At 45.6% G+C, this 55,764-nt stretch carries 65 protein-coding genes and 1 tRNA gene (1 of these 66 only partly in view); 19 read left to right on the forward strand and 47 right to left on the reverse strand.

The features are described from left to right. Positions 1-111: 111 nt before the first annotated feature. The 3 genes from ldpA to QUA33_RS11910 all read right to left on the reverse strand — a co-directional run bounded on the left by ldpA (position 112) and on the right by QUA33_RS11910 (position 3,872). Positions 112-1,263: a circadian clock protein LdpA gene (gene ldpA / locus QUA33_RS11900; RefSeq protein WP_333148763.1), complete on the reverse strand. Its 1,152-nt coding sequence runs from the start codon at positions 1,261-1,263 to the stop codon at positions 112-114. Between the two features lie 425 nt (positions 1,264-1,688). Next, positions 1,689-3,011 (reverse strand): four-carbon acid sugar kinase family protein, encoded by a 1,323-nt coding sequence (locus QUA33_RS11905; protein ID WP_333148764.1) that lies wholly within the window; start codon positions 3,009-3,011, stop codon positions 1,689-1,691. 192 nt (positions 3,012-3,203) lie between these two features. Continuing rightward, the gene (locus tag QUA33_RS11910) at positions 3,204-3,872 is read right to left on the reverse strand and encodes a hypothetical protein (RefSeq protein WP_333148765.1); all 669 of its coding nucleotides are present in this window, start codon (positions 3,870-3,872) and stop codon (positions 3,204-3,206) included. 96 nt (positions 3,873-3,968) lie between these two features. Between QUA33_RS11910 and QUA33_RS11915 the strand changes: the two genes are divergently transcribed. Further along, the gene (locus QUA33_RS11915) at positions 3,969-5,141 is read left to right on the forward strand and encodes an IscS subfamily cysteine desulfurase (protein ID WP_333148766.1); all 1,173 of its coding nucleotides are present in this window, start codon (positions 3,969-3,971) and stop codon (positions 5,139-5,141) included. A 133-nt stretch (positions 5,142-5,274) separates the two neighbouring features. Here QUA33_RS11915 and QUA33_RS11920 read toward each other — a convergent pair whose 3' ends face one another. Further along, the gene (locus tag QUA33_RS11920) at positions 5,275-6,279 is read right to left on the reverse strand and encodes a glycosyltransferase family 2 protein (RefSeq protein ID WP_333148767.1); all 1,005 of its coding nucleotides are present in this window, start codon (positions 6,277-6,279) and stop codon (positions 5,275-5,277) included. Positions 6,280-6,331: 52 nt separating this feature from the next. After that, positions 6,332-7,063: a C40 family peptidase gene (locus QUA33_RS11925; RefSeq protein WP_333148768.1), complete on the reverse strand. Its 732-nt coding sequence runs from the start codon at positions 7,061-7,063 to the stop codon at positions 6,332-6,334. 108 nt (positions 7,064-7,171) lie between these two features. Here QUA33_RS11925 and QUA33_RS11930 point away from each other — a divergent pair, with 108 nt between their 5' ends. Further along, positions 7,172-8,110, forward strand: a complete 939-nt coding sequence (locus QUA33_RS11930; RefSeq protein ID WP_333148769.1) for a serine hydrolase — start codon at positions 7,172-7,174, stop codon at positions 8,108-8,110. Positions 8,111-8,270: 160 nt separating this feature from the next. Here the strand turns inward: QUA33_RS11930 and QUA33_RS11935 are convergent. The 4 genes from QUA33_RS11935 to alr all read right to left on the reverse strand — a co-directional run bounded on the left by QUA33_RS11935 (position 8,271) and on the right by alr (position 11,907). Continuing rightward, positions 8,271-8,359, reverse strand: a tRNA-Ser gene (locus tag QUA33_RS11935). Positions 8,360-8,456: 97 nt separating this feature from the next. Next, on the reverse strand, positions 8,457-9,596 hold the full coding sequence (locus tag QUA33_RS11940; protein ID WP_333148770.1) for a patatin-like phospholipase family protein: 1,140 nt from the start codon (positions 9,594-9,596) through the stop codon (positions 8,457-8,459). Between the two features lie 47 nt (positions 9,597-9,643). After that, positions 9,644-10,492 (reverse strand): mechanosensitive ion channel family protein, encoded by an 849-nt coding sequence (locus tag QUA33_RS11945; protein WP_333148771.1) that lies wholly within the window; start codon positions 10,490-10,492, stop codon positions 9,644-9,646. A 212-nt stretch (positions 10,493-10,704) separates the two neighbouring features. Then, positions 10,705-11,907 carry an alanine racemase gene (gene alr / locus QUA33_RS11950; RefSeq protein WP_333148772.1) on the reverse strand — a complete coding sequence of 401 codons (1,203 nt, stop codon included), beginning with the start codon at positions 11,905-11,907 and terminating at the stop codon, positions 10,705-10,707. A gap of 134 nt (positions 11,908-12,041) precedes the next feature. Here alr and QUA33_RS11955 point away from each other — a divergent pair, with 134 nt between their 5' ends. After that, the gene (locus QUA33_RS11955; RefSeq protein ID WP_333148773.1) at positions 12,042-13,622 is read left to right on the forward strand and encodes a peptidoglycan-binding protein; all 1,581 of its coding nucleotides are present in this window, start codon (positions 12,042-12,044) and stop codon (positions 13,620-13,622) included. Between the two features lie 96 nt (positions 13,623-13,718). Here QUA33_RS11955 and QUA33_RS11960 read toward each other — a convergent pair whose 3' ends face one another. The 4 genes from QUA33_RS11960 to QUA33_RS11975 form a co-directional block, all read right to left on the reverse strand. Beyond that, on the reverse strand, positions 13,719-14,741 hold the full coding sequence (locus tag QUA33_RS11960) for an S-layer homology domain-containing protein (protein WP_333148774.1): 1,023 nt from the start codon (positions 14,739-14,741) through the stop codon (positions 13,719-13,721). 181 nt (positions 14,742-14,922) lie between these two features. Next, complete coding sequence (locus tag QUA33_RS11965; RefSeq protein WP_333148775.1) at positions 14,923-15,804, reverse strand: hypothetical protein; 882 nt, start codon at positions 15,802-15,804, stop codon at positions 14,923-14,925. A gap of 132 nt (positions 15,805-15,936) precedes the next feature. Next, positions 15,937-16,542 (reverse strand): DUF1517 domain-containing protein, encoded by a 606-nt coding sequence (locus QUA33_RS11970; protein WP_333148776.1) that lies wholly within the window; start codon positions 16,540-16,542, stop codon positions 15,937-15,939. A 457-nt stretch (positions 16,543-16,999) separates the two neighbouring features. Further along, the gene (locus tag QUA33_RS11975; protein ID WP_333148777.1) at positions 17,000-17,545 is read right to left on the reverse strand and encodes a hypothetical protein; all 546 of its coding nucleotides are present in this window, start codon (positions 17,543-17,545) and stop codon (positions 17,000-17,002) included. A 357-nt stretch (positions 17,546-17,902) separates the two neighbouring features. On the opposite strand from QUA33_RS11975, the gene rfbB reads away from it, so the two are divergent. The 4 genes from rfbB (at position 17,903) to hpsJ-A (ending at position 21,765) form a co-directional block, all read left to right on the forward strand. Continuing rightward, complete coding sequence (gene rfbB / locus QUA33_RS11980; RefSeq protein ID WP_333148779.1) at positions 17,903-19,009, forward strand: dTDP-glucose 4,6-dehydratase; 1,107 nt, start codon at positions 17,903-17,905, stop codon at positions 19,007-19,009. 387 nt (positions 19,010-19,396) lie between these two features. Further along, positions 19,397-20,248 carry a cyanoexosortase A gene (crtA, locus tag QUA33_RS11985; RefSeq protein ID WP_333148780.1) on the forward strand — a complete coding sequence of 284 codons (852 nt, stop codon included), beginning with the start codon at positions 19,397-19,399 and terminating at the stop codon, positions 20,246-20,248. Then, a complete protein-coding gene (locus tag QUA33_RS11990) occupies positions 20,248-20,916 on the forward strand; it encodes a cyanoexosortase A system-associated protein (RefSeq protein ID WP_333148781.1) in 669 nt (222 codons plus the stop codon). The genes crtA and QUA33_RS11990 overlap by 1 nt, the downstream gene beginning before the upstream one ends. Positions 20,917-21,087: 171 nt before the next feature. After that, positions 21,088-21,765, forward strand: coding sequence for an HpsJ-like protein, cyanoexosortase A-associated (hpsJ-A, locus tag QUA33_RS11995; protein ID WP_333148783.1), 678 nt, complete (start codon positions 21,088-21,090; stop codon positions 21,763-21,765). A gap of 371 nt (positions 21,766-22,136) precedes the next feature. On the opposite strand, the gene QUA33_RS12000 is transcribed toward hpsJ-A, so the two are convergent. From QUA33_RS12000 to rpaB, 3 genes are all read right to left on the reverse strand, one after another. Next, positions 22,137-22,778 carry a cofactor assembly of complex C subunit B gene (locus QUA33_RS12000; RefSeq protein ID WP_333148784.1) on the reverse strand — a complete coding sequence of 214 codons (642 nt, stop codon included), beginning with the start codon at positions 22,776-22,778 and terminating at the stop codon, positions 22,137-22,139. Positions 22,779-22,871: 93 nt separating this feature from the next. Beyond that, positions 22,872-24,056 carry an RNA-guided endonuclease TnpB family protein gene (locus QUA33_RS12005; protein WP_333148785.1) on the reverse strand — a complete coding sequence of 395 codons (1,185 nt, stop codon included), beginning with the start codon at positions 24,054-24,056 and terminating at the stop codon, positions 22,872-22,874. A 182-nt stretch (positions 24,057-24,238) separates the two neighbouring features. Beyond that, positions 24,239-24,970, reverse strand: coding sequence for a response regulator transcription factor RpaB (gene rpaB / locus QUA33_RS12010; protein ID WP_071587789.1), 732 nt, complete (start codon positions 24,968-24,970; stop codon positions 24,239-24,241). Positions 24,971-25,134: 164 nt separating this feature from the next. On the opposite strand from rpaB, the gene radA reads away from it, so the two are divergent. From radA to QUA33_RS12050, 8 genes are all read left to right on the forward strand, one after another. After that, complete coding sequence (gene radA / locus QUA33_RS12015; protein WP_333148786.1) at positions 25,135-26,691, forward strand: DNA repair protein RadA; 1,557 nt, start codon at positions 25,135-25,137, stop codon at positions 26,689-26,691. A gap of 45 nt (positions 26,692-26,736) precedes the next feature. Next, complete coding sequence (locus tag QUA33_RS12020; RefSeq protein WP_333148787.1) at positions 26,737-26,940, forward strand: type II toxin-antitoxin system prevent-host-death family antitoxin; 204 nt, start codon at positions 26,737-26,739, stop codon at positions 26,938-26,940. Positions 26,941-27,072: 132 nt separating this feature from the next. Then, a complete protein-coding gene (locus QUA33_RS12025) occupies positions 27,073-27,324 on the forward strand; it encodes a hypothetical protein (RefSeq protein ID WP_333148788.1) in 252 nt (83 codons plus the stop codon). 12 nt (positions 27,325-27,336) lie between these two features. Beyond that, the gene (locus tag QUA33_RS12030; protein ID WP_333148789.1) at positions 27,337-27,576 is read left to right on the forward strand and encodes a DUF2283 domain-containing protein; all 240 of its coding nucleotides are present in this window, start codon (positions 27,337-27,339) and stop codon (positions 27,574-27,576) included. Positions 27,577-27,618: 42 nt separating this feature from the next. Continuing rightward, positions 27,619-27,840 (forward strand): hypothetical protein, encoded by a 222-nt coding sequence (locus QUA33_RS12035; RefSeq protein WP_333148790.1) that lies wholly within the window; start codon positions 27,619-27,621, stop codon positions 27,838-27,840. A gap of 3 nt (positions 27,841-27,843) precedes the next feature. After that, entirely contained in the window at positions 27,844-28,173 is a 330-nt protein-coding gene (locus QUA33_RS12040; protein ID WP_333148791.1) for a type II toxin-antitoxin system PemK/MazF family toxin, read from the forward strand. Between the two features lie 56 nt (positions 28,174-28,229). Further along, entirely contained in the window at positions 28,230-29,084 is an 855-nt protein-coding gene (locus QUA33_RS12045; RefSeq protein ID WP_333148792.1) for a TIGR02587 family membrane protein, read from the forward strand. Then, on the forward strand, positions 29,081-29,485 hold the full coding sequence (locus QUA33_RS12050; protein ID WP_333148793.1) for a TIGR02588 family protein: 405 nt from the start codon (positions 29,081-29,083) through the stop codon (positions 29,483-29,485). Before QUA33_RS12045 ends, QUA33_RS12050 begins: the two co-directional genes overlap by 4 nt. A 167-nt stretch (positions 29,486-29,652) precedes the next feature. Here the strand turns inward: QUA33_RS12050 and QUA33_RS12055 are convergent, their stop codons facing one another. The 10 genes from QUA33_RS12055 to QUA33_RS12100 all read right to left on the reverse strand — a co-directional run bounded on the left by QUA33_RS12055 (position 29,653) and on the right by QUA33_RS12100 (position 37,655). Continuing rightward, positions 29,653-30,246 (reverse strand): CPBP family intramembrane glutamic endopeptidase, encoded by a 594-nt coding sequence (locus QUA33_RS12055; RefSeq protein WP_333148794.1) that lies wholly within the window; start codon positions 30,244-30,246, stop codon positions 29,653-29,655. A gap of 31 nt (positions 30,247-30,277) precedes the next feature. Further along, positions 30,278-31,360 carry a DUF3326 domain-containing protein gene (locus QUA33_RS12060; protein WP_333148795.1) on the reverse strand — a complete coding sequence of 361 codons (1,083 nt, stop codon included), beginning with the start codon at positions 31,358-31,360 and terminating at the stop codon, positions 30,278-30,280. Further along, positions 31,357-31,548 carry a hypothetical protein gene (locus QUA33_RS12065; protein ID WP_015175652.1) on the reverse strand — a complete coding sequence of 64 codons (192 nt, stop codon included), beginning with the start codon at positions 31,546-31,548 and terminating at the stop codon, positions 31,357-31,359. Before QUA33_RS12065 ends, QUA33_RS12060 begins: the two co-directional genes overlap by 4 nt. Before the next feature lie 57 nt (positions 31,549-31,605). Further along, entirely contained in the window at positions 31,606-31,923 is a 318-nt protein-coding gene (locus QUA33_RS12070; RefSeq protein WP_333037336.1) for a 2Fe-2S iron-sulfur cluster-binding protein, read from the reverse strand. Between the two features lie 244 nt (positions 31,924-32,167). After that, positions 32,168-32,707, reverse strand: coding sequence for a Uma2 family endonuclease (locus QUA33_RS12075; RefSeq protein ID WP_333094364.1), 540 nt, complete (start codon positions 32,705-32,707; stop codon positions 32,168-32,170). Positions 32,708-32,853: 146 nt separating this feature from the next. Then, the gene (locus QUA33_RS12080) at positions 32,854-34,035 is read right to left on the reverse strand and encodes a GTPase (RefSeq protein ID WP_333094362.1); all 1,182 of its coding nucleotides are present in this window, start codon (positions 34,033-34,035) and stop codon (positions 32,854-32,856) included. A 196-nt stretch (positions 34,036-34,231) separates the two neighbouring features. Further along, positions 34,232-34,771 (reverse strand): Uma2 family endonuclease, encoded by a 540-nt coding sequence (locus QUA33_RS12085; protein WP_333148796.1) that lies wholly within the window; start codon positions 34,769-34,771, stop codon positions 34,232-34,234. 68 nt (positions 34,772-34,839) lie between these two features. Beyond that, positions 34,840-35,019: a MafI family immunity protein gene (locus QUA33_RS12090; protein WP_333148797.1), complete on the reverse strand. Its 180-nt coding sequence runs from the start codon at positions 35,017-35,019 to the stop codon at positions 34,840-34,842. A gap of 441 nt (positions 35,020-35,460) precedes the next feature. Beyond that, on the reverse strand, positions 35,461-36,759 hold the full coding sequence (locus QUA33_RS12095; protein WP_333148798.1) for a hypothetical protein: 1,299 nt from the start codon (positions 36,757-36,759) through the stop codon (positions 35,461-35,463). Positions 36,760-37,211: 452 nt separating this feature from the next. Next, a complete protein-coding gene (locus tag QUA33_RS12100) occupies positions 37,212-37,655 on the reverse strand; it encodes a hypothetical protein (protein ID WP_333148799.1) in 444 nt (147 codons plus the stop codon). A 149-nt stretch (positions 37,656-37,804) separates the two neighbouring features. Here QUA33_RS12100 and QUA33_RS12105 point away from each other — a divergent pair, with 149 nt between their 5' ends. Continuing rightward, on the forward strand, positions 37,805-38,017 hold the full coding sequence (locus QUA33_RS12105; RefSeq protein WP_332958465.1) for a helix-turn-helix transcriptional regulator: 213 nt from the start codon (positions 37,805-37,807) through the stop codon (positions 38,015-38,017). 35 nt (positions 38,018-38,052) lie between these two features. Here QUA33_RS12105 and QUA33_RS12110 read toward each other — a convergent pair whose 3' ends face one another. The 12 genes from QUA33_RS12110 to QUA33_RS12165 all read right to left on the reverse strand — a co-directional run bounded on the left by QUA33_RS12110 (position 38,053) and on the right by QUA33_RS12165 (position 46,242). After that, complete coding sequence (locus QUA33_RS12110) at positions 38,053-38,421, reverse strand: hypothetical protein (protein ID WP_333148800.1); 369 nt, start codon at positions 38,419-38,421, stop codon at positions 38,053-38,055. A 16-nt stretch (positions 38,422-38,437) separates the two neighbouring features. Next, positions 38,438-38,641, reverse strand: coding sequence for a hypothetical protein (locus QUA33_RS12115; RefSeq protein WP_190657376.1), 204 nt, complete (start codon positions 38,639-38,641; stop codon positions 38,438-38,440). Between the two features lie 74 nt (positions 38,642-38,715). Continuing rightward, positions 38,716-38,901, reverse strand: coding sequence for a hypothetical protein (locus QUA33_RS12120; protein ID WP_333148801.1), 186 nt, complete (start codon positions 38,899-38,901; stop codon positions 38,716-38,718). 334 nt (positions 38,902-39,235) lie between these two features. After that, positions 39,236-40,189: a F0F1 ATP synthase subunit gamma gene (locus QUA33_RS12125; RefSeq protein ID WP_333148802.1), complete on the reverse strand. Its 954-nt coding sequence runs from the start codon at positions 40,187-40,189 to the stop codon at positions 39,236-39,238. A gap of 128 nt (positions 40,190-40,317) precedes the next feature. Further along, the gene (gene atpA / locus QUA33_RS12130) at positions 40,318-41,835 is read right to left on the reverse strand and encodes a F0F1 ATP synthase subunit alpha (protein ID WP_333037344.1); all 1,518 of its coding nucleotides are present in this window, start codon (positions 41,833-41,835) and stop codon (positions 40,318-40,320) included. A 231-nt stretch (positions 41,836-42,066) separates the two neighbouring features. Continuing rightward, the gene (gene atpH, locus QUA33_RS12135) at positions 42,067-42,612 is read right to left on the reverse strand and encodes an ATP synthase F1 subunit delta (protein WP_333148803.1); all 546 of its coding nucleotides are present in this window, start codon (positions 42,610-42,612) and stop codon (positions 42,067-42,069) included. Positions 42,613-42,615: 3 nt separating this feature from the next. Further along, positions 42,616-43,143, reverse strand: coding sequence for a F0F1 ATP synthase subunit B (locus QUA33_RS12140; protein ID WP_190740265.1), 528 nt, complete (start codon positions 43,141-43,143; stop codon positions 42,616-42,618). An 87-nt stretch (positions 43,144-43,230) separates the two neighbouring features. Further along, positions 43,231-43,716: a F0F1 ATP synthase subunit B' gene (locus QUA33_RS12145; protein WP_006631106.1), complete on the reverse strand. Its 486-nt coding sequence runs from the start codon at positions 43,714-43,716 to the stop codon at positions 43,231-43,233. Positions 43,717-43,813: 97 nt separating this feature from the next. After that, positions 43,814-44,059, reverse strand: a complete 246-nt coding sequence (gene atpE, locus QUA33_RS12150; protein WP_006631105.1) for an ATP synthase F0 subunit C — start codon at positions 44,057-44,059, stop codon at positions 43,814-43,816. Positions 44,060-44,187: 128 nt separating this feature from the next. Further along, entirely contained in the window at positions 44,188-44,946 is a 759-nt protein-coding gene (atpB, locus tag QUA33_RS12155) for a F0F1 ATP synthase subunit A (RefSeq protein WP_333071398.1), read from the reverse strand. Between the two features lie 55 nt (positions 44,947-45,001). Beyond that, positions 45,002-45,463: an ATP synthase subunit I gene (locus QUA33_RS12160; RefSeq protein ID WP_333148804.1), complete on the reverse strand. Its 462-nt coding sequence runs from the start codon at positions 45,461-45,463 to the stop codon at positions 45,002-45,004. A gap of 329 nt (positions 45,464-45,792) precedes the next feature. Further along, complete coding sequence (locus QUA33_RS12165) at positions 45,793-46,242, reverse strand: nitrate reductase associated protein (protein WP_333148805.1); 450 nt, start codon at positions 46,240-46,242, stop codon at positions 45,793-45,795. A 186-nt stretch (positions 46,243-46,428) separates the two neighbouring features. On the opposite strand from QUA33_RS12165, the gene moaA reads away from it, so the two are divergent. After that, the gene (gene moaA / locus QUA33_RS12170) at positions 46,429-47,418 is read left to right on the forward strand and encodes a GTP 3',8-cyclase MoaA (protein WP_333148806.1); all 990 of its coding nucleotides are present in this window, start codon (positions 46,429-46,431) and stop codon (positions 47,416-47,418) included. A 37-nt stretch (positions 47,419-47,455) separates the two neighbouring features. On the opposite strand, the gene QUA33_RS12175 is transcribed toward moaA, so the two are convergent. From QUA33_RS12175 to QUA33_RS12205, 7 genes are all read right to left on the reverse strand, one after another. After that, positions 47,456-47,674: a type II toxin-antitoxin system HicA family toxin gene (locus QUA33_RS12175; RefSeq protein ID WP_333148807.1), complete on the reverse strand. Its 219-nt coding sequence runs from the start codon at positions 47,672-47,674 to the stop codon at positions 47,456-47,458. After that, positions 47,671-47,874, reverse strand: a complete 204-nt coding sequence (locus QUA33_RS12180; protein ID WP_333148808.1) for a type II toxin-antitoxin system HicB family antitoxin — start codon at positions 47,872-47,874, stop codon at positions 47,671-47,673. The genes QUA33_RS12175 and QUA33_RS12180 overlap by 4 nt, the downstream gene beginning before the upstream one ends. Before the next feature lie 151 nt (positions 47,875-48,025). Continuing rightward, positions 48,026-48,391 (reverse strand): DOPA 4,5-dioxygenase family protein, encoded by a 366-nt coding sequence (locus tag QUA33_RS12185; RefSeq protein ID WP_333148809.1) that lies wholly within the window; start codon positions 48,389-48,391, stop codon positions 48,026-48,028. A 123-nt stretch (positions 48,392-48,514) separates the two neighbouring features. Continuing rightward, positions 48,515-48,847: a DUF5615 family PIN-like protein gene (locus QUA33_RS12190; protein ID WP_333148810.1), complete on the reverse strand. Its 333-nt coding sequence runs from the start codon at positions 48,845-48,847 to the stop codon at positions 48,515-48,517. Continuing rightward, positions 48,844-49,068 (reverse strand): DUF433 domain-containing protein, encoded by a 225-nt coding sequence (locus QUA33_RS12195; RefSeq protein WP_106332354.1) that lies wholly within the window; start codon positions 49,066-49,068, stop codon positions 48,844-48,846. Before QUA33_RS12195 ends, QUA33_RS12190 begins: the two co-directional genes overlap by 4 nt. A gap of 632 nt (positions 49,069-49,700) precedes the next feature. Next, positions 49,701-50,438 carry a hypothetical protein gene (locus QUA33_RS12200; RefSeq protein WP_333148811.1) on the reverse strand — a complete coding sequence of 246 codons (738 nt, stop codon included), beginning with the start codon at positions 50,436-50,438 and terminating at the stop codon, positions 49,701-49,703. A 253-nt stretch (positions 50,439-50,691) separates the two neighbouring features. Then, positions 50,692-50,937: a hypothetical protein gene (locus tag QUA33_RS12205; RefSeq protein WP_333148812.1), complete on the reverse strand. Its 246-nt coding sequence runs from the start codon at positions 50,935-50,937 to the stop codon at positions 50,692-50,694. 89 nt (positions 50,938-51,026) lie between these two features. Here QUA33_RS12205 and QUA33_RS12210 point away from each other — a divergent pair, with 89 nt between their 5' ends. Then, the gene (locus tag QUA33_RS12210; RefSeq protein ID WP_333148813.1) at positions 51,027-51,170 is read left to right on the forward strand and encodes a hypothetical protein; all 144 of its coding nucleotides are present in this window, start codon (positions 51,027-51,029) and stop codon (positions 51,168-51,170) included. A gap of 207 nt (positions 51,171-51,377) precedes the next feature. Here the strand turns inward: QUA33_RS12210 and QUA33_RS12215 are convergent, their stop codons facing one another. After that, positions 51,378-52,652, reverse strand: coding sequence for a class I SAM-dependent methyltransferase (locus tag QUA33_RS12215; protein ID WP_333148814.1), 1,275 nt, complete (start codon positions 52,650-52,652; stop codon positions 51,378-51,380). Positions 52,653-52,712: 60 nt separating this feature from the next. Beyond that, positions 52,713-52,868, reverse strand: a complete 156-nt coding sequence (locus tag QUA33_RS12220) for a hypothetical protein (RefSeq protein WP_333148815.1) — start codon at positions 52,866-52,868, stop codon at positions 52,713-52,715. Positions 52,869-53,336: 468 nt separating this feature from the next. Here QUA33_RS12220 and QUA33_RS12225 point away from each other — a divergent pair, with 468 nt between their 5' ends. Then, a protein-coding gene (locus tag QUA33_RS12225; RefSeq protein ID WP_333148816.1) for a phycobilisome rod-core linker polypeptide crosses the window boundary here: on the forward strand, positions 53,337-55,764 show its 5' portion. It continues 344 nt past the right edge of the window; 2,428 of the gene's 2,772 nt are visible here — the first part of the coding sequence; it begins with the start codon at positions 53,337-53,339; its stop codon lies off the right edge, out of view.

Raw genomic sequence — 55,764 nt, forward strand, 5'->3', positions numbered from 1 at the left:
TACTAACCACTAACTACTAACCACTAACTACTAACCACTAACTACTAACCACTAACTACTAACCACTAACTACTAACCACTAACTACTAACTACTAACTACTAACTACTAACTAAAATTCTTTGAGCTGGGAAACTAGAGAACAAGCTAAACTCACGGCCTCCGAGAGAAGTTCTGGGACGGCTTCGAGCTGAGGTAGCCGAGATGTTTGAACTCCGGCTGCTGGCCGCGCGACTGCCACCGGAACCGCACAGGCTCGATCGGTCTGCATTGTTTCTAATTGTTCTAAAATTGGCGACAGCAAAACCCTGGCATAGCTGCCGTAAGCTACACCTGCAATGTATGGGACAGGGGGAACTGACAAATTTTTCCCGCCATCCAACAGCAGTCCGCCGGCTCTCAGCTTGCTGACAGTGTGAGCATTAGTGCCGCCGGCAAGTTGCACGTATCCCGGCAACTGGGCCGCCAAAACTTTTTGACCGAGTTTGACCGCGGCTCTAGTAGTTCCTGTTCCGATATCTCCGCTCATTGGCCTACCGTCAGTTTGCCAAATTAGGGGACAAGGAAGGGGGGAAATTATTTGATACAGTGTCCGCAAATAATCGATCAAACCGTCTCCATCCGGGCAACTAATTGCTATTACCTTGAGTTGACCGACCCAGGGAGCTATACTCGACCAAAGCCGCCCAAAATCTGCCTCTCTGCCTACTTGCGTGTGGATTTCTAGGGCGTCCGCACCGGATTGCAAGATTAAAGGTGCGATCGCGGCGGGAGCAGACACGTAAGAACGAGTATAAATTAGTTGGCTCGGACAAATCGGCAGACAGCGACCGCAGCCATAGCATTGCTGGTCTATCACCCCGGAAAAACCACTGCCAGCACTCTGAAAAACTATTGCTTCGGCTGGACATATTTTTTCGCACGGCCGCCAGCAGTCCACCGGACAATCGGCTGGGTTGAATTCGGCTTTGCGAAAATGCGGGTCTTCCCCATCGTTTAAACTCACCATCAGCAACGGCAACCCTTTGCCGCCAAACCTGCGGTTTTGAGTTCTTGCCTGTAATTCGCTGGCCACTTGTAGGGCTTCTTTCGCTGCGGCGACGGCGGCGGGATCTGCCGCGACATCGATACAGTCAGCGCCTGCTAAGGTGTAAGCCAAGGTGAGATTCCGTACAGCAGGCAGGTGTTGAAAGCTCGCCCCACAGATCAGCTTGAACCAATGGCCATTTTTTAATGAGTTTAGGGGATGATAATGTTCTGTCACCCTTATATGCTAATCCTTTCAGCTAAAAATTACTATGTGGAAATTTCTACTTAATTTTAAAATTTAAGCGGGTACAAGCTGGAAACGCTACTGATAGCAGTAGCTGTTGCGCTGTTGGCTCTATATGTAGAGTTCTGCCTTAATTTTTTTTCCTAAATTTGATTTGTTTGAGAGCGACTGCTGAGGGGGGATTTGGAGATGGGGCGATCAGCTTTATTTACAGACAGACTCTCTATCATATCATAGTTGGGTGGATTTGGCAAGGAAAAAGTAGGCGAGAGATTTTTTTTTAAGTGGTCGTGCAGTGGCAGTTGGCATAAAGTTCGATCGAGCATTGAAACCCATCGACCAACCGCAGATGAACATTATCCTCCCTGACTCGAAGCTAAATTCATCTGGGTTAATCTGCGATTGGTCGAGCTATACTACTTGCTCAGCCGCTTGTAAACCGTAGCCAAAGCATGGCTATCCCCCACATTTCCCGGAAACAAAACAACTGGCAAATTAGGGAACAGAGGATGATTAGCCTCGGTTTTCACCACCGAACAACCTGCGATAATTTGACCGATTTGCCTGACACTTTTGAGCGACAAACCTGTACTCAAAACATCATTAGAAGTAATGCCACCCTTGCTAATCAAAAACCCGATATCTGCGGGCAGTCCCCGCACGATATCCATCAACAAAGCAGAAACCGCCTCTCCAAATTTTAACCTGGTTTCTGCATTGTCAAATTCGAGTTCCTTGCGGCTGGTATAAATTACAGGCGTTTTGCCATCTGCATGAGCAGTGCGGACTTTTTCGAGAATTTCATCGAGCATTTGAGCGCGAGACTCTAGTGAATCTTCTAGCAAGTGAGATACATCTATTTCAATGCTAACTATATTGGGTTCTTTTAACAAGCGCTCCAATTGTTCCGTAGTTTTCTTAACGTGGGAACCAACTATTACTGCACCGGGTTTGCCATCCCTCACATATTTTGCCATTTCGTCGGCTGCTACTGGCTGCGGGCCGAGGTCAGCTAAGGATGTTAAAATACTCGCTGCGCTGCGGAATAAAAACTTTTTGCCTTGACTGACTGCATTGAGAATGTGTTTGGCAAATGTGTCTAAATCGCCTTGGCTTTGGCCGTCAACAACCGCACATTGGTTGTCTGTCATGTCCATCAGTCGATCTAAACTTCCGTAGCGAATGTCTGCGAGTAAAATGCGATCGACTGCATCAGCGGGGATGCGACCTTTGGTTTTTTCTTCTACATAGTCTGGCAGGTAACTGTGACTGTACCCGAAGACTGAATCTTTGGCAAATTCGGTTTCGTGTACTGGTGTCGGGACGCTGTTAACTATTAGGTAGTGCACGCTGTGGCGGGTAATTCGGCCTCCTTCAAAAAAGGCGGGAATCAGAAAATGAGCGTCGAAGGGGCCGAGTTCTTCGGCGATCGCGTCGGTTTCGATGGGATAGTGACCGCGCAGGGTAGAATCGGAACGGCTAACTATTAGGAAGTCTTCGATTTTTTCGCTGGCGATCGCCCTTTTTAGATTTTGGCACACTTCGCGGGTGACGGAGGCTGCTTTTTCGGGAGTTAGCGATCGAGTATTTGTCAGTATGAAGAAAATCGGGCACTTGTCCCGCAGCCCCAAACGCAGGGTGTCTTCGTCCCAACGTGTCAGCAGCAAGCAACTGTGCACGGTTTGAGAACCAGTCGGATCGTCGTCGAGAACTATAATCTTGGGTTTAACAGAAGACATACTGACCTGGTTGTTAACGTCACCTTTCCAAGATATCGTTACCTGTTACGTAACAGGAAAAAATTTACAATAGTTATGATATTTTTTTCACCATTCTCATAACTTATAATTTGGAGAATGTGTTTGAGTTAGAGCGGCTCAGTAAGCTGCATATTGCTAGTGGGTAAGAGGCGCACGCAGCAGTGTACGCTACTAAGTTTTGCCATTTTTAAAATTAGCAGCGTTTCGATCTTGCAACTTTTTCATTTCTGCTTGAACTCCCACGGCTACCTGCAAAGCTTCGTTGAGCAATCGTCCTTGTTCGCTGGCTCGATCGCTAATTTGCAGGGCATTCAAATTTCTTAAGTTATTGGCAAACAATTCGGAATTAGTAGCGACAAATTTTTTGTTTTCCCTAAGAATTCTTTCAGTTTTCAAAGCTCGAACTAAATCGTCTCTGATTAGCTGCAAAGCTTGAATAACTTTTGCGCGATCGCCGATTTTGACTTCCGCATTGCCAGCATCTTCTATCTTGTCATTAATTTCAATCGCTTTGATTATACCATTATAGCGATCGACATCATCAAAAAGATTGATTAAATGTTGGTTTTGCCGGCTGCACCGAATTTTCCACGCATCCTCAAAGATTAAACCGACGATCGCAGCGAAGTGGAGGGCGAACCACAACAAATAAGCTCTAGGAAATATCGCAACTAGCAGCCAACAACTGATGAGAACCAAAACAATTAAACCGACTGTTTTCAAAGCTTCGCGGGCAAACTTAGTCGCTGTCGGCGGCCGGTATACGCGATCGGGCCCCGCGCCGGTGAGGTGCTTGAGCTCACCGAGAGTAATTTCTAATCCCTGAATGTCAGCTCGCATAAATCTTTACAAATATATGTTAATTATAAAGTTTTGTAGTAGAACAAGGGGCTCGTCTACAATAAACCTAACACTTTTTTCAACCAAAACTGCATTATGTCCGCACGTCCTATATACCTCGACAATCACGCCACAACCCCCGTAGATCGACGGGTACTTGATGCGATGCTGCCGTATTTCACCGAACAATTCGGCAACGCAGCCAGTATCAACCACGTCTACGGCTGGGAAGCAGAAGCAGCGGTAAAACAGTCACGACAAATCATAGCAGAAGCGATCAATGCTTCTCCAGAAGAAATTGTTTTTACCAGCGGTGCAAGCGAAGCAAATAACTTAGCGATCAAAGGCATCGCCGAAGCTTATTTCAGTAAAGGAAAGCACATTATCACAGTAAAAACCGAACACAATGCAATTCTCGACCCTTGTACCTATTTGCAAAAATTGGGGTTTGACATTACTGTTTTACCCGTAAAAAGCGACGGGCTGATTGATATAGGCGATTTGATCAAAGCGATTCGCGCCGAGACTATTTTAGTTTCAGTGATGACGGCTAACAACGAAATTGGTGTCATCCAGCCGATCGCAGAAATTGCAGCAATTTGTCGCGGAAATGACATTATTTTTCACACAGATGCGGCACAGGCGATCGGCAAAATTCCCCTCGACGTAGAGGAGATGAATATCGATCTAATGTCCTTGACAGCCCACAAAATCTACGGGCCAAAAGGGATCGGTGCTCTCTACGTCCGCCGCAACAAACCGAGAGTGCAGCTAGCGCCGCAAATGCACGGAGGAGGCCACGAACGGGGAATGCGATCGGGAACTCTCTACCCACCGCAAATAGTTGGGTTTGCCAAAGCAGTAGAATTGGCAATTGCAGAAATGCCGTCGGAAACAGAACGAGTGGTTAATTTGCGGCAGCGTTTGTGGGAAAAATTGAGTGAATTGGGCGATGTTTTTCTCAACGGTCACGCTACTAAGAGATTGCCGGGGAATCTCAATATTAGTGTAGCCGGGGTTGACGGTCAAGCGTTGATGTTGGGTTTGCAACCGGCGGCGGCAGTTTCTTCGGGATCTGCTTGCACTTCGGCGAAAATATCTCCCTCTCATGTTTTAGCAGCGATCGGGCGATCGGACAAATTAGCTTATGCTTCAATTCGGTTTGGTATTGGCCGGTTCAATACTGAAGCCGAAATAGATGCAGTCGCCGAACACGCGATCGCAACTATTACATCTCTCCGACAAGCTCAAAAAGTCAATCAATTTTAGATTTGAAATTTGAGATTTTAGATGAGAGAACTGAAGATTAGGAAGTAGTTTTGAGTTTTGAGTTTTAAATTATTTAACTTACAACTCAAAACTTTCCCTCTTTTTATGGCGGAGTATAATTGGTATCGACCCCTTACTTAGAACCAAACACCTCGCGCACCCGATAAATCGGTTTTCCCTGCGACTCGTGATAAGTCCGCATCATCACTTCCGCCAGCAAACCAAAACAAAATAACTGCACGCCAGTCAACAGCAAAACTACAGCCAAAATCAGCAAAGGACGATTTCCAATAATTTGACCAAAACCCAATTTTAAGACTGTCAAATAAATTCCTAAAACCGTTCCCAACGTCATAGAACTCAGTCCCAAAAGTCCAAAAACGTGCATCGGTCGAGTCAGGAACTTTTTCATAAAAGAAATAGTTAACAAATCCATCAACACCCGAAAAGTCCGCCAAATTCCGTACTTACTTTGACCGAAACGGCGGGCGTGGTGTCGCACAGGCAGTTCTGCAATTCTCGCCCCTTCAATAAACGCCAAAGCAGGCAAAAAGCGGTGTAATTCCCCGTACAGATTCAAGTCTGCTACCAACTCGGATTTATAAGCTTTCAAAGAACAGCCGTAGTCGTGCAGAGTTACGCCTGTAACGCGACCAATTAACCAGTTCGCAATTTTAGAAGGAATCAGGCGGCTGATAGTATTGTCCTGCCTATTTTTGCGCCAGCCGCTAACTAAATCGTAGCCTTCATTTAACTTTGCCAACAACAGCGGAATATCAGCCGGGTCATTTTGCAAATCGCCGTCAAGGGTAACAATAGCACGGCCGCGAGCGCGATCGAAACCTGCCGACATGGCAGCAGTTTGCCCGTAATTGCGGCGCAAAATTACAGCACAAAGGTCATCGCGAGTGCTGGCTAACTGCTGCAGAAGTTCAGCAGAACCGTCCTTAGAACCGTCATCTACACAAATAATTTGATAGCTGAGTCCCGATGGTTGGATAGAAGAGGCGATCGCCTCAATCAAATGAGGCAAACTTTCCACCTCATTATACACCGGCACCACCACCGAAACATCCAGAACAACCTCAGCCTCAGCTTGCTGTCTCGCCAATTTTTCCAAAAATAATGCAGCGTCCATTTTTTTATTCGATAATATCAACAGTCAACCGTCAACAGTCAACCGTCAACAACTAACTAGGTTGATAACTTGCCACAACTTTACCATATCCCCGCAATTGCTGGTAATAAGCTTGACTGACTCGATCGCCCTCCTCCGACAAAACATCGATACCGATACCGTTGCGACCTTGTGCTTGTCCCGAACTGTGAATGTAGCGATTATCTCCGAGATACAATCCTACATGAGTTGCTTTTTCCGGCGTACCAAAAAATACTAAATCACCCGGTTCTAAAACGCTGATACTAATAGGTTTAGTAAAAGCTTCCTGCTGATAAGCATCCCTCGGCAACCAGATGCCCGCAGCCACAAAAGCAGCTTGCATCAATCCCGAACAATCATAATTTGGCCCGACTGTACCGCCCCAAAGATAATAATTGGATTGGTTCATAGCCTCACAAGCAAAACTAATTGCAATTGGCAAATTTTCCCTAACTTCTGCCTCAGAAATCACCAGAGGATGATACACTGTTTCGGCCACATCGAGCAACTCAACATCTCGAATATCCAGCCATCCCGGATAATCATCTTCGCACAGCCGCACCATCACAGCCGTTGTATCCCCCTGAACAACCGAGTCTATGCCATTTCTCCCCCCCGACCTAAGCTGGGGGGGGTCAACCACGCGCAAATGTCGCCCCAGCGCTGCTTGAGTTGCCAATCGATCGCACTTTGGGGAATCGTAAATATTTATGTGCGATCGGGCTCGGTACTCCACAACATCTGATAATTGATAATTGGCCATTGCTAATTGCTCATTGTTTGCTGTTAATTGTTCGCATTTATTGTTCGCATTTAACGAGAGATTGCCATTAGCTGCTAGCCGTTAACCGTTAAGCGTCAGCCATTAACCATGACATTTTTTCACAAAGACGAACAATTAGAAACCCTCGGCAGTAGCATTATAGACTCCGCATTGTCAAAATTTACAGGATTAAGTGGCGATCGTACAGCCATTACCTGGGTAGTCTACGATCCGCCGGTGCGAGTCAATACAGGCGGCGCCCTGAGTCCAGAAGAATTTTGGAAATATCAACCGCGAGGTTTTAGCGCTAGAGCTTCCGAACGAATTTATCCCGCCAGCATCGTCAAATTATTCTACCTCGTTGCCATCTGGGAATGGGCGCAAAAAGGCATGATTCAAACATCGCCAGAATTAGAACGCGCCGTCCGAGATATGATAGTTGATTCCAGCAACGACGCCACCAGTTTAGTAGTAGACGCCCTCACCGGCACCACCAGCGGCCCAGAATTATCACCCGCCCCCTTTGAAACTTGGAAACAGCAGCGAAACATCGTCAACCGTTACTTTCAATCATTAGATTGGCCAGAATTAGAAAATATTAACGTCAATCAGAAAACCTGGTGTGACGGCCCCTACGGTCGCGAGCGAGCAGTTCTGGGAGAATTAATGGAAAATAGAAATATGCTGACCACAAATGCAGCGGCGCGTTTGCTGCACACGATAATCGGCGGCGTAGCTGTTTCTGCCCAAGCATCGCAAGAAATGATGGGTTTAATGAAACGCAGTTTAGATCCAGCAGAATTAGAGGCAGATCCTGAAAATCAAGTTACAGGTTTTTTAGGCGGGGGATTGCCAGAATCAGCAAAATTGTGGTCAAAAGCGGGACTGACAAGCCAAGTTCGTCACGATGCTGCTTATATTGAAATAGCGGGTTTGCGGCCGTATTTGTTGGTTGTATTTACCGAGGGCAAAGAGAATAGCAAGAATGAAGAGATTTTGCCATTTATATCGCGGCAATTTGTCGAAGCGATGAAAGTGCTTAATTAGATTTAGTAGTTGATTATTGCGGCTAGACTAGACTTGAATTGCAAAAATAATTTATTTGGACGCTGCTCAAAGCCCATCCCACAAAATTTTCTTGTGGGATGGGCTTTGAGCAGCGTCCAAAAATTTGATTAAAAGGAATTTCTTTTTAGAAGCTCTAAAACGGAGAGGGAGGGATTTGAACCCTCGAAGGATGTTAACACCCTTAACAGATTAGCAATCTGCCGCTTTCGACCACTCAGCCACCTCTCCAAGATGACAGTAACTAACTATAGCACACACATCTTATTCTTGCCAACCCCTTATTGAAAAATTCCTCAATCCCTTACTCTGTATACTTTTCGCGATCTCAACCTCCAGCCTCTTCCCCAAAGCCCCTAGCCTTCAAGTGCTTCTCCCAACTAAAATTGGAACTCAAAAAGAACCTCTTAGTATACAAATATCCCAAGCGGTACAGGTGAGCCTTGCGATCGCCATCGAGATTAAAGTCCGTCGTCGTCACCCCAGCTTCAGTCACATCAATATTAATCACCCTGCCCTTATCCATTTCTCGCTGGTGATAGCGGTCTCTTGCTTTCATCATCGTTCTGAACATCGCCGCCAGCATCGACAGGGGAGTATCAATCTTAGCTTTAGTCTCAATTCCGGTATCGACTAATCGAAACCCAAAGGTAAACCAGCGCGGCGGTGCAGGAGTCGAACCGACGGATTGTTTGTCATAAATCCACAGGGGGAAATTGCTCAAAATTCCGCCATCTACAATTAAGTCATCGCCGAGTTTTCCGGGTTCAAAAAATAGGGGAATACTCATCGACAATCGAACAGCTTCAGCAACGCTAAAATGTTCAGCGCTTTGGAGTCGCAACTGCTCATACAAAGTATCGGAATCGGTCGATTCGCGTCGGTGTAAATCATCGGGCAGTACCAACATTTCACCGCGAGTGAGGTTGGATATTACTACTTTTAATTCCCGGTCTTTTACGATTTGTTTGACATCGGCAAAAGTGTGCAAGTTACCTCGACCGAGCATTGCTTCCAGCCACTGTCGGAACGGCTGCGCCGAATATTCTCCCATCTGACGGCTAACTGTTAGGAAAAGCAGCGTCCAAGCAGGAGATTGCAAGTCGTCGGCGGGGTCGCCGTTTAAAATGAGAGGACTGTTTTTTTGAGTTAAAAATATGCTGTAATCGAGCTGTCCTAAAATTTCCTCTAAATCATCAATTGACAAGTCGGTTGCCAATACAGCAGCAGTAATTGCACCTGCTGAAGTGCCAGCCAATTTTCGCCACCGGATGCCCAAATCGCTACAGCACCTGAGTGCTCCTAAAAATGCAACTCCCCGCACGCCGCCGCCTTCAAAAACTCCGTCGGCATAGATTTGACCGTTTTCGTCGGCAGGCGGAAATTTGCTGAGAATTGTTTCTTTCTCGGTGGCGGTGATCCTGACACCGGGTTCTTGCAAAATTTGCTGCGGATACAACTTGCTCATGGGAAATACCTCCGATAAATTTTGGGTTTTAGATTTTAGATTTATATCTATTGTTCTTGATTGTTGTCGGCATCCATTGCCTCTTTGACGTATTGTTGAACTTGCGATCGCACTTGTTCGTAAGCCACCGACGCGCACCAAGGTCGGAGAGATAAAATAGTTGTATCTGGAGTAATCTCGGCCACCAAACAAGTCGGGGGCGGATTCTCCAGCACCAGCGGGTGAGAGTGGGCAATTTCTAATAACTCAGCTACAGTTGGACGAATTGGTCGATCGCCAATATCAATCTTCAAGTCTACTCGCCTCGTTCCCATTGCCGTTGTATTTTTCAATGTACCGTTAAACAACTGATTGTTCGGGACAATAATTTTTATCCGATCGTCTGTCACCACGGTTGTTGAAAAAATCCCGATGCTGTCCACCACTCCCTTAACATCCCCAGCTTCGATCCCATCTCCGACTTCAAAGGGGCGCAAACTAATCAACATTACCCCAGCAGCAAAGTGCGACAAAGTATTTTGCCACGCCAAACCAATGGCCAAACCCGCGGCACCCACCACCGCAACCACGCTGGTAGTTTGAATGCCCAACTGACTCAAAGCGGCGACTACTCCCACTACCAAAATCGTAATTTCAGCAGCTTGAACTAAGAATTTCCGCAGTGTGGCTTCGGTGCGACTCAGTGCTCGGCGAGTCACGCGGCCCGCAAAGCCGATCGCAAATCGCGTAATTAACAAAATGCCGAGCGCCCACAGCAGTTGAGGTACAATTTTAAACCCCAATTCTACTGATTTTTTGGAGAATTCTTGGGCTACTTCCAAGGCTTGTGTTCTTTCTGCATTTAGCTGAGAATAAAAGGTTTGGGCTATTGGTAAAAACGTCTGAATAACTGTCATATCAATTTGGAATTTGGAATTTGGAATTTGGAATTGCAGTTTCAGTCTTATCGCTTATTCTGAGAGTCCGACAGGGGTTTTTAACCCCTGTCTCATAGCTAAAGTCCTCTCAAAGAGGACTAACATCAATAATTTCCTCGCTTAAAATCTTGAGTCTGTTTAAACCGAATTTTGCTATGAGGCAGGGGTGAAAAACCCCTGCCGGACTACTGCTAATAGTGTACTGCTACGCGGGGCAATCGGTGTTTAAAACCGCAGAGAATTTCCCAAGAAATAGTTCCTAAAGTCGCGGCCCAATCGTCGGCAGTAATTTGATATTCCCCATCTTTGCCCAACAGCGTCACCACTTCGCCGACTTCTAAATTGGGAATATCAGTTACATCCAGCATTAATTGATCCATCGTTACCGCGCCCACTTGCCCCACGAAGTGACCCCGGACTAAAACCTGCATTTTATTAGAAAGATTGCGCGGAATGCCATCTGCATAGCCGATACCAATTACGGCAATCTGTGTCTGGCGCTGAGCTATAAATTGATAGCCGTAACTGACGCCGGTTCCTGCTTCAATTGTTTTCACCTGCGTTACCCTAGCTTTTACCTGCATTGCGGGCTTCAAATTGGATCTCGACTGCAAGTGAGGTGCTGGATAAAGACCGTAGGTAGCTAAACCGACTCGCACTAAATCGTAGTGCAAAGCCGGGTCAGCAAGGGCTGCTGCAGAGTTGGCCAAGTGGAGGCGAGGGGGGTTAATTCCTGCTATTTTAATTTGCTCGATCGCCTGTTGAAACCGCTGGTGCTGTTCTCTCATAACTGCGGGGTCGGGACTGTCTGCTGTCGCCAAATGAGAGTAAATACTGGCTAATTTTAAATTGGGCAACCGCTTGACTAATTGCACAAATTCTGTAGCTTCCTGCCAGGGCGTACCCAAGCGAGACATTCCCGTATCCAACTTAGCGTGAACTGGCAAAGATTGGTTAATGCCTGCGAGAACTTCCGAAAAAATTAGGGCTTGTTTGGCAGTACAAATAGTGGGCTGCAAGTGCCAATGGGCGATCGCCTTTACCTGTTGGGCTGTATGGGTTGCTCCCAACAGCAAAATCGGCGCTTCTATCCCAGCTTCTCGCAATTCTATGCCTTCGGGAATTGTCGCCACTCCCAGCCAACTAGCACCTGCTTGCAATGCTGTTTGACTGACTGCAACAGCACCGTGACCGTAAGCATCCGCTTTCACAACTGCCATCAGTTCTGTCTGGGGAGATAAGAGCTTTTTAAGCTGTTTTACATTGTGAGTTAAAGCTGCTAAATCGATTTCTACCCAAGCCCGCTGGCAAAGTCCCCCGTTATCGTCCCACAGCAACGTCTGGCGGGATTCTTTTGTCGTTGATTCTGCGGTTGTTTGTTCCCCACTCCACATTGTCGATCGCTCCTACTTGCTTACACCATTAAAAACTGCTTGGAGATTTTACCCTAAGTTTGATTATAATAAGATTCTCTCTTTCATCAAAGTTAACTGGTGTATCATAGCACCAAAAATACCCGGTAAAAACTATGGACGGACTAGCCTACCTACATTTAGCTGAAACTTGGGAAACGGCTGCGGGTCAAACTCGATCGACCCACTCAAAAATGCACCGGAATTTAGCATATACTCCTTTACTTTTCTTTACGATCGCTCTCACAATTTTCAATTTAGTCAATCCCGCACTCGCCATCAAAAAAGGTGATTCCGGCGCGGAAGTAGCCGAACTCCAGAAAACTCTACAAAACGCAGGCTATTTTCGCGGTAAGCCTACAGGATTTTACGGTTCTCTCACCCAGGCTGCTGTGAAAAAGTTTCAAGCAGAGAACAACCTGAAAGTTGACGGAATTGTTGGCCCTAAAACCTTGTCAGCACTCAAAGGTAAGCCGGAAGAGGCGAGTATTGAAGCTGCGGAAAAAATCGCGCCCAATATCGATCGATCCTCGCCATCTCCTAGCGCCACAGATAACACAAACGAACTCGAAGATAAAACTCAAACTCAGCCCCAAGAACCTCTATTTCAAGAACCCTCTTTGCCACCCTTTAAAACTGAAAATTCCGAGGATAAAGAAAGTGAGTTACCGCCCACAGATCTCGTAAATCCTCCCGATAATACTCAAGGAAAAATGACGTTGAAAAAAACAATTTACGGTAACATATCGCCAAAATCAATAGTTTATTCGGGAGCGGGTTTGTTTTTTGCTCAAAACATGATGTACCGCCACACAATCACAGTTTACGACAGGAACTTTAAATTAGTCAAGACTATTCCCGATACAGTAAACTTGTCGAAGTTCGGCTTTTCTAAATTCAAAGGCAATTATAAAGGCTCTCCCGTAGAAGCAGCTTTTTCAACCGATGGCAAATATGCCTACGTCTCCAACTACAAAATGTACGGTTCCGGGTTTAGCAATCCGGGAACCGACAGGTGTTCTCCAGCGGCCAAACACGATCAAAGTTTTCTGTACCGCATCAATACCCAAACTTTGAAAATAGAAAAGGTAATTCCTGTAGGTGCTGTTCCGAAATTCAATGCTGTTTCGCCTGACAATCGCTTCGCGCTATCTAGCAATTGGTGCAGTTGGGATTTGAGCGTAGTAGATATCAATAAAAATCTCGAAATCGAGCGAGTGAAACTGGGTGCATACCCTCGGGGAATTGTTGTTACTCCCGACTCAAAAAATGCCTATGTTGCTATCATGGGTTCTGCCGATATTGCGAAAGTGAATCTCATCGACTTTTCGGTAGAATGGCTGAAGAATATTGGCAATGCGCCGCGTCATTTGACGATAGATCCCAATGGAAATTATTTGTATGCCACTTTAAATGGTGAAGGAAATGTGGCAAAAATTGACCTAAAAACTGGTAAAGTGCTTGATAAAGTTTCGACAGGAAAAGCACCTCGCAGCATGACAATTTCCAATCAGGGAAAACTGCTTTATGTGGTTAACTATTTCTCGAATACTGTTAGCAAAGTTAGGACGAGCGATATGAAAGTGCTGCAAACAGTGAAGGTTAATTCAAGTCCGATCGGGATTACTTACGATCCGGAAACTAATCAGGTTTGGGTAGCTTGCTATTCGGGCAGTATTATGGTGTTTCAAGATTAATTTAGCTGCTTTGTAGTGAAGGCTTGAGTCCTGACTACAAACAATAACGATTAAATGTTATTGTGGGGCGTTGCTCGGAGCAACGCCCCTAAAATATTATTTGGGCAACTTTAAAGGCTTCACAACATACTCTGAAGACTTAGCAGGGACTTTGCCTTTTTTAGCCATAGCTTGGTAAATCATGGCTGCTACTTCAGCACGAGTTGCTGTTCTATTAGGCTGCAAAAGTGTGCGCTTCGGGTGGTTAACAACAATGCCAGCTTCTGTGGCTGATGCTACTTTGTTAACTGCCCATTTCGGCACTTTTGCCCTGTCTGTATAAACTTGTAAAGTTTTGGTTGCTTTTGTTGATGGTTTCAGGCTCAAACCGCTCGCTAAAGCTGCGATGACTTCGACACGCGGAATCTGTTTGTCGGGACGGAACTCATTGTTTGGGTATCCTTTAAGATATCCAGTTTTGACGGTGTGATCGATCGCAGGAGCTACAGGACTCTTGTCTTTTACGTCTTTAAAATCAATTGGTTTTCGGATCGGCTCTTTGTCGTCGGACATTCGCTGAATTAAGCGCGCTAGTTCGGCTCGCGTCATCGGTTCGTCGGGGCGAAATTTGTTGTCGGTGGACTCAGCAAAAATTTTCCGATCGACTAAAGCGACAATGAACGGACGCGCCCAATATTTGTCTGGAACATCGGAGAATCTAACGGGCCCAACTTTGGGTTTATCAGCTTTCGGTTTGGTAATTGCTGGCTCGGGAGTCGATGGTGCAATTGGCTTGTTGGGAGGAACAACGATTACACCCACCGGAGGATTTTGCGGTAAAATCGGTCCTAAAGGTGTCACAGGTGCGACTTCCCGTTCTGAGGGAATCAGGGTTGTAGCGGGCGATCGCAAATCGGAACTTGGCGATTCGGGTGTTAATATTCCCGGACTCGCGGGCGTAACAGCAGGTTGAGAAAAAACGGCTGGAAATTGCCAATTTCTGGCATTCAATCGATCGGGATTTTTACCTGTTACCCAAAATAAAATTGCTCCCATCGTGCCGAAGGCAACCAAGATAGCAATCAATTCATCCAATCCTAGAGGATTTCTTTCCCCTGACGGGGGTTGTGAAGAAGACATATTGTCACCTACATACCAATGTAGAAATTAAATCACATATTTTTTGGGTCTGGGGGAAACAGAGAAGGCTAAATCAATTATTCCAAAGTTTTCATTCTCATGCCTGCGGTGGCGGGGTATGGCGAAGGTAGATAAAATCAACTTTTACCAATATCAGTTGCTGATTTTTGCCATCTTCAACTCAGCGCCTTCTACTCCCGAAAGAGCGAGTCCGACTCGGTTGACGAGAATTCCTGCCACTACCAAAACTCGGCTGCCGCTTGTATTGATTTTGACGTTGCTGCGGCGATCGCCTCAAAGTGCTCCCACCGTAACCCGAACCGGTCGATCGATTGCCATTTGGCCGTGCTGAAGGTCTTACTGGCTGGTTATATGTAGGCGATCGCAGGCGGCCGGTCGTCCTTAAAACTTGACGGTTTCTCACAACTGGAGGCGGAGTTTGGTAGCGAGTTTGATACCGCTGAACAGCTTGGCCGTAAGTATTGCCATACCCGCCATATCCTGTCATAATTCCCGGCTGATAGACTGGTGGCATATAATATTGCGGTCTAAATAACAAACTGCCGATCGCCTGACCAGCTATAGCCCCAGCAAACGGCGCCCAGAAGCCAGATTGCTGCCGCACTACTACGGTTTGTGGCTGACCTGTTTGAGGATTAGGAACAGTTTCGGTAACGTTGTGAACGTACTCAATTTTAAAATCTTCTGTCAAATGCAAAACCGCTTGATTGTTATCCACATTTAGATAACTTTTCTTGCCTGCCGATATTTCTTCATCCGTTAACCGAGCCATTTGCAAATCCGTAGTGCGGTAAACTGGGGGACTGCCGGGGGGAGTATTCAACAACATTAAACTGTATTCGCCATCAGCATCGTCGTAGGTAGCTTGCTGTACAGGATATTGACCTTGACTCAAGTTATTATTTGGTGCAGGACGCACTGTGTTAATATTTGGATTGCCAGCAGGATTTGTCGAAGTTTGTCTACTAGGAGAACCGCAGGCGGTTGCCGTCCATAAAAAAGTTAAAGCCATGAAATAAATTGTCAGTCTTCGCAGCATCATAAATAGTAATTTTTAATTTTTAATTTGTAATTTGGCATGGGTTGTTTTATAATTGCTCCGGCTTCCTTCTTCCCGACATCAGTTACATCAATTACACCCGTTACTGAATCCGTTGCTGAACTTCTTCCTTCCTTAAATGGGAATAAGTTCGGGGAAATTGACCAACACTTGGTCGTTAGTAAGTTCGTCTCCCAACTGTGCGGGAGAAAAGTGAACTTGCACAGCTCGGAGCCTTTCTTGGTAATGTAAATTTATCAGGGCTTTTAAACCGACTTTCAGCGCGCTGATGTCAGCAAGGTCAGTTTCTAGGGCAGGAACTTCGCCTTCATAAGCAACTGTCAGCATCACCACCACATTTCTAGTTACAGGCAAAGACAAGGGGGAATTTTTATCGTAAACAGATGTACTGTATTGAGGCTCACTGAGATAGCGATCGGCTGAATCAATGAAAAGTTCATCCACATAATCGCCCGCTTCGCCTTCATTCCAAAAAACATCGCCTTCATTGGCGGCTGATTGCCAGTAGTTGTCGTACTGCAACAGGTGATTGCAAATTTCTACAAGACCTTCTCCTAAAACTGCTATGTCGCCATCGGCATCAATTGCTTGTCTGGCGGTGCGGTTGAGAACTCCTAACAGCGGTGCAACTTCTTCGCCTGTTAGGTGAACGAACACCCGGCAAACTGCCACTCGAGTTTTACCTGTAAATTGATTGAATCGATCGCGCCAAGCATTCATAATAACCTAGAGTTGTAATCTGTAGGGCTATATTTTCAACGATAACAGGTCACTTGAACTCTTGCCGTCTACCCTCAGATTGATCTGAAGAGTATTTTTAGCGATCGCCTCCACAACATACTATCTCACTATGACTCATCTAATTTTATAGCAGTTTCAATCGCATCAAATACAGTAGGGAAATGGCACAGCCTTGTCATGAGGGGCAGTAGCGACTTTTAATAATTGGTATAAGATTGAGGATGGTAGCAATTTTTTTAAAACTGATATTAATTAAACCCTCCGAGAGCTTTGCGGGAATAGGATATTGTTTGCTATCGATTCATCTGTTTTCAATTGTTTGCACTGCTTTGCGAGAGGCAGGAAAATAAATTGTAGGGTAGATAATTTCCAGTCAAAAAAACTCCAATCTTGCAAGATTGGAGGTGCGCTAAGCGAATACTTTGGTTTGAGATAACTATTTGAGGATCGCGCTTTGGACTTGTTCGATCGCAATTTCAGAACTCAACTCAGCAACTTGTGAAACTGGCAAATCCAGCTCGCCGCCCGGAGCTTCTGGGTGTTCCCGAACGGCTGCAACCGCATCTGCTGACTCAGCTACAGCACCCGCCGCCGCCAAATCGAGCAACACCGGAACTTCCATGTTTCCAGAAACACCTGCATCTGCGATCGGATCGATCGACTCTTCAAAAACTTCAAAATTATCGGTCATCGCAGCGCAAGCAGCAGAAGCGCGCTTGCCGGCGCGGTAGCTCATGTAGGCCGCACCTGCGCCCCCAAGCCCAGCCAAACCGAGGAAACCGAGAGCTGCTGTTTTGTAAGATTTCCACGGATTCATGCGCTCCGAGCCGCCGGAACCTAGGATTGTTGGCGCAGAACCAGATTTAGCCGCCCCAGATTTGCTGTAGGAACAGGGGTAAGCAGATGCAGCGTCACAAACAGCGATACTGCTTGCGATCGCGACAACGGAAGCAATGCCAGCTAACACTTGAAACTTCTTCATGGTGCTCTGGAGATTGTAAAGGATAATTAAAAAATTAATGGTAACAGCTCTTTACAAATGTATCAACTCTGCGCGCCACCCATATCGAAGATCGATCGCAAAAGTCAGCTATAGCCTCACGCAATTCAAATTTAAATTTGCCAGCTTAAAAATTTGCAATGCTTGCTTTGTAAGCGTTTCGGCAAAAAAAAAGGTAGAAGTTAAACTTTTGTGAACCAATACTTCGATCGCACCCAACTTAGAAAATCTGAGGTGAGACACTAGAAAATTTAGTTACAGACTGGCAAACACTTGGTGACAAACTACTTTTAAGGCTACTTTTGTAAAGGCTTAGTTATTGGAATAACTCTTATTTTTATGACAGACAACGCGACTCAAGGCATTGAGCGAGATCCTCGCCGATTGTTGGTGACGGGCGGGGCTGGATTTATCGGCTCAAATTTTGTGCATCACTGGTGCAGCACCTATCCGGGCGATCGATTAATCGTACTCGACGCTTTAACCTACGCCGGAAACCGACAAACCCTGGCAACTTTGGAAGGAGGCGAAAATTTTCGGTTTGTGCAGGGGGATATTTGCGATCGTACCTTAGTCGATACCTTGCTCAAAGAAGAAAACATCACCACAGTCGCGCACTTTGCCGCAGAATCCCACGTTGACAGGTCAATTATCGGGCCTGCAGCCTTTGTTCAAACAAACGTTGTCGGAACCTTCACGCTTTTAGAAGCCTTCCGCAAGCATTTTGAAGCAATTGACGATCCCTCTCTCAAAGCACAAATGCGCTTCCTCCACGTTTCTACCGACGAAGTTTACGGCAGTCTCGGTCCTGATGACCCAGCCTTCACAGAAACAACTGCCTACTCGCCCAACAGTCCCTACTCAGCCTCCAAAGCTGGCAGCGACCACCTCGCCCGCGCCTATTTCCACACCTACGGCGTCCCGACAATTATCACCAACTGTTCCAACAATTACGGCCCCTATCACTTCCCAGAAAAGCTCATTCCATTAATGTGCATCAATATGCTATTGGGCAAACCGCTGCCAGTATACGGCGACGGTCAAAACGTGCGAGATTGGCTCTACGTTCTCGACCACTGCCGCGCTTTAGATGCCGTTATTCACCGCGGTCAGCCTGGGGAAACCTACAATGTTGGCGGAAACAACGAGGTAAAAAATCTCGATTTAGTAAAAATGCTGTGTCAGCTAATGGACGAATTAGCTGAGGATTTACCCGCCCGTCCTTGCGAACAATTAATCGCATTTGTCAAAGACAGAGCCGGGCACGATCGGCGTTACGCTATTGATGCCAGCAAAATTAAAACTGAGTTAGGTTGGACTCCCTCAGTAACCGTTGAAGAAGGTTTGCGACAGACTGTAGAATGGTACTTAGCCCATCGGGATTGGTGGGAACCCCTGCTTTCGGAGGAATATCAAACTTACTACCGGAAAGTCTACTCTAATTAATCTACTCTTGGACGCACGGGCTACCAAAAACCAGCACCGGTAAAAAACTGGTTTTCAAGCTCAAGAGTGCGTCCAACAAAGGTTTCTGTCTTGCCTTCAAGCTTTACATTTGAACTCTAGGTGCAGAAACGGGGTTTGAGGGAGGAAAATTTTTAGTTGAGTGCGATCGATCAGAGTTAAAAAACCTGTTTTCTTTAATCTTTGCGCCTAATTTCAGATTTAATTAGGGAAAGGTAAGTATCACACACATTCGCCCTTGTCAATCATTGTGAAGATTTAGTTAAAAATCATCCGAAACGCATAAATGCAAGTGTTTGTAGCTGATAATTTTAATAGAGTTACAAGATTAAGCAATTTAGAAGCTTTTAGGAAAAACAAAAAGCACCAATGACCGAAATAAACTGGCTCAAGCACGTCCAAGAACCTAAATACTGGCTGTTAGGCATCGCCTCCGGTTTGATTGCCATACACCTAACTCTAACTTCCAGAACAAACGACACAGACCTGTTTGGTACAATGTTACTGTTTTGGGGAGTCGTAGCATTTCTCATTTGGGAAAGGCACGAATCCTTAACTTTAGAAAGCGGAGTTTTTGCCAGCTTCTTTGGGTCATCGTTAATTGCTTTAATATTGCTCAAAAGTTCGTCCATATCTGGATACGACTTTTTTATCCGAGCAACGCCTTTTTTGTCGGGAATCAGTCTCGCATTGCTGGCTTCCGGCACAAAAGGAGTAAAACAATATAGGCAGGAACTTCTAATTCTTGGCTATACAGCTATTCCTCCAGGATTGATCGGAGTATTCGTTGATGTCGCCCTATTAACAGCAAAATTTTCAGCTTTCCTCCTCCACTATCTAGGATTTGAAGTGGTGCGAAGAGGGGTTTTTCTAATCCTGGAAAATGGCAGTGTGGAAGTGTATCACGGCTGTTCTGGCGTAAATGCGATGCTACAATTGTTAGGACTAGCTCTGGTTTTCTTACTGATGTTTCCTACCACTACTGGTCAGAAAATAGTATTGCCATTCGTGGCCATAATTACTGCATTTCTAGTTAATGCCGCGCGAGTTGCTCTCATGGCAGTGCTGGTATCGCTATCTCAACCCGAAGCATTTAAATACTGGCACGAAGGAAATGGTTCGGTAATATTTTCTATGATTGCTGTATTTATTTTCGGGTTATTCTGCTGGTTTGCAATTTTGAAAGACCAACCCCAAAATAAGGAAGGACAGAATTTCTAATGGCTATTACCTCTTGGAAACCACTTAGGCTTTCCCTGTTGGCTTTTACTTTGGGAGGGGTTTTGTTGGTTGCCGGAAAATTGGTTTTCTATCCATCGGACGGCAAGAATGTGGCAACCCCGTTTGAGTTTCCCGAGTCGGTGCCTCTAGCCGATTGGAAACTAAACAATAGCGCGCTTCTGGAAATTAAGGAAAATTCAGAATTCAAAGCTGCCAGGAAATATGAATATCAAAAAAATAGCATGGGTCTAGAAATAGAGATGCGCTATGCGGTAGACAGCATTGGGGATGTGGAAGGTATGATGAAGGGACATACTGTTCTCAAGTCGAATCCTGGTAAACTAGCATTGGCAAACACTCAAGGCGCGGGGTTTCACGGACTTTTGCAACAGCAAAATCGACTGTATTTGAGTTCATGTATCAATCCTCATGGCAGTCCTACAGTAACTTCCCAACAGTTTAGATATAATCGAAATACTCGCGATTGGCAGCCAAACCGTGTTCTGTTTTGGTTGTTGGGTAGGGGAAATATTCAAGACCGGCGCTGTTTGTGGACTCAGATGTCTGTGCCTTTGGATAAAACAACTCCAGAAGATGCCAAAAAAATTCTAGAGAATGCTTGGGTTTCTTGGTATGGGTGGTGGCAGCCGCGATTTCCCGAGCCTTGAGTTGAGTCAGTGGATTTTAGCTTTTAGCTTTTAGATTTACTCCACAGGTGAATCTGGAAGCTGGAACAAGAGTCTAAAATTTTTGATTCTCCATGACTGTTGTCGGGGGCCTGTATCCGTTATTGGGCGGGGTCAAAAGAGATTTTTCTTAACAACAACTCTGATTATTTTATGAATGACTTACAAGGCGAACAAGGTTTTTCTATCTACAGACTGCGTTGGATTGGCTACGGTCTATTAATTTTGTCTGTATTAGATACGATTGCAGTTCTTATACCAGCAAATTTTGGCAATCGCCTTTGGGAATTGCAGACGATTGGGGCAGTAGTGGAACGGGTTCCCGTTCCACTACTGGCAATGGCGCTGATATTTTTTGGAGAAGGGTACGATCGCAGAGGTTTGGAAGAGGTTTTTTTGAAGGTTTTGTCTTGGGTTTGTCTGCTGCTAGGTCTACTTTTTCTCTTGATGCTGCCTTTGGGAATTTTTGGCACTATCTATGTCAACAACCAAAACAACCAGCAAATTACTACTCAAGCAAACCAACAATTAGCTCAGTTGCAGCAGGTGGAAGATCGGCTAAAGAACGGTAGTCCTGAAGATTTAAGGAATTTGGCGGGGGAACTTACCCGTTTGGGGGTACAAGCGGATACGCAAAACCCACAGCAATTGAAAGAGCAAATTCTTTCGAGAATTACTCCGGCTAAGGAACGATTACAGACGCAAAGTGCTGCGGTTCAGTCAAATCAGCGCGTGGGGTTATTTAAAAATGCTGTTAAGTGGCTGCTGGGCGCGCTGATTTCTAGTGTTTTGTTTTTTACGCTGTGGCGCGGTACTGACTGGGCTCGCTAGTAGTTTTGAGTTTTAAGTGGAGAGTTTTGAGCTAGTAAGGTGCGCCTAGCGCACCCGGAGAGCGTTGTTGAGGACTAAGGTGCGCCCTTTACACGCAGCCAGCGTCTTGGTGGTTAAGAAGACCCTCCAACCCTGGAAATTTCCTTGGGGGGAACGCTTGCTCTTGTTCTTTTCAAAAGATATCGGTAATAAATCTTGTTTATTGCCGATAGCCAACACCTAGAATTAGGCAAATCCGTCGTTAGCGCAGCCCTCGAAGAGGATCGCACCTTGACAGGGCTGGCATTGTGCAATCTCAAATCTCAAATCTCAAATCTCAAATCCAAAATCCACAATCCAAAATCCACAATCTAAAATCTAAAATCTAAAATCTAAAATCGATTGATGGTATTTTCTAGTTTGTCTGCAATGCCTTCAACCCAGTTTTCATCTTGTTTGGTGTAGCTGCGGGGCGCGTTAGCACCTAAGATTAAAATGCCTTGGCTGCCGATGGGCTGACAGATGACCCCTTGAGTATTTTCTGGCAAATAGTCAAATTCAATTTTGCCGGGATAAATATTGAGATTTACTAAATAAACTGGTTTATTTTTGTCGAGCACTCGCTGCAAAATTGGCCCTGGTTTGACTTCGGGATTGATGCCTAAAATACCGCGTCGCAATAGAACTTTTCCCTGATATAAAATTACGATCGACCTTGTGGCAGTATTTGTCAACAGCAAACGCGACGCCCAAGCTAATTCTAGCTTGACGGCCTCCGGCAATTCCGGCGCAAATTCAAAACCTTCTTCGCCGATAAGTTGTACAGAATCGGGCGATCGCGCTTGCACCTGCTGCCACAGCAAACCTGTTAAAATCAGCAAAGCGCTGATAATTACTCCCAAAGCGTCCGATCGAGCTTGAGAATCTGTAATTTGCTCTGTCAGCAAGCGGTTTACCATTAGCAGCGTACCTGCTAACCCTCCTGCAACTAAGGGCAATTGCCGCAAAACTTTATTGGGATCAGATTTAGTCATTAGTCATTAGTCATTAGTCATTGGTAATTGGTAGTTGGTAATTTAAGTGAATTACCCGACGTTCATCTGAGTACAGATAGAACGCGGGCTTCCCTATTCAACCGCAACAGCCTCTACATTAGTAGACTTGCGTCCATACCGTTTTGGTCTTACATTGCGTCCAAGGGCAGTAGCGCTGATTCCCAACGCCAAAATCCGTAAGCCTTCATTTCTGATATTGATCGCCGCATTCACATCTCGGTCATGTCGCTGATGGCAACGAGGGCAATCAAACGAGCGGACACACAGATCCATCTTTGGGATTTGTAGCAGCGTATTTGAGCAAAGGTGAGAAGAGGGAAAAAACCTGCCTATTTCTAGATAAGTCTTGCCGTCAAACTCTGCTTTGTATTTGAGCATGGTGCAAAACATTCCCCAACCTGCATCACTAATTGCCTTGGCAAGGTGATGATTTTTGACCATGTTTTTCACTGCTAGATTTTCCACCACGATAACTTGGTTTTCGTTAACTGTCTTACGGGACAGCTTGTGGAGGAAATCCGAGCGCACTCTCGAAATTTTAGAATGCACTTTTGCCACAGCCATACGAGCTTTACGCCGCTTGTTCGTGGTCTTATCCTTTTTCCGAGATAGCTTTCGCTGTTTGCGTTTTAAGTTAAGCTCATGCTTCTTAAGATGCCGTGGGTTTTGGTATTTGGAGCCATCCGAAGTGACGGCAAAATCAATCAGCCCCAAGTCAAGCCCAATCGTCTTGCCTTCACTACTGGGTTCTGGCGAGTCAAGACCATCCTCGACCAATAGCGAAGCATAATAGCGACCATCAGGCATCCTCGACACCGTAACAGTCCTCAGCTTTCCTTCTATGTCTCGATGAACCTTAGCTTTTACCGTTCCTAAGTAACCTGGGAATTTAATTTCGCCTTGGCTCAATAGTTTGACATTTGCGGGATATTGAAGGGATTGCCGACCATGGCGATTTTTGAAAGATGGATAACCAGTACGTCCGTCAAAAAAGTTAATGAACGCTTGAGATAGATTTAGCACAGATTGCTGAAGACATTGTGAATAGCAAGTTTTTAGCCATTCGTGTTCAGCTTTCCAGAACGGGATCTGCTTTTTCATATCAAGAGCAGACAAACCTTTACCCGTCTCTTTGTAAGCTATTGACATAGCCGCAAGTGAGTGATTCCAGACCCAACGCGCACACCCAAAAGCTTGAGCCAAATGAGCTTGCTGTGCATCCGTGGGGTAAAGTCTGACCTTGACTGCTTTTAACATTCCATTATGTTAACAGGGTTTACAGAACCTGATAAATAATAGGGTGGTGGCATAGATTATTTGCCAAGTCGGCGGGGCATCGAACCCCTTGACTCGCACAGGGAACATCCCGTCGCTAAACGTCGTACCATGTTTGGCGCGGGGCTTCCCGCGACTAAGCTAATGCCAACTGCCAACTGACTTTATCCTACTTCTCCAATTTCGACAATTCGCTGGAACAGATAGCCGGTGCCGCGGGCGGTGAGAATTAATTCGGGATTGCTGGGGTCGTCTTCCAACTTTGCCCTCAGCCGCGAGATGTGAACGTCCACTACGCGGGTGTCTACGTGGCGTTCTGGCGTGTATCCCCACACCTCCTGCAAAATTTCCGATCGCGAAAAAGGCTCTCCAGAACGGCTGACCAGCAGTTCTAACAGGCTGAATTCCATGCCCGTGAGGCGAATTCGTTCGTCGCCTTTGTAAACTTGGCGCTTGTTGGTGTCAATCCTAATATTGGTGACGTGGATGACTCCGGAACTGGGAATTCCCGATGCGCCGTTTTTGTCCACCCTCCGCAGTACCGAACGGATGCGGGCTTCGAGTTCTTTGGGAGAGAAAGGTTTGACGACGTAATCGTCGGCGCCCAATTCTAAACCGGTGATGCGATCGGCTACGTCTCCCAAAGCAGTTAGCATGATGATGGGTACGTCTGACTCTTTGCGCAACTCCTGACAGACGCCGTAACCGTCTAGCTTCGGCATCATCACGTCCAAAACCACTAAGTCGGGTTCGGTGTTGCGAAATGTTTCGAGAGCTTCTTCGCCGTCAGCAGCGGTGACGACATCGTAGCCAATCATGGAAAGGCGAGTCTCCAGAATGCGGCGGATACTGGCTTCGTCATCGACTACCAGAATTTTTTCTTTATGGTTTTCCAAGTTACCGAGCACTCCTTAAGTTACATTTCAGATAATGTTATTTTTTTGTACCCTATCATAGAAGACACAAATTGAATCATGTGTGGCGATCGGTCTGAAAGCTTGATAATTGCTTTAACTCAGACTTTTCTAAATGTTAGGGTGACTATTTATCATAGTAAACAATGCCTAAGCCTCGAATACAATATATTTGTCGGGAATGCGGGTATGATTCACCACAATATTTTGGCAGGTGTCCTAGCTGTCAGAAGTGGGATTCTTTTGACGAGCAGTTAGAACAACCTACTGTTGGTGTGTCGCGGGCTGGTTTAACAGGGGTGACAACTAAGACAGTGGGCGGTTCGCCCCCTGATAAGTCGAAGGGTCAACCCAGGGTATCTTTCAGATTATCGCAGATTTCCGACCAAACTCAGTCTCGCTGGCCTTCTGGTTACGGGGAGCTCGATCGAGTTTTGGGAGGCGGGATTGTTCCGGGCTCGCTGGTGTTGATTGGGGGGGAACCGGGAATCGGGAAATCGACGCTGCTGTTGCAGGTGGCAAATATGTTGGCCCGCAAGGATCGGATACTGTATGTCAGTGCGGAGGAGTCCGGCCAGCAGGTGAAGTTGCGATCGCAGCGTTTGGGCGTGGCTAATCCGGTTGAATTGTCAAGCAACGGCGGGCATAAATCTGGCAGTAACGGGGAAGCTAAAAAGGATTCCGAGGACAAGTCAGCGGAGAATTTCTACTTGCTTCCCGAGACGGATTTAGAGGTTGTTTTGCGGGAGTTGGAAGCGCTGAAACCGAATGTGGCGGTGATTGACAGCATCCAAACTATTTATTTTGCTAGTTTAACATCGGCTCCGGGTTCGGTGGCTCAGGTGCGGGAATGTACATCTGCTTTGATGCAGGTAGCGAAAAGGGAAAATATTACTTTATTTATTGTCGGTCACGTTACGAAAGATGGAGCTTTGGCGGGGCCGAGGGTTTTGGAACATTTGGTAGATACTGTACTGTATTTTGAGGGCGATCGCTTTGCTTCTCATCGACTTTTGCGATCGATGAAAAACCGTTTTGGCGCTACTCACGAAATCGGTGTTTTTGAAATGGTAGCCAACGGTTTGCGAGAAGTAGATAATCCGTCGGAGTTGTTTTTAGGGAATAGAGATGAATTTTCTCCCGGTACTTCGACGACGGTTACTTGCGAAGGAACTCGACCGATTTTAGTAGAAATTCAGGCATTAGTCAGCCCTGCGAGTTTTGGTTCGCCGCGCCGCACTACTACTGGTGTGGACAATGCTAGATTGCAGCAAATTTTAGCTGTTTTGGAGAAAAGGGTGGGGATTCCTTTATCTAAATTAGATGTGATTTTGGCGACGGTGGGCGGGTTGAAGGTGGACGAACCGGCGGCGGATTTGGCAGTTGCGATCGCCGTTGTGGCCAGTTTTCGCGATCGGGTGGTTGATGCGCGCACTGTTTTGCTTGGGGAAGTGGGTTTGGGAGGACAGGTGCGGCCGGTTTCACAATTAGAATTGCGGCTGAGGGAAGCGGCAAAATTGGGTTTCAAAAGGGCGATTATTCCTAAGAATCAACCGGTGCCTGAGTTGGGGATGGAGATTATTCCGGTGGCGAAGGTAATCGATGCAATTATTGCGGCGATTCCGGCTACTCCGGCTCAGTTGCAGTCTGCTGATATGGAATTGCAGTCGGTTGATTTGGAGGAAGAGGATTTGTTTAATTGAGTTAGAATTGTAATGTTGGGAATTGAGAGTAAGGAGGCACGAATTATGTATAAATTAGACATTCTTGAGGCAAAAGAAAAGCTTCGAGAATTAATCGAAGCGGCGAGGAGAGGGGAAGAAATTGGGATTACTCAAGATAACCAGCCTGTTGTAAAATTGGTAGGAATACCGCCAGCTAATAAGAAGCGCTGGCCATCCAAAGCAGGGAGTGCTAAAGGAATGGTTTGGATGTCCGAGGATTTTGACTAACCGCTAGAAGAGTTTAAGAAGTAGATGAAATGAGGTTGTTTGACACTGATGCCTTTATTTTGATGCTTATGCGCGGCTGTGGTGAATTAAGTTAGTGCAAAAATAAAGAGGCAAAAAGGAGGTAATAGCAACGTGAGCGTTAGATTACATCCCCATGCTCAAGCACGATTGATTGAGCGAGGTGCAACTGAGGCAGAAGTAATTGCTACTGTTGAAAGTGGCACAACTTTTCCGGCTCAATTTGGCAGAACCGGATTTAGGCGCAACTTTTCCTTCAATGCTGAGTGGCAGGGAAAAATTTATGCTATGAAGAAAGTGGAGGTGATCGCAGCTAAGGAAGACGAAGACAGGATGATGAGCGCTGTAATTGTCAATTTTTTTTAGCAGGAGGTTCCGGTGAAACTAACTTACGATCCGACATACAACGTAGCTTATATATACCTGAAAGAAAAAACCGCACAGGTAAACACTATCCAGGTTAGCGATCAAATGAATGTGGACATTGCCCCAGACGGTACTATTTATGGAATTGAATTACTCAATGCCAATCAACAATTAGGGGCGGATAGTCAAGGAAAACTGATTGTTGTCAACGAAGCTTTGGGAGAGTATTCTGAGATTAAACTGGCACTATAACTGCCTTAACATAATTTTGTTAAATACAGATTCAAACCTACCATGAAAGCCTACGAGTTTCCCGCAAAAGTCACAGATGAAGGGAAAATAGAATTTCCCGATACTCTCTTAAAATACTTGGCAGTTAACCAAGAAGTCCGAGTTATTGTTCTGGTGCAAGAACCAACTGATACAGAAGAGGAAAACGCTGCTTGGCAGATCCTTGCTGCTGAGCAATTATTAGCTGGCTACAGCGAGGAAGATGCTATCTACGACAATATTTGAAATATGCCCAATTATCAATCAGGAGAAGTTCTCTTACTGGCACTACCTTTTGCCGATGTAACAACATCAAAACTCCGTCCTGTGCTGGTACTTTTGGATACAGGAGATGAAGATATTGTTGTTGCACGAGTGACAAGTCAAACAACTAGGACTGTTTTTGATGTTGAGATTGTAGAATGGGAGCAGGCAGGTTTGTTGCGTTCGTCAGTGGTTCGGCTGCATAAGGTGAACACAATAGAAAAGCGTTTGGTCAATCGTCGCTTGGGAATTTTAACCGCTAGCGACTGGACGCAAGTTAGAGAAAGAATACAACAAATATGGTATTCTATTTGAGCTGGTTTAAAAAAATATTTACTTGCCAAATTTTTGAGGTGCGTTTTCACTAAAAAATGAAGAAATCAAAAAGACGTAAAAATCAGTGGTCAAATGAACTAAACGACATCATTAGAGGTGCATCGGGCGGCTTTTTATTCGGAATTCCCCTGCTTTATACGATGGAGGTTTGGTGGATAGGTTCGCATACTAAACCAGCGGAAATGTCGATCGCGATCGCAACTACTTTTATCGTGGTTTTCTTGCTGACTCGCACTGAAGGTTTTCGCAAAACTAAAGACATTCGCTGGCTAGAAGCTGCCATCGATACCGTAGAAGCGATCGCGATCGGTATTGTCTGCGCGGCTTTGATCCTGTTTTTGCTCCGGGAAATTACGCCGGAGACTCCACTGCAAGAAACTCTGGGGAAAATCATCTTTGAAGGCCTGCCGTTTGCGTTGGGAGTCGCCTTAGCAAGCGGTTTCTTGAGCGGCGATCGCTATCAAAGTTCAGACAGCGACAGCGAACCTAAGATTAACCAAACTTTAGCAGATATTGGCGCTACTTTAATTGGGGCGATGATCATTGCTTTCAACATCGCCCCAACAGACGAAATTCCCATGCTAGCGGCAGGTATTTCGCCGCCTTGGCAATTAGCAATTATCGCCGCCTCGCTGCTAATTTCCTACGGTATTGTATTTGTAGCAGGCTTTACTTATCAAGCAAAACGGCAGCAGCAGCAAGGGATTTTTCAGCGTCCCCTCAGCGAAACTGTCATGGCCTATTTAGTGTCGCTGGTGGCTTCTGCATTTATGATGTTTTTCTTCCACAAACTCAGTTTTGACGACCCGTGGTCGATTTGGTTGAACTATACGTTAGTATTGGGATTGCCGGCGACTATTGGCGGCGCGGCGGGGAGGTTGGCAGTATGAGTGAAAGTAATAACGAACAGCAAAAAAAAAGAACTCCTGCTGAATGGGTGACATTTGCGATCGCCTGCTCGATCCTTTTTACCATCACCGGGCTCGTACTCTACAACTGGGTGACTAAAAAGCAGGAACCTCCGATTATTTCTGTCACTCGCAACACGCCTATTCGCAAAAATCAAGGGCAATTTTACGTACCGTTTACAGTGACAAACACGGGCGGCGAAACGGCCGAATCAGTGCAAATTATTGCCGAACTGCGCGTCAACGGCGAAGTCTTGGAATCTGGCGACCAGCAAATTGATTTTTTGTCAAGCGGCGAAACTCAAGAAGGAGCTTTTATCTTCAGCCGCGATCCCAGTCAAGGTGAGTTGATCGTGCGATCGAGCAGCTACAAACTGCCTTAACAAAGATAAAAATCGGCGGTTAAAACCTTTTCACCTCTGTGAACTCTTCCTCTTCGCGCCCTTAGCGTCTTCGCGGCTCGTTCAATCTAAAAACCCCCTTGCGCGTTGGCATTTATTGCTATATTCCGCGCAGACGCGATTTCAATCGCTTTGGAATTGCGATCGAGCTACCGCTTCACCAGATTGTGTTCCCACTTCCAAACACAGCTAGAAATCAAATTCGTACAGATATGAGCCGTAATTGGCACTAACAAATTCCCAGTAGCTAAAACGCTGTAACCCAACAGCAATCCAACAGCCGTTGCCCAAACAGCATAAGGCCACTGATCGATGCCTCCCAAGTGCAGAATGCCAAAACAAAAACTCGATAAAACTAAACTGGTAACATTCAATCCTAAAGCAGACAGCATCACGCCTCGAAATAGCAATTCTTCGCTAAGTCCCGGCAGCAGTCCCAGCCAAATTAAATCAGGCCAAAACAAAGGTTTGAGCACTACTTCCAAGTAAACGTCTGCACTCCGGCGATAACCCGGCCAAAGGTAATAAACGATCGCACTGCCGCCTGTAATTGCCAGTCCGAGCGCACATCCTTTGAGCAAGTCCATTCCTATCAATTTGACTGGCAAAAGCGATACCGATCCAAATAGCAACCACAATTTAGCTACCGCCAGCAACATAATTGCTGTCACGCCCATTGCTACTAAAACTTGGGTGCGCGTCAAGGGTTCAATTTCAGGATTTCCGGGAAGTTTTTCTGCCACTTAATCACTTTTAGATTTGAGGTTTGAGATTTTAGATTTGTTTTGTTGAGTCAGACAAACAACGCAGGGAGGAGATGTCTGCACCCAAGGAAGCTGGACTGATGCCTGCTCGCAAAGCGACCAAAACTCCGATCGCCTCTAAATATGAGTTTACCTGCAAAGCTTTGATTCCGAGTTTTTCTGGAGTCGCCTGCATCTGGGTTTTGTTGTCCCCCACAGCGATGATTTGTACCGACGATCGCCCGCTCAAACTCAGAATAGAACTGCCCCCGCAGGCTGTGGCGGGTATCACCACCGCATCCACTCGATCGGCGGTAATTGATAATTGATTGTGCTGCTGGCTTTCTGGCGCTACCAATTGGGGAGCTTTGCTGAGGCCGGCAAGGACGCAAGGTAGGAAAGTATAGCCGATTTCCTCAGCAGCCGATCGCGGGGACAGGTGCGGATCGAGGGGAAGTGGCGAAAGCGCCGGGGCGTGGGCGCAGGGGATTTTAAACGTCCTGACGATGAGGTGGCTGATGACAGCTTCCGCGCCGGCGAGGGGGTCAACTCCTTTGCCGCGGCGGTAGTTTTCTAGGGCGATGCTGCCTTCATCGTCGGGAAATCTGGCCACAACTGCGATCGCCTCTACTCTTGCTTGTTCGATCAATTTTTCTGCAGCGCGCAATAAACTGTCGGGATTGCCGATGGTTCCCCAGGATGCCCCAGATTCAGAAATACGCAATTCTACTTGCAGAGGGCGATCGGTTAAAACACAATCAGTTATATTCAAACCCAATGTAGCTCTCGCTGCATCAGCCGCTTGCAAGTGTCGCAACTGCAAGTCTGATTCAATGCCAGCATCGAGGATTAAGCCGATGCGATTTTGATGTACTGGTTGGAGTCCCCAGCATCCGGCAGCAAATTTGTCAAGGGCGTAACCTTCAACGTAGAGAGCGTTAGGTATCGGCCAATAAATTTGAGCGCCGTTGAGGACGTTGGGGTGAGTGATCAGGGTGTCTGAAATTTGGGCGATCGCCCTAGCCACCGGCAGCGCATCTCCTGCAAACCCACCGATCGAGGCTCCAACGCCTGTGGGGACTATCAAAACCACTGTCAAAGGGCGGGGGTTCACGGTGTTGCGGGGGATGCTTCCACGAGCACGTAGCCTTCTACCACAGCCTTTTGCCGATCGACATCCACGTCTGTGACTGCCCACCGCAGGGGTTCGCCGTACTTTTGCAGTTCAATTTCAATAGCCGAGTGCAGTTGCTCGGCAGTCTCGTGGAGGTCAACTTCTGCGGAAATGAAATGGGTGGTCATAGGGCGATCCATAGTGGTTTTACCGCTAACGGTACTTAGGTCAATTTTAGCTTAGTCCTAAGATTTACCGAATTGGCGATCGTACACAATGTCTTCTTTTTCTGTTTCTATCTTCAAGTTCGATCGGGGATAAGCAACACACAGCAACACATAACCTTCTGCCTGAAGATCCGGACTAACGCCCATACCATCAGCTTGATCGACCTTCCCTTCAATAATTTTACCAGCGCAAGTAGTACAAACCCCCGCATTGCAAGAACTCGGCAACTCAATGCCGGCGGCGTTGGCGGCGCGGAGAATTTGTTTATCTTCGGGTACTTCTACGGTATAGGTAGAGCCTTGGTGGATCAATTCAACAGTGTAAGTCTTAGACATATTTCAATTATTGGTTTTAATTCCCCAATTGGAATTTACGCTAGATTTGGAAACAAAGCAATCAGTATTTTACCGCTGTTTGTGCTTTTTTGCAATTTTACAACTCCATTTTTTATTGATAATTTTTTTTATTAAATGGCTGGGCGAGCGAGTGGCATTTTGTCAATGACTTTTTCACAAATTATTACAAGCCTCACGGCCGAACTGTGCCACAAAGCACTTATACCTAATTAATTTTTTGCCTTCAAGCCAACAACTCATCAACCGCAACACTAAAACCCGGCAGCACTAGCTGAGTGCTGACTGTAGAACCCAGGTTAAAAGTTAACTTTTGAGTTTGAGTCATTATCATTATCCAGCGACTTTCTGGAAAAACTATCCAAACTTCCAGACAACCCGAATCTAAATACTCTTGTGCTTTAAGAAAAATCTCTTCCGCAATATCAGTAGGAGAAACTATTTCTGCAATTAACGGCGGGCTTTGAGGCAAAGTAGGAACATCGCCATATTGAGCAACAAGTTCAGCAGTCAGATAAGCTACATCAGGACGGCGCACTCGCCTGTCTGTACGACAAGGAACTTCTGTATAAACTTCGCCTCCTTGTCCGCTAGAATCTTTGTAATTTCCCCAAGAACGATCTAGTCTAGATTGGATTCGACTGTGTTTTACTGTCATGCCATTTTTCTCCGCGATTTGCCCGTCCACCCATTCCATATCGTCGGGGGGATTAGCCATAAAGTCTTCTAGAGAAACATTTTCTGATAAAACTGCTGCCATTACCATAGCTATTTACTCCTTTTTGCATAATTCACTGATATTGTAGCAATCAATTGGTAATGGGGAATTGGGAATTGGGAATTGGGAATTGGGAATTGGAACTAACAAATAACCTATGCCCTATGCCCTATGCCCCATGCCCCATGCCCAATTTACTCAATATTAATTTGATTGGGAGGCTTAGGTTGATTCGGTGGCTCATCCTTCAAAGTTTTACGCCCAGAACTAGCATACTCCTTGTACATTTCCACAAACATCTTGGTTAACTGTTGCAAAGAAAGTTGTTCGCCATTAACTTGAGCTTTCATGTAAGCTTTAAGCACTTCAATGTAAGCCAAACCGAGGGCAAGCGTGAGAGTTGCTGCCGTTGCCCCGGAGATTGCACCGCCGACAACAGTACCCGCACCAGGAATCATTTTAATCAAATTAGTAACAATACTTCTGCCAACAGCAGTCACACCGCCTGTGCCGCTAATAGCAGACAGCATCGCCGAAATAAACCCCTTATCAAAGGGCATTCCAAAAATTACAGTAATATTAGCAATCATTGCCGTTTGCATCGTCATCAAAATCGGCGCATCAGCAAACGGTACAGGAGTCGCCCCGACAATTGCAGAACCTGCAACATAAGCACTTAGATACTTAAATGCCATATCGGATTTGAGCGCAATATTTGCAATTTGTTCTTTAACAAAAGCTTTTTTAGCTACTTCCGGCAGCAGTTGAAAAGTTGCATCTACCAACTTATCTAAGCCGTGAGATTTTACTGTATAATCCTCATCTATTTCTTCCGGTTCAGCCATGACCGGGATGATTTGACTGACTGGCAAATTCATGTGTTCCAGTTGCTTGAAAAACTCGCCCGGCTTTTTAGATGTCGTCTGAGTCAGCACTAAAAGAACTGGTACATCTTTGACTTCCATTTCTTTTAGCCAGCTTTCCTCCACAGATTCTATTCTATTGGCGCTGTGATTGATGCAGTACCAAATGACGTGAATGTGTTCTTTTGGGTGCAGGAGTCTTTGGTCTTCAATCAGTTTAGCAACGTTTAATTGAATAACTTTAATTTGTTCGGCGTTGAGTTCGAGTCCGGGAGTATCGTAGACTGTAATTGGGCAATTCGGTTTTGTATATTGGCGAATGCCTTGAGTTATGGGGCGGCCGACTCCGGTTTCTGCTAAGCGTTGGCGAAAAACGGAATTTATTAGGGTACTTTTGCCGACACCGGTTTTGCCGATGACTAAAACATTGCACTGTCCCACTTGGTTTTCTGCGTCTTTGAAGGCGTAGTAACTTCTATTTAAAAGCTCGTCTAAGGAAAAGTCGTCTGACATGGCGGTTTGCTCCGATAAGGGTGGGATATTAATTCAATACCACCGAAGAGAATTTCGATGCTCTACAAACGAAGTCCGCGAAGGCGGACTGGGGGAGTCTTAAACATATTGTAGCAATTTGATTTCAGCACTGGTGCAACGGGTAGAGGAGAGTTTTGTGTCGCGTGCTGCTACATGAAAGGTTGTAGAATTTAGTTTAAGCTAGCAATCGATCGACCTCGATGCTAAAACCTATGAGGATTTGTTGGGTGCTGGCGGTATCGCCGGATCGAAATGTCAATATTTGATTTTGAGTCATCACGAATATTAAACGACTTTCGGGAAAAACTAACCAGACTTCCTGAGAGCTAAATTCTAAATATTCCTGTGCTTTGAGAAAGACATCTTCAGCTATATCGGTGGGTGAAACTATTTCGGCAATTAAAGGGAAACTTTGGGGTAAAGTGGCAAGATTGCCAAATTGTGCAACTAATTCGGGTGTGAGATAAGCGACATCGGGGCGGCGAATTTGTCGGTTGGTGCGGCAAGGTGGTGAAATATAAACTTCTCCTCCTTGTTTGCTGGAAATCATGTAATTTGACCAAGCACAACCCAGGCTTGATTGAATTTTACCATGCTTGAGCGTGGCTCCATTTTTCTCCACGAGTTGTCCGTCCACCCATTCCATGTTGTCGGGGGGATTGGCCATGAAGTCTTCTAAAGTAAAATTCTTCTGTGCAGCAGTAGCAGTGACCATAGTTATTTCCTCGCTTTTGCATATTCGCTGATACTATTATAGCCAGTCGAGTATTCTCATTACCGATATTAAGCATTTACTAGGACTTTTAACATTTCCCAAGTTTCTCGTTCCATGTTCAAGATATTTCCCACTTCTTGCAATAGTTCATAAGCCTTTAAATCTATGGTAATTTCTTCTTCAATGAGAATATCGCACAAAGTCTCTAACGCTAAATTCCACTCGCCCGCATGAAGATGTGAAACCAAAAATTATATTTGAGTATCTGACAGTTGTGGTTTCACGACATTAATGATTTCATTGAGTTTACTTTCTACAATTTTCTTGTCAAACATTTGTTTTGCTCCTGACAATATTTCTAGGGATTTTTGGGTAGGTTAGTAGGGAAGGCTTTAATGATTCCTCTCCCATCAGGTTCTACTATTACCCTAATACTCACACTATCTCTAGTTCCTTCAATATGCCATCTTACAGGCTTACCAGCAAAGAAGTTACTTAAACTTTTAGCAAAGACTTAAGATAAGTATAAACTCTGAAACAATAAATTTTCTTTGATTTTATGACATTTAATGGCACTTTTGCAAGAAGCCTGCTATTACTATTATGGCCGATAAAGACGATAATTTTATCCCATCACCATTGTAAAATTCAGTTGGCATTGAGAACACAATGATCGCGCATTAAATGGATTAAAGGAGTTTTTTTAGCCTTTCCTTTAAACTAGGAGCATCAATTTTTTCTATTTCTTTTAATAGTCCGTCAATTTTTGATTGCATCTTCTCCTCACCTTTTTCTAGCCCTTTTTTATAATTCGGATCCGCGAGCATGTTCTGATATTCCTGAACTTTTTCTTCAAACATATTTAGAGTTGCATACTCTAATTCAGGGTATTGATTCGTTGTTTTTATATATTCCTCATACTCTTCTTCAGCTCTTTTTATCTTTTTATACTCTTCTTCGTTATCAAGGATTTCACGAATATCATCATAAGAAAACGCCTTCACCTTAAACTTGAATATTATAAAACATCCTTGTGTCTGTTGTTTGTTATCCTCGTAATCCCTGATTTCAACAATCTCGAGTATTTTGTTTTCCGTTAGTAATAGGCATAAAGAACCTTCGGGAAAATCGTCTTTCGCTTGCTCTATAGTTGAGGGTGACGAGTGAAAACAATCTATATTCTCACTATCATTAGCGAGATTAGTTGCCTGGGCACGAAGAACACTATCAGTCATGACACCTAGTTTAATGAATTTACCCTTTCCTGGTGTGCTGGTTATCGGTGCTTGATCTTGAACATACTTAGATTCTGCTTTAACGAGAGGTTGGGGATCTTCATTTTGATTTTCAGAAGACTCTCCATTATATTTATTAATTTTTTCGTCAAATTCCTTAATTATTTTTACCCATGAATTATATTGATTGTTCTTGTACTCGTTAATTATTTTTCCCCATAAATCATATTCATTAGAATCAATATATATCTTAGACAAACGAGCAATTAATGTTTTTGTTAAGTTGAATTTGTGGATACTAATACATAATTCTCCCTCACATTTAAGACCTGGCCGAGTTAGATTAGATGACCCTATGATCGAAACACCTATCTGAATGTCAGCTTTTATCTTCACATTCCGACTCCGACCTAAAAAACAATAGGCTTTGATATGAAAGTTATTCTTAGGGCATATAAAATGAACAGATTTATTCTTAAGTTTTTTTGATTTTTCTAATTTGATAAAATCTAATATTTCTTTAATATTTTTAATCTCATTAAAGAAGTTTTTGCTGCCGATGGCAATCACAACTTTCGCATCTTCTGTTAAAGAATCGTCTGAAAGAATTTGTTTTACTTTGGTCACCCCAGCATCATCAAAAAAAGCAGAAAAAATATAAATTTCACTCCAATAAAATTGTTTAGAAGCTAATAAAATATTGATTTTATTTTCTAAGTTTTCAGGGTAGTCGCACAAAAACTGATAATTCATCCTAAATACCTCCAATTAATTGATATAAAACTTTTTAGGTAAGATGTAAACCACCATTTGATTATCTTCCCTAAAACGGCCCGATCGCACCTAATAAAGTTGACTAAAAACATAATCAGCCAACTCAATCAAAGCCTGCTTCGACTCCGACGGCGGGAACCCCACCAAACGCATAACCGCAGACTGAGCGGACTTAGCCTGTAATTCCCGCGATCGCCTGGGATGTTTGAAAGGTTACTCATAGGCTTAACAAGGGATAGAGAGGGAAACGCATGGAGAAATTATAACTGTTGCAGTCGAGCTTGAACCAATTTTTGAGTATTTGTGGCAGAGATCGGATTTATGAGAGTTACGCACAGCAAAGAAACCGGGTTTTTCACTTAGTTAAAGGCTGGGGTGCCGTATTTTTGCAAAAAAACCCGGTTTCTAATCACCCGTGTTTTAGTCATAATTTAAAAATGTTCCAGCAGAGATTTTTCTTGTGCATAAACGTTTCGCAGCGACTCCAGCCCGATCGCCCCCAACATCAATTTAATCACCCCCACCAAATTTCCCCACTCGAACAATTCAGAAACAGAAACAGCTTTATGAAATCTATCCGCATAGAAATCCACCCAAAAATCCGGCGCGTGTCTCTGTTTCTGACTCGCCCAACGGCGCTTCCAATAACCAAAATCTAAACCAGAGGGCGATTCCACTCCCAAAACAGGCGGAAAGTCGGCATAACTGACAAACCGACTCATGCCTTTGGCGTGCACGTACAGGATATGCGCCCAGCACTCGAAGCGATATATTTGTTCTACCTTGATTTTCAGCAGCCGCGCGATCGCCTCTTTCGTCACAAACCGGCTCAATCTGTGTCTGGGGGTTGATTTTCGCGAAAATTTTGTTAACATGATGTTAAGCAAATCCTTTGTAAAGAGTACAAACTTTTGTAAAGGGATTGAATTTGGATAGGCGATCGTCTTTAAGTTTTCCAGACGTTGGGGCGATCGCTTTTTACATTATAACTCTATGACTTATATTAGTCACTTGTCAAGAGGTTATGGGATTAATTAAGTTGCGGGTGCGAGAATTCGCTGCCGAGAAGGGCTGGACGCTGAAAGAAGTTTCAGAGCGATCGGGAGTAGTCTACAGCACGCTCAGAACCTATGCCCGATCGCCAGGATTAGCAACAGTTGATGTGACAGCCTTGCACAAGTTGGCAAGGACTTTTGATTTGTCGATCGAAGATTTGTATGAAATTGTGCAGGAATAGTCGATCGCTTTTACGAACTAATTATCCAGTCAATATTATTCGACAGTTGCTAGCATCTGATTGACAGACTCGCTTTGTTGTAGCACTTCCCAATCAGATGTAACAGGTTGGTAAGAACAGTAACACACCACAATTCGCTCCTCAGTATCAGAAGCAAAAAACTGCTGAACGCGAGTAACTACCCAATCTCCATCTTTTCCGTGGGTAACTCCATTACCGGGGTCAGATAGATTTTCATAATCGCGGGTTTTGTCCCCTACTTGAGGAATTTCTGGGTTTTCTTCCCAAGTCCAATTTTCCCAAAGTATATTAGTGAGACCGCCCCTCGGCATAAGCTGACGTTTTTCCCAGCCGGGAGCACTCATGCTTTCTGTTTTGTAGACAATCCAGATTTTTTTTGCCATTTTTCCTCCCTTTCCTTTAATCTTGGTAATCTTGCCACATATCCTGAAACGAGGTTTGTTCCCCGTCAAACACGCAAGCCACATCAGGGGGGGTGTTACGAGTCACTCGGATTTCTTTTAACCGCCAGTGGTATTTTTCGCCCATCTTTTCACAGAGTTCGGGATCTGTAACATGGTGTACGTTTTCTGGCTTTGGATTCGGTACGCGATCGCTCCTCACTTCAAACTTCCCTTACAGTTTAAAAACTAAATGTTTTGCCCTGTATGCGATCGCTCCACCGCTGCACGCAGCAGCTATGTGTTGTTTTGGTTTTGACTTGCTTCTATTTTTGGTTGCTCAGCCTTCACGACATATTGCTCCATAAATTCAAGCAAAACATCCCTCATATTTTTACCGTCCCTAGCAACAGCCGACTTAAATCGGTTCCGCAATTCCGGGGGCATTTCTACTCTAATAGCCACAGTCTTGTTTTCATCCATACAGGCTCAAGGCTTTACAACATATACATTTTGACATTTTTATGTAGTTTGCCTAAAAACCAGCTTTTTGCATACAGGTGCATTATTTTAACTATATGCCTTAGTGCATACTAATGCAAGAGTGCAATAAATGCCGTTTTCCGCGAAAAACGCTACAGAGCGTTAATTTAAGTCATTTAGGTATGATTTACGCTCATAAACCCGGTTTCTGCAAAAAATCTTGAGTTTGGCTTTGTTAGTACATTGTGGTCAATTGTAACAACTTTATAAATAAAAAAAGCGCCTGAGTTCCCCCAGACGCATACCATAAAATCAACAAATTGTCAACCCTAACCTAACCGTTCAAAGCCTCAGCACCGCCGCAAACTTCCAGGATTTCCTGAGTAATTGCCGCTTGCCGCGCCTTGTTATAAGTCAGCGTCAAACTACCGATCAAATCGCTAGCATTCTCACTAGCATTGTTCATCGCCGTCATCCGCGCCGCCAACTCGCTAGCAGCAGACTCTTGCAAAGCCCGCAGCAATTGGTTGTTCAAATACAAGGGCAAAAGAGCCTCCAGAATTTGCGCCGGATCTTGCTCGAAAATCATGTCGCGGGGCAAACTCTTCATAGTAGGTGCAGCAACCTTTTCGCGCGATACTTGAAACTGTCCGCCTTGCGATGTCAAGCGGAAGATTTCATCATCGGGAGTTTCCAAACCTTGGGGGTCGAGGGGCAGCAAAGTTTGAATTACTGGACGCGAACTAATTAGCGACACAAACTTGGTGTAAATTAGCTCAACTCTGTCCACAGTTCCTGACAGGAACAAGGAAAGCAATTCGTCAGCAATTTGTGCCGCTTCCGGTGCTGTGGGAATTTGTTCCAAGTTAGCGTAAGTAGCATCGATCGGCTGTTCGCGGCGCTGGAAATACTGAGTAGCTTTGCGTCCTACCAACACGTATTTGTAGTCTAAGCCTTCAGCTTTGATTTCCTTAGCGCGATTTTCCGCATATCTGATGATGTTGCTGTTGTAACCGCCGCACAAACCCCGATCGCCCGAAACTACCAACAGTCCCACCGATCGCACTTCGCGTTTTTTCAGCAGCGGCAAATCCAGGTTTTCAAACTGCAAGCGTTCCGCCAAACCGTACAATACCTCTGCCAGCCGATCGGCAAAAGGTCGAGTAGCAGTCACCTGTTCTTGAGCGCGGCGCACCTTTGCAGCGGCCACCAAGCGCATTGCTTCTGTAATCTTTTTAGTGTTCTTGACCGACTTAATGCGATCGCGAATAGTTTTCAGATTTGCCATAACTTTCTCCTTACATCCTTGCCCGCATCTTCTTAATTAAAACCGCAGATTAACGCAGAGTAACGCAGATTAACTTCAGATTATCTGCGTTAATCCGCGTTCATCTGCGGTTCAAAATTCCTACTTGTCTACGCAGAAACTAGAAAACTTTGCTTGTATTCAGTGATGCCTTCTTTCAGCAGCTTTTCAGCTTCATCAGTCAAGGCTTTTCCGCCTTGAACAATTTCGCCGTACTTCGGCTTGCTAGTCCGCAAATAGTCGCGCAAACCAACAGTAAACTTGCTGACTTTTTCCACAGGAATGTCATCCATATAGCCGTTAATACCGGCATATATTACAGCCACTTGTTCGTTCATCGGCAGAGGCGAACTTTGGGGCTGTTTCAACAGTTCCCGCAAGCGCTGACCGCGCGACAATTGATTCTGAGTAGCTTTATCCAAGTCAGAAGCAAACTGAGAAAATGCTGCCAGTTCTTCAAACTGCGCCAATTCCAGTTTCACCTTACCGGCTACTTTTTTCATCGCCTTAGTTTGAGCCGCCGAACCTACCCGCGATACCGAAATACCGGGGTTTACTGCCGGACGCAAACCAGCGTTAAACAAGTCAGAAGAAAGGAAGATTTGACCGTCGGTAATCGAAATTACGTTCGTCGGAATGTAAGCAGAAACGTCACCAGCTTGGGTTTCGATAATTGGCAAAGCAGTCATGCTGCCTTCGCCTAAATCGTCGCTCAATTTAGCAGCGCGTTCTAGCAAGCGAGAGTGCAGGTAAAACACGTCTCCGGGATAAGCTTCGCGACCGGGAGGACGGCGCAGCAACAGAGACATTTGGCGGTAAGCTTGTGCTTGTTTGGAAAGGTCATCGTAAATGACCAAAGTGTGCTTGCCTTTGTACATGAAATACTCGGCTAAGCTAGCACCTGTGTAGGGGGCCAAGTATTGCAGGGTTGCGGGGTCGCTAGCGTTGGCTGCTACTACGATCGTGTAGTCCATCGCGCCCTTTTCTTGCAGGACGTTGACGATGTTAGCTACTGTAGAAGCTTTTTGACCGATCGCCACGTAAACGCAGATCACGTTTTCCGATTTTTGGTTGATGATTGTGTCGATCGCGATCGCAGTTTTACCGGTTTGTCTGTCACCGATAATCAGTTCCCGCTGTCCTCTTCCCACCGGAATCATCGCATCAATAGCGGTAATTCCTGTTTGCATCGGTTCGTAAACAGAACGGCGAGAAACAATCCCCGGTGCCGGAGATTCAATCAAGCGAGATTCAGTAGTTTTAATTTCTCCTTTGCCGTCAATCGGACGGGCCAAAGCATCAACTACCCGTCCCAACATTGCTTCACCAACGGGGACTTCAGCAATTCTGCCAGTAGCAGTAACTGCCGAACCTTCTTGAATGCCGAGGCCTTGGCCCATCAACACTGCACCCACGTTATCTTGTTCGAGGTTCAGTGCAATGCCCACGGTGCCGTCGGCAAATTCTAGCAATTCCCCAGACATGGCTTTATCCAAGCCATAAATCCGAGCAATGCCGTCGCCTACTTGCAGAACAGTACCGACATTAGAGACTTTTACGTCTTGGTCGTACTGCTCAATTTGCTGGCGAATAATGCTGCTAATTTCGTCAGGTCTGATTGCTGCCATGTTAGTTATTATGTGTCAGTTGTCAGTTGTCATTTGTCAGTTGTCAGTCGATGTTTTCGGCCAGAAAGAAGCGGGATTTGGTAGTAAGAATTTGGGACTAACAGCTCGAAAACAGAAATTAATTTATTCCTAATTCCTGTTTGATTCTTCCCTTGTTCTTTCTTCCTTCTTCCTTCTTCTATCCGTTACATCCCGTACATTGCTCGTTGCCGAACCTCCTGCTTCCTTAAATCAGGAATTCAAGCGAAGTCCCAGACGGCGCAATTGTCCCCGCAGGCTGGCATCAATTACTTGAGAGCCTACTTTGATTACCACACCGCCGATTAAATCTGCGTCTATTTTGGTTTCAATTTCTACTTGACTAGCGCTGGTCATCGCCTGCACTTTCTCGCGAACTGTCTGCTGTTGAGCGTCTGAAAGCGGGACTGCCGATGTAACTTCAGCCAATACTGTTTGGTTGAGTTCTCGGAGCCTTGCCAAGTATTGTTTGCCAATTCCTTCTAAAAAAACAATTCTTCCTTTGTCTACTAATAGCTTCAGAAAGCTGTGCATCAAGGGGCTCATTTCTTCACCCGCTATTTGCTGAATCACGGCTTTTTTAGCATCCGGTTTTATCAGCGGATTGCCTAAAAATTGACGCAAGTCTTCCGAACCTTCTAGCAGGCTCAGCAAGGAACGAATATCTTCGCCAAACTTCTCTGATAGATTGTTGGACTGAGCCAGTGACATCAAGGCAGATGCGTAAGGCTGTAAGACTTCTGTGCTGACTGTACTCACGTTTTAGCCTCCCAGTAACGCAATGCTGCGATCGATTAATTGGTGTTGAGCGCTGTCGTCCAAGCTAGTTTTTAGCTGGCTTTCCACCTTTGCTAATGCCAGAGATACAACCGCCGATCGCAGTTGGGCGATCGCTCTTTCCCGCTCCGCTTCCAACTCTTGACCTGCTGTTGCTCTCATCCGTTCAACGTCTTGCGCCGCCTGAGCTAGAATTGCTTCTTTTGCTTTCTTGGCAGTTTCTTCAGCAGCGGCACGAATTCGTTCCGCTTCTGCTTGCGCTTGAGTCAATTTTTGCTGTTGCTCTGCTAGAGCTGCTGCTGCATCTTTTTGGCGTTTTTCTGCTTCTTGAATTGCCTCTTGGATGGCCGAACGCCTCTCTGTCAGGATTTTACCTACAAATCCGCGCCCGAAATAAAACAGCACTGCAATAATAATGACCAGGTTAATCAGGTTGGTTTCTAAAATATCGAAATTTAAACCGAAACCACCTTCGCCGCTAGCTTCTGTGGCTAGCAATAAAACAGTCCCCATGATACTCTTCCATAATTGCGCGTGCAGATTTGGTGAAGCGATTTTAGATTTGAGATGCCCTCAAAAATCTAAAACTCTTCGGTCTCGCTATTTGGCCAGCGACTGCCCTAATAGCTTTTCGAGAATTTGGCCGCTGAGCGCGTCTACTTGTTGTTCTAGTGAGCGCATTGCTTCTTGCTTTTGCTGCTCTATTTCTTGCCCAGCCTTTTCTCGCGCGACTTGAGCTTCTTGTTGAGCCTCAGCTACTTTTGCTGCCCCAATTTTTTGGGCATCAGCTTGAGCAGCAGCAATTACTGATTGAGACTGTTTGCGAGTTTCTCCCAGTTTTTGCTCGTACTGCTGCGCTAGTTGCTGAGCTTTTGCCAAGCGTTCTTGGGCGGAGACTTGAGTGTTGCGAATGTAATCGGCGCGATCGTCAATTGACTTGCTGAGCGGCTTGTAAAAAATTACATTCAAGACTGCGACTAGAATTAAAAACTGCACCGCCATCAGAGGCAGCGTAGCATCTATATCAAACAGTCCCCCTTCTTTAGCCGCTTCTTCAACTGCTAGTAATACTGTCCAGTGCATCATGATTTTTTGACGGCTTCCATCTAATTCGCTTAATCGATTTTAGATTTGAGATTTTGGATTAGAATCGCCAAAACCTCAAATCTAAAATTTCCAATTATTATGCGAAGGGGTTGGCAAACAGCAGCACTAGGGCTACGACCAAACCGTAAATTGTGAGCGCTTCCATGAACGCCAAACTCAACAGCAAGGTGCCGCGAATTTTACCTTCTGCTTCCGGCTGACGGGCAATCCCTTCTACAGCCTGACCTGCTGCATTACCTTGACCGATGCCTGGGCCGATTGCAGCTAAACCTACTGCCAAAGCGGCGGCAATTACGGAAGCGGCAGCAACTGTTGGGTTCATGATGATTTTCCTTATCTAAAGTACAAAATTGAGAACAGAAAGTCTACAGAATTGTCCGACTTAACGGGAGAAAGTTTGAGTTCAGAAATTTTCTTTTTCCTCCTTCATTCTTCGCCGTTTATCGTTAGTTAATCGTGGTGTTCTTCGCCGTGACCGCCTTCTAGAGCTTCACCAATGTAGGCTGCGGCTAAGGTTGCAAAAATCAAAGCTTGAATTGCACTCGTAAATAGTCCCAGAACCATCACTGGCAGAGGAACAAATAAAGGCACTAGCAACACTAGCACTCCGACCACCAATTCGTCCGCAAGAATGTTGCCAAACAAACGGAAACTTAGGGACAGAGGCTTAGTGAAATCTTCTATGATTTTGAACGGCAACATGAAAGGCACCGGTTCAACATAGTGGGCGAAATACCCCAAGCCGCTTTTGCTGAGACCTGCATAAAAATATGCTAGAGAAGTCAGCAGTGCAAATGCTACCGTCGTGTTGATGTCAGCGGTAGGAGCTCCCAATTCACCTGATGGCAGCTTAATTAGCTTCCAAGGAATTAGAGCGCCCGACCAGTTTGACACAAAGATGAACAGAAATAATGTACCAATAAACGGTACCCAAGGGCGATATTCTTTTTCCCCAATTTGGTTTTTAGCCAAGTCCCGAATAAATTCCAGCGCATACTCCATAAAATTTTGCATTCCGCTGGGAATTCGCTGGATTTTGCGGGTTCCTAAAATCGAAACTACGACTAAAACAGCAATTACAAACCACGAGGTTAGAAAAACCTGCCCGTGCACTTTCAGATTGCCGAGTTGCCAGTACAACTGCTGGCCAACTTCCAATTCGGCGAGGGGGAAACGATTAAAGGTGTTTAGAACGTCAAGCATTGCCATTCAACGGGCTTCCCCATACAAATCGATGAGTTGAGTTGTGCTCTTCTTGCCTGACTTACCTGTAGTCTAGTGCTAATGCACTTCGGATCACGTAAACCAACAGCGCAGCTTTGTAAGTCAGAAATCCCAAAAATATCGGTAAAATCTGTAGCTGATTCCACTGTGTTCCTACTATCATCACCGCTAAAAACACACCGAGCCGTGTCTTGCTGATGCGTTGATTTTGGCTGCCGATTCGTTCAACGTCTCTAGCCAACATCTTTAAGTAAACCACACCTGTGCTCGCCCCAAGCAAATAATTCAGGGCAATGTTGAGGGAGTAAAAAATCCAAACGGAGATAAAAATAATCGCCGTAAAAGCAAGGGTGTACGCCAACAACTCTTGTTGGAGGCGATAAAAGTCTTGCATGGGATTGCCAGTCTCGGACGAAGCTGTCGAAACTGTCGAGACTGTGCCAGCTTGAGGAATATCCTCGTTTGCTGCTGCGGGTTCGGTGGGTGTGTTTTGCGTGTTCACGAAGCTCAGAAACTAATGCAGGTAGCAGGCGAGTGCTTTGCAAACTCAGAAAAATCATACCACGCTGCGGTAACAATACTTAAAATAAAATTAATCATCTTTTCGGAATTTGGTTCTGGCCACTTCTGAAACCTCAACCCGTTAAATGTCCGATCGACCTTACCCTAAATCTTCCACCGCCCGATAACACTTTTTTACATATTGTTCTCTTGCCTCTCACTAAGTAAGTCTCACTTAGTGAGAGGGTACAGAGGACGATCGCGCGAATCGATGAGTTAACTCTCCCTTGTCTGCCTCTGCGCCCTACAAGAGTTAATTCAAATTCGATCTCATTCAATAACCTTAAACTCTTGAAGCGCCGGGATGAAATTTTTATTCTCGTGGCTCGATCGACTAAGCTTAATCAAAGCAAATCGCTGTAGCGGCTGCAAACTCGCCCAGTGTGGCAAAGAAATTGTCACGCCGAGCTCTTGCGCTTTTGCAGAAACCGACTCTGGTACTGTTGCAGCATCCATCCACGGGGGATTTTCATCAACCGCCAAATCAGTTCCCGGTTTGCCTGTCTGTTGAATTAATATTTGATTTAGCTTTTCTCGGTAATCAATAATTTCTGCTTTTGTCAAGCAAGGTAACTCTACAAGACTTTGCCGTTCTGCTTGGTTGAAATGATTCCAATCCTGCAACTTCAATTTAATGCCACAAGTATCTAACTTGAGACGTACCTGCATGGGGATACAGCGCAAAGCTTCGACAAAATCAGCTTCAAATTCAAAAAACATATATTTAGCAAGTTTATTTGAGTTGTGAATGATATTTTTTTTATTAACCGCAGAGGGCGCAGAGGGCGCAGAGTAAGAGAGGAGGGGGAAGGTGAAAAGAATTTGATGCAGGTTTATTGCTCTCTATCAATAATTGCAGAAAATCGAGTCAGCATTTATAATTAAATAATATTACAAACTATTGACATGGATACCGTAGACTACCTTCGGATTAGCTTGATAGACCGCTGCAACTTCCGCTGTCTCTACTGTATGCCGGAAGGTAGCGAGTTGGACTATGTATTGCAGCAGCAGTTGTTAACTCACTCGGAATTGCTAACTCTGCTGCGGGAAGTTTTTATACCTGTGGGATTTACCAAGTTTCGCTTGACTGGTGGGGAACCGCTGCTGCGGCCTGGGGTGGTGGAATTGGTAAGGTCGATCGCATCTTTGCCGGAAACGCGAGATTTGTCAATGACAACTAATGGCTTTTTGCTGGCGGGAATGGCGGAAAATCTCTACAATGCTGGTTTGCGCCGGATTAATATTAGTTTGGATTCCTTGGAACCGGAGACTTTTGATAAAATAATTGGTAGTCGGGGACGATCGCGGTGGATGCAGGTTTGGGAGGGAATTCAAGCGGCTTATCAAGCAGGATTCGACCCGCTGAAGCTGAATGTTGTGGTAATTCCCGGTGTGAATGACGGCGAAATATTGGATTTAGCGGCGTTAACAATTAACCGGAATTGGCACGTTCGATTTATTGAGTTTATGCCGATCGGCAATGGGGATTTATTTGGCGATAAAGGTTGGGTAGCATCAGCCGAATTGCGGCAACAAATTAACGATAAATACGGGTTAGCCGAGTCGGGAGTGCGCGGAAATGGGCCGGCGGATGTGTTTCAAATTCCGGGGGCGAAGGGCACTTTAGGATTTATCAGCCAAATGTCCGAGTGTTTTTGCGATCGCTGCAACCGGATGCGTTTGTCTGCTGACGGGTGGCTGCGGCCTTGTCTGCTGAACGAAACGGGGCAAATAGACTTAAAAACTGCTTTACGGAATGGGGTGTCTACAGGCGAATTGCGCGATCGAGTGCGGCACATATTAGAGATGAAACCGGAGATTAATTTCAAACAGCGAGATTCGGGAACTACTCAAGGAAATTACAGCCGCACTATGTCTCAAATTGGCGGGTGAACTGCCCGAAATCGATCGCTCTCAAAATACATTATACTTAAGACAAACTTTGTAAATCTTCCTCAGATAGCTGGGCTATTTTCATCAAGGCTTTTAAGGTTCCAATTTTCAAATCTTGATTCCGGTGAACGGGAATTGACAAAATTTGTTCTATTTCGGCGTTTTCATAGATATGATGGCTGCCAGTAACTCTTTTCAAAACCCAACCTTTATGCTCTACTATTTTGCACAGTCGCTTCCCTGAAATAGATTTCATACAGCAATTTCAACAATTTTATCTGTGGAGGCAATTGCTTCACGACTATTAGCAACATCGAGCCAACCTTCAATCGCATCTTTTAAATTAGCTATCACTTCTTCCATAGTATCTCCTTCGGTAATGCACCCAGGAAGTGCGGGAACTTCAGCCCAATAGCCACCTTCTTCTGCGGGATGGATGATTGCTCTAATTTTCATACATTTATTCAGTCATGTGTTAAGGATATTATAACTATTATTAGTAAATACAGGAAATTACAGCCGCACCATGTCTCAAATCGGCGGCTAATTATCTATTATCAGCGATAAGTCAGTCTGAAGTAACGCCCTCGCCTTGGGCGCGGATAGATCATAAGCTGGCGTTGCCTGTCCTAGGTCGCAGGAATTCGACATTCAACTCTAGTTTCTCTCCTAGCCACAAAGAATGTTTCGTGTGGTCTGCCACATCGTCGCCTGTTTCAGGGTGAATGAGAATATTGAGCCCCTCACGATTCAGCATTAACCAGGGAACGACTTTGCCAAACTGGTCTGGTAAAAATGCAACTTGATACATTGCTTGGGGGTGGGGGCCAATGGGTTTGTCATGCCAACGCCCAAGCTGCACCTCAAACTGAGTCAATCCTTCTCGTACACGCGCTGCGGCATCGCGATTATCAGCGTCGAAGTAAATATGTCCATGAAAACCAACGATGTTAATGCTGTCTTCTTTCATCATTTTCAGTGGATTATTGAGCAGAGATCGACAACTTTATATTAGCTTAACTTGCTGGATATTTTCTTCACTCCTGTAAAATCCTTAAGTTGATATCTCCTCAGTCTTTGCTTTTTTGGTTTCATGCTAGGACAATACCAGTATACTCTCGGCTTCTCTATCTCCAAACTGACTAATGATGTCGATTTTATCTTGCTGAATTTGAACAATTTTAGATGTTGAGCAATTGCCAACACGGAGATAAATAAATTTGGGAGGATGACCGTAAAGTAAACTCCGTTGATGAAAGTCCGAATCTTTGGAAACAATCACAAAATCATTTGCCTTTGCATATTCCCAAATTTCTGCATCATCAGTATTTGTCAGTCCTAGGGTCTTGACATGAGCAGAATCGGGATACAAACCGATAATTCTCTGAAGAATTCTGTCTGAGAGGTTTTCGTCCAACAGTAGTTTCACAGGGATGCCACAAATAACTTTTTCTCACGATCGGCGGCAAAAGCAAGGCAGGCTTTGATGTCTGCCGAAGTTAATTCTGAAAAATCTTCCAGAATTTCTGCTTCCGTCATGCCACCGGCGAGATATTCTAAGATGTCGTAGACGGTGATTCGCATTCCGCGAATACATGGTTTGCCACTGCGTTTTCCCGGTTCAATTGTGATGATGTCGTGGTAGTCCATAAAGCAATACTTTGTACTAATAAGCGTAATTATAACTGCAAATAATCCTGGTTTGTTGAGGTCAGGATTTCAGGTTTGAGCAAGTAGTGAGAAAAAAAAGAACCCTGACGTTGAAAGTAGCCAAGGCGGATCAGTTTTCTCATGGTCTGCGGCAAAAGCAAGACAGGCTTTGATGTCTGCCGAATTTAGTAGGGTTTTCCACCAATAAGACTCCAAAATTGACGGCAGTCCGATCGCCCCGTGTCAAGTCGATCGCCCCGACACCACAAGCAAGGCTACAAAATGCACCATCTGGCGGGGTCTAGCGGGTTTTGGGATGATTCCACCTGTGGCAGTGGCAAGGCTGGCAGAGTTGCATCACAGGCAAAGTTTGCGGGTCTAGCGTGGGTCTAACGTCTGGCAAGGTTGCCACTGTCGGAGCGATCGGATTGGAGCGGTGGCGGTCTAGCTTTTTTGCGTCACACTCGCACGTTGCAACCTATTGCTTTTTTAAAAACTGGATGAGGTGAGAGCGCGGTGAGAGCGGTATAGACACAGAAAACCCGCCAGAGTTGGAGTCTAGTGGGTTAATGGTTGGTATTTGGGTAATCATCTTGCCCGCAGTTGGTTTCAGTGGGCTTCTTAGGTGTCTGCTACGAAAACAAATTATCTCTATATGGGTTTCTCGCGTCTGTTAATGCCATAACAATAGGGTCACGAATAAAGATGGCAAGCATAATACCAATATCGTAGATTATATGATAGATCATTTCAGGGTAAAGAAATAATACAGGTTTGAGATGTTCAAAACGGTAGTTAGTTCCTTTATAAATTACTTCCTTTATTGGTTCTTTAACGTAGCGATAACATCCGTTATTGTGTATCGTGTTTCTTATCAATCCAAGGAAAATGTGTAATTCCTTAAATTTGGACACATCAATAGAAAGTCCGAATTTGGTAATTAGTGCGTCAAATATTTTGTATATCCCCTCAGTAGATTCATTCAGTCCAACGGGGTCTAATGAATGATGAATTTGCCTCAAACATCCTTCGTATATTGAATAAGCTTGATGAAAAGCTGAGAATGCTATGTGGTCAGCATATCTAGAAGCGTTTTCCATTTTTTGCGTAGGTGTAAGATTCGTGAACCCATCATGCTCATCCCACCATTTGTAATGAAGAAGGCACTCAGCCACATAAATGTATTGCAACTGGAGAATTCCCATTGTAGTTGCAATATCTTTAACAGCAGTTCTTCTTATATCCGTCAAAGATCGGTTATCATTATCAAGTTCTGATGAGATTTGATTGGCGATTCCATCCAATTGAAATAACAATTCAGTTATGGATTTAATCAAAGCCTCAACATTTTCGACATTATATGAACGCATTTTGTTTTCCTTCTTTAAAGTTTCCCCGCCTAGCTTTTTTTATAGATGTTTCAGCCTCTAAATTAGGATATGCTCTTATCCTGATTTGTAAAGTAACGTGCCTGATATTTGTTGGTCTTCTTAACTGGTTCCCAGGCTCTAGCCTGGGAACCGAGATCCAGAGGCTCTGCCTCGCTAACGGATAAAAACAAAAACACGAGGCAGATGCTCATGGAATGTGTTCCCAAGCTCTAGCCTGGGAACAAGCAAACACCTACGCTTTGCGCTTCCGACGGCGAATCAGCACACTCATCACTTGGTTCGGATTAGCTGCACGTTGCAGGGGACTCCAATCGCCCACTTGGGCAAATCCCAGGCGGTACAAGGTGAGTATGGTTTCCCTGACACCCTTGGGCGAACCTGTCACCGTTACACAAACCACATCCTGTTCCGATTCTGCTGTTGAGTCGTCATTTGGTCGTGCAAATTTGTTGTCGTCAGGCAAGAATTCCTGTGACATAATTATGTTCTCCTGGTTTTGGGTTTTCTAGAAAAACCCAAAAACCCAGCCGCCCCGCTTTTCAACACATAGCAGGGCGGCTACAGAGGATGTTAAGATACTCCGTTAGCCTCCAGACTGCTAGTCCCAGTTTGGCGGTGAGCTGTCCATTGCTGTTACCAGCAGCTTTGGGCAGTGCAACTAGATTTTTGGGCGACGCGGGCTACTTCCTCTACAAGCAAAGCAACCTCTAACTTCAAAGCGTAGCCGCAGACGGGGGCCTGTGTCAATCCATTTGGGATTTTGGATTTTACGGGAAGTTTCCCACAATCAGGAGACGGCAGTGCCGTTTCCCTACAGTTAATCTGGCGATGGTTACATCTGTTGCCAGGGGGATCGATCGATTATTTTGGGGTAGGGAAACGGCATTGCCGTGTCCTCAATTCCCCTGTTGTCGATTGTTATATCCGATCGCACGGTGTTAGCAAAATTAGCTGTTTTGACAAGATCGATCGCACTTCATCCAATCCCATCTCCACATCCGCCAAAATCTCCCCAACACTCTTCCCACCTTTACCTTGCCCAAGCGAGGTTCCCTCTTTCTCCCCCCCTTGATAAGGGGGGGCTGGGGGGGGTGCACAACCTTGCAAAAACTCAAATTCCGCACTAGACAAATTGACCAATTGGTAATTGCAATCAAACACTTGTTGACTCGGCCAACCGTGCATACAACCACTCAACTCTGGAATGGCCGCCAAAAGTACCTTATCGTCCGACCAATCAATTTTATTAACAGGCTTTTTGCCCAAGAAAAACTCGTAATGAGTGATTTCCGTATCCAACAATTCAATTAATCGATAAAGCTCCCGTTCCGTCAAACCCTGAGCTCTTTCTATCAATTCCGGCGCTTTACCCAAAAGTCTTTCTAACTGCCAATATCCCGGATTTGAGAAACCGATAAATTCCAATCCCGAAGCATCAATTAACTCGAACAAAGTCTCGATATTGTAGTCAATTTCCTGCGGGTGAACGTACATATCAGCAAAACATTCATCTCGCTGATTTTCTCCTGCCCAACGCTGTTTTTCGTACTTGACAAGACGGTTGTTTTCTGGTAAAGAAGCAAAGATTTGACGACCGACTTTCACACCATCGGGATAGTCACCTTTTTGCGGGCCTTGGAGAAGTCCGATCGCCCTTTGCATCAGTTGAATTTCCCAGCGTCCGAGCTCAGCATACACAAAAATGTGCATCAAACCGCCCTCCGCCAACTTCGCCGCCAGCGCTTGAATGCCCCGGATCGGATCGGGTAAGTGGTGCAGCACGCCCACGCAGTTAATCAAATCAAACTCGCCCTCTAACTCGGCCGCATCGTACAAGCTGAGGTGGCGGAAATCAGATTCTCGCGCTCCCGTTAGCGAAGCCCTCGAAGAGGATCGCCGACAGCGTTCTTGTGCTACCTTCAAAGCACCTTCACTCAGGTCGATCGCCGTCACCGAAGCTTCAGGATTGAGGTGAATCAGATAATCGGTGCTCGAACCAGTGCCGCAGCCAGCATCTAAAATCCGAATATCGAGTTTTGGCGGCTTTTGGCCGGTGCAAAAATTGTAAGCATCAGGCCAACTCCAGCGCCAGTTGTACCCTGGGGGCGGTTCATCTGACAAAGGATCGGGCGGGAAAGGGAAAGTATCGTAAAGCCGCCGCACGGCAGCGCTGATATCAGGCGTAGTATCCATAGGTGAGGTAATAGTGCGTGGGTTTTGAGATTGGTTGTCAGTAGCTACGGGGTAACAGCGCTAGGCCATGCACTTCTGTGGCTGCGTTACTGGCAACAAAAGTGTCGCTGCGCGATAGTTGGGCCAGCCTGAAACAGAGGGATCGGGCGATCGACTAATCCCTGATAGCCAAGCCCTGACAGCTTCTGCGTAATAAAACTTATCATTTTTTCTCATATAAGCTCTCTTAAATCTATACAATAAATCTCGACAGGCTTTTTAACAAACAAGGACTGTCAATAACCCACCGCTGAACTGTCGGGTAAAGCGGAGGCGTCTTTCAGCAGAAAGTCAAAAGCCCCGAAACAGGCAGAAGAAAATTTTTGATTTTCTTTTCCTTTAATTCAAGGCACTGGCTGCGATCGCCCAAAGGCAACTCTCCTGCCGAGTCTTTTTTTTCCACGGGTATACCGGCGGAGTGCAGCGGAGGGAGTACCCCGTGCCTGCCTTCGGATCGGACATTTCCCCGCAGGCAGAAAGATGAAACCAAAACATTTTAATCTAAGAAAGTAAGCGCGCCCGAACCTCGTGACAGGTAAAGGCAAAAAGTAAACAAAGCAAAAATACCTACTTTGACCTGCATCAGAAGGCAAGGTTAGTCTGGTTAAATGCTGCAACTATTTGGATAGGGAGCTAAGGAGTCTAATGACTGTAAAGGCAAGTGGTGGAAGCTCGGTTGCGCGTCCGCAACTATATCAAACTGTACCGGTCGCAACTATTTCGCAAGCAGAACAGCAAGACCGCTTTCTACAGCGGGGCGAACTCAGCGAACTGGCAAGTTATTTCAGTTCCGGGGCTCTTCGGATCGATATCTCTGCGACGCTGACCCAAAACTCGGAACTGATAGTATCCCGCGCAGCCAACCGGATTTTTACCGGCGGTTCCCCGCTGGCATTTTTGGAAAGACCACAAGAACCTGCGATGGCTGTAGCAGGCGCGGCTCGCGGCGGTTCAGCGAATGTCTCTGAAGGCATGAAACTGGGAAATGTTACCTACGTTGAAAGTCGCGCAGGCGGCGGCAACGGCGGTGGCGGCGGTTTCTTGGGGCTAGGAAATCTATTTTCTGGCAACGGTGGCGGCTACAGCGGCCCAATCCCTGCAGGATTTCAGCCGATCAATGTCTCGCGCTACGGCCCGGGCAACATGACCAAATCTCTGCGGGATTTGAGCTGGTTTTTGCGCTACATCACCTACGCGATCGTAGCTGGCGACCCGAACATTATTTCGGTGAACGTGCGCGGATTGCGGGAAATCATCGAAAATGCTTGCTCTTCGGCGGCCACAATTGTGGCAATGCAGGAAATGAAGGCAGCATCTTTGGGCTATTTCAGAAACAATGCAGAGGCAAGTGCGATCGTCGGACAGTATTTCGACGTAGCAATTACCGAATTCAAAGCTCCCACACCTTCAGACAAGGTGCGGCAGCGCGAAAGCAACGACCAGCAAGGTCTGCAACTGCCTCAAATCTACTTCAACGCAGCCGAGCGGCGATCGAAATTCGTCATGAAAACCGGTCTGTCTTCGGCTGAAAAGTTAGAAGTAATCAAAGCAGCTTACCGCCAAGTATTCGAGCGCGACATTAGCCGCGCATACAGCCAAAGCATTTCTGACTTGGAATCCAAGGTCAAAAATGGCGAAATCTCGATGAAAGAGTTTATTCGCCGCCTTGGCAAATCTCCTCTGTACCGTCAGCAATTCTACGAGCCGTTTGTCAACAGCCGTGCTGTAGAACTTGCCGCCCGTCACTTCCTAGGTCGCGGTTTGAGCTCGCGGGAGGAATTTAGCAAGTATTTTGCGATCGTCAGCAAAGGTGGCCTGCCAGCCCTCGTAGACGCGATGGTTTATTCGCAAGAATATTCCGATTACTTCGGCGAAGAAACAGTGCCTTACCTGCGCGGTTTGGGCCAAGAAGCTCAGGAGTGCCGCAACTGGGGCCCGCAAATTGATTTGTTCAATTTCAGCGCTCCGTTCCGCAAGGTTCCTCAGTTCATCACCTTGTTTGCCGGCTACAACCAGCCTCTGCCAGACCAGCACGTTTACGGTGTTGGTAATGACCCCTTAGAAATTCAGTTCGGCGCGATTTTCCCGAAAGAAACTCGCAACCCCAAGAGCCGTCCAGCTCCCTTCGGAAAAGACACTCGCCGCATCCTGATCCGTCAAGGTGCGGGGATTGACAATCAGTTGAGCAATCCGGCGGCTCGCGGTGCTGCTCCTGGTTCTCTGGGCCCCAAGGTCTTTAAATTAGACCAGTTACCGAGCAACTATGTTGCTTCCAAGAAAACTGCCCGCGGTGCCTCCAGCAGCTACAGCAATGCTTCCAGTGTCAAATATACCGAAAGTTCCACCCAAGCGGTGATTCGGGCAGCTTACCTGCAAGTGTTCGGTCGCGACGTGTTCGACGGCCAGCGCCAAAAGGTGGCGGAAATTAAGCTGGAAAACGGCGAGATTCCGATGCGCGAGTTTATTCGGATGTTGGCGAAGTCTGACGTGTTCCGCAATATGTACTGGAGCAAGCTCTACGTTTGTAAGGCGATCGAGTACATTCACCGCCGACTCCTGGGACGCCCTACCTACGGCCGCCAGGAAATGAACGCTTACTTTGACATTTGCGCCAAGAAGGGTTTCTACGCGCTGGTCGATAGCATCATGGACAGCATGGAGTACAACGAAGCTTTCGGGGAAGATACAGTGCCCTACGAGCGCTATGTAACTCCCGGCGGTTTGTCGATGCGGACGATGCGATCGGGTTCCGTCGCTGAGCAAAATGTCCAAGCTCAAACGCCCGAAACTCCTCGGTTTATCGAACTCGGCACTGCGCTCGATCGGGGCGGTTTCGAGTTACAAAATAGCCTCGCTCAAGGTGTCAGCAAGCGGCGCGAACAAACTAAGGTGTTCAAGCTGACGAATACTTCGGACAAAGTAGCTTTGAAAACTTTAATTCAAGCTGCTTACCGTCAAATTTTTGAGCGCGACATCAACCCCTATGTTGTGAAGAATGAATTCACGGCACTGGAAAGCAAACTGGGCAACAAGGAAATCAATCTCAAGGAATTCATTGAGGCTTTGGGCTGCT

Source organism: Microcoleus sp. Pol14D4, assembly GCF_036701245.1.
Lineage (GTDB): Bacteria > Cyanobacteriota > Cyanobacteriia > Cyanobacteriales > Microcoleaceae > Microcoleus.

Coding starts and splice junctions, on each gene's coding strand:
- QUA33_RS11905 (WP_333148764.1), bottom strand. CDS start 3,011: ATGTCTTCTGTTAAACCCAAGATTATAGTTCTCGACGACGATCCGACT.
- QUA33_RS11910 (WP_333148765.1), bottom strand. CDS start 3,872: ATGCGAGCTGACATTCAGGGATTAGAAATTACTCTCGGTGAGCTCAAG.
- QUA33_RS11915 (WP_333148766.1), top strand. CDS start 3,969: ATGTCCGCACGTCCTATATACCTCGACAATCACGCCACAACCCCCGTA.
- QUA33_RS11920 (WP_333148767.1), bottom strand. CDS start 6,279: ATGGACGCTGCATTATTTTTGGAAAAATTGGCGAGACAGCAAGCTGAG.
- QUA33_RS11925 (WP_333148768.1), bottom strand. CDS start 7,063: ATGGCCAATTATCAATTATCAGATGTTGTGGAGTACCGAGCCCGATCG.
- QUA33_RS11930 (WP_333148769.1), top strand. CDS start 7,172: ATGACATTTTTTCACAAAGACGAACAATTAGAAACCCTCGGCAGTAGC.
- QUA33_RS11940 (WP_333148770.1), bottom strand. CDS start 9,596: ATGAGCAAGTTGTATCCGCAGCAAATTTTGCAAGAACCCGGTGTCAGG.
- QUA33_RS11945 (WP_333148771.1), bottom strand. CDS start 10,492: ATGACAGTTATTCAGACGTTTTTACCAATAGCCCAAACCTTTTATTCT.
- alr (WP_333148772.1), bottom strand. CDS start 11,907: ATGTGGAGTGGGGAACAAACAACCGCAGAATCAACGACAAAAGAATCC.
- QUA33_RS11955 (WP_333148773.1), top strand. CDS start 12,042: ATGGACGGACTAGCCTACCTACATTTAGCTGAAACTTGGGAAACGGCT.
- QUA33_RS11960 (WP_333148774.1), bottom strand. CDS start 14,741: ATGTCTTCTTCACAACCCCCGTCAGGGGAAAGAAATCCTCTAGGATTG.
- QUA33_RS11965 (WP_333148775.1), bottom strand. CDS start 15,804: ATGATGCTGCGAAGACTGACAATTTATTTCATGGCTTTAACTTTTTTA.
- QUA33_RS11970 (WP_333148776.1), bottom strand. CDS start 16,542: ATGAATGCTTGGCGCGATCGATTCAATCAATTTACAGGTAAAACTCGA.
- QUA33_RS11975 (WP_333148777.1), bottom strand. CDS start 17,545: ATGAAGAAGTTTCAAGTGTTAGCTGGCATTGCTTCCGTTGTCGCGATC.
- rfbB (WP_333148779.1), top strand. CDS start 17,903: ATGACAGACAACGCGACTCAAGGCATTGAGCGAGATCCTCGCCGATTG.
- crtA (WP_333148780.1), top strand. CDS start 19,397: ATGACCGAAATAAACTGGCTCAAGCACGTCCAAGAACCTAAATACTGG.
- QUA33_RS11990 (WP_333148781.1), top strand. CDS start 20,248: ATGGCTATTACCTCTTGGAAACCACTTAGGCTTTCCCTGTTGGCTTTT.
- hpsJ-A (WP_333148783.1), top strand. CDS start 21,088: ATGAATGACTTACAAGGCGAACAAGGTTTTTCTATCTACAGACTGCGT.
- QUA33_RS12000 (WP_333148784.1), bottom strand. CDS start 22,778: ATGACTAAATCTGATCCCAATAAAGTTTTGCGGCAATTGCCCTTAGTT.
- QUA33_RS12005 (WP_333148785.1), bottom strand. CDS start 24,056: ATGTTAAAAGCAGTCAAGGTCAGACTTTACCCCACGGATGCACAGCAA.
- radA (WP_333148786.1), top strand. CDS start 25,135: ATGCCTAAGCCTCGAATACAATATATTTGTCGGGAATGCGGGTATGAT.
- QUA33_RS12020 (WP_333148787.1), top strand. CDS start 26,737: ATGTATAAATTAGACATTCTTGAGGCAAAAGAAAAGCTTCGAGAATTA.
- QUA33_RS12035 (WP_333148790.1), top strand. CDS start 27,619: ATGAAAGCCTACGAGTTTCCCGCAAAAGTCACAGATGAAGGGAAAATA.
- QUA33_RS12040 (WP_333148791.1), top strand. CDS start 27,844: ATGCCCAATTATCAATCAGGAGAAGTTCTCTTACTGGCACTACCTTTT.
- QUA33_RS12045 (WP_333148792.1), top strand. CDS start 28,230: ATGAAGAAATCAAAAAGACGTAAAAATCAGTGGTCAAATGAACTAAAC.
- QUA33_RS12050 (WP_333148793.1), top strand. CDS start 29,081: ATGAGTGAAAGTAATAACGAACAGCAAAAAAAAAGAACTCCTGCTGAA.
- QUA33_RS12065 (WP_015175652.1), bottom strand. CDS start 31,548: ATGACCACCCATTTCATTTCCGCAGAAGTTGACCTCCACGAGACTGCC.
- QUA33_RS12070 (WP_333037336.1), bottom strand. CDS start 31,923: ATGTCTAAGACTTACACTGTTGAATTGATCCACCAAGGCTCTACCTAT.
- QUA33_RS12075 (WP_333094364.1), bottom strand. CDS start 32,707: ATGGTAATGGCAGCAGTTTTATCAGAAAATGTTTCTCTAGAAGACTTT.
- QUA33_RS12080 (WP_333094362.1), bottom strand. CDS start 34,035: ATGTCAGACGACTTTTCCTTAGACGAGCTTTTAAATAGAAGTTACTAC.
- QUA33_RS12085 (WP_333148796.1), bottom strand. CDS start 34,771: ATGGTCACTGCTACTGCTGCACAGAAGAATTTTACTTTAGAAGACTTC.
- QUA33_RS12095 (WP_333148798.1), bottom strand. CDS start 36,759: ATGAATTATCAGTTTTTGTGCGACTACCCTGAAAACTTAGAAAATAAA.
- QUA33_RS12100 (WP_333148799.1), bottom strand. CDS start 37,655: ATGTTAACAAAATTTTCGCGAAAATCAACCCCCAGACACAGATTGAGC.
- QUA33_RS12105 (WP_332958465.1), top strand. CDS start 37,805: ATGGGATTAATTAAGTTGCGGGTGCGAGAATTCGCTGCCGAGAAGGGC.
- QUA33_RS12110 (WP_333148800.1), bottom strand. CDS start 38,421: ATGGCAAAAAAAATCTGGATTGTCTACAAAACAGAAAGCATGAGTGCT.
- QUA33_RS12120 (WP_333148801.1), bottom strand. CDS start 38,901: ATGGATGAAAACAAGACTGTGGCTATTAGAGTAGAAATGCCCCCGGAA.
- QUA33_RS12125 (WP_333148802.1), bottom strand. CDS start 40,189: ATGGCAAATCTGAAAACTATTCGCGATCGCATTAAGTCGGTCAAGAAC.
- atpA (WP_333037344.1), bottom strand. CDS start 41,835: ATGGCAGCAATCAGACCTGACGAAATTAGCAGCATTATTCGCCAGCAA.
- QUA33_RS12140 (WP_190740265.1), bottom strand. CDS start 43,143: ATGGGGACTGTTTTATTGCTAGCCACAGAAGCTAGCGGCGAAGGTGGT.
- QUA33_RS12145 (WP_006631106.1), bottom strand. CDS start 43,716: ATGATGCACTGGACAGTATTACTAGCAGTTGAAGAAGCGGCTAAAGAA.
- atpE (WP_006631105.1), bottom strand. CDS start 44,059: ATGAACCCAACAGTTGCTGCCGCTTCCGTAATTGCCGCCGCTTTGGCA.
- atpB (WP_333071398.1), bottom strand. CDS start 44,946: ATGGCAATGCTTGACGTTCTAAACACCTTTAATCGTTTCCCCCTCGCC.
- QUA33_RS12165 (WP_333148805.1), bottom strand. CDS start 46,242: ATGTTTTTTGAATTTGAAGCTGATTTTGTCGAAGCTTTGCGCTGTATC.
- moaA (WP_333148806.1), top strand. CDS start 46,429: ATGGATACCGTAGACTACCTTCGGATTAGCTTGATAGACCGCTGCAAC.
- QUA33_RS12175 (WP_333148807.1), bottom strand. CDS start 47,674: ATGAAATCTATTTCAGGGAAGCGACTGTGCAAAATAGTAGAGCATAAA.
- QUA33_RS12180 (WP_333148808.1), bottom strand. CDS start 47,874: ATGAAAATTAGAGCAATCATCCATCCCGCAGAAGAAGGTGGCTATTGG.
- QUA33_RS12185 (WP_333148809.1), bottom strand. CDS start 48,391: ATGATGAAAGAAGACAGCATTAACATCGTTGGTTTTCATGGACATATT.
- QUA33_RS12195 (WP_106332354.1), bottom strand. CDS start 49,068: ATGGACTACCACGACATCATCACAATTGAACCGGGAAAACGCAGTGGC.
- QUA33_RS12200 (WP_333148811.1), bottom strand. CDS start 50,438: ATGCGTTCATATAATGTCGAAAATGTTGAGGCTTTGATTAAATCCATA.
- QUA33_RS12205 (WP_333148812.1), bottom strand. CDS start 50,937: ATGTCACAGGAATTCTTGCCTGACGACAACAAATTTGCACGACCAAAT.
- QUA33_RS12210 (WP_333148813.1), top strand. CDS start 51,027: ATGTTAAGATACTCCGTTAGCCTCCAGACTGCTAGTCCCAGTTTGGCG.
- QUA33_RS12215 (WP_333148814.1), bottom strand. CDS start 52,652: ATGGATACTACGCCTGATATCAGCGCTGCCGTGCGGCGGCTTTACGAT.
- QUA33_RS12220 (WP_333148815.1), bottom strand. CDS start 52,868: ATGAGAAAAAATGATAAGTTTTATTACGCAGAAGCTGTCAGGGCTTGG.